The organism is Micromonospora sp. RV43 (assembly GCF_001029515.1).
Classification (GTDB): domain Bacteria; phylum Actinomycetota; class Actinomycetes; order Mycobacteriales; family Micromonosporaceae; genus Micromonospora; species Micromonospora aurantiaca.
Genome location: NZ_LEKG01000025.1, coordinates 1 through 57671 on the forward strand (window position 1 = coordinate 1; position 57671 = coordinate 57671).

Sequence of the window (57671 nt, forward strand, 5' to 3'; positions counted from 1 at the left end):
GTCGACGGCGGCGCGCACCGGTGGTACGCGCGACGCGGGCAGGTCTTCGGACTCGCGGGCGTGACACGAGGTCGCCTACTGGCCGTCGCTTCCCAGGCCGGTGGCCCAGTGCTGTTGACGGCTGTCGTTCCCACTCACCGCTGCGGGGCAGTCCCGGATTCCCACCGGGTTCCCTCTTACGACACCCGGCCGTCGCCGACCGGGTGAACCAGCGCTTCCCGCAGCGTAGACCAGCGTCCGAGGCCGGCGGCACAGGCGTCAGGCCGGCGCCGATCCCGTCACAGCGGCAAGCGGCGCCGCGCCGAACGACACCGCGAACCGCTTGCACCAGATCGACACGCTGCGCAGACCGTCCAGGTCCACCGACGCCGGGATGTCGTACGCCTGGTCGCCGATGTTGCCCTTGAGCCGGCCCAGCTCGACCCAGCGGCCGTCGTCGAACACCTGCCAGCCGGCCCGGCCGGGCAGCACCTTCCGGTCGGTGAGCCACACCCGCAGGTCCGGCCCGTCGGAGGTGTCCAGTCCGCGCAGGAGCAGCTGGCGGCGGCCGTCGGCGAGACGGACGAGCTGCGCCCGGCCGGACGTGGCGTGCTCGTGGGTGACGAAGTCACCGGCGGCGAGCACCACGTCGGCGGGGGCCGCGCCGGTCGGCGACGAGCCGGTCGTGCCGGCCGGCGCCGGTGACGGCTCCGCCACAGTGGGCAGCGTCTCGCGTACCTCGCGGTCGGTCACCAGCCGCCACGGCTGGAACAGGTACAGGCTCACCCCGAGGCCGGTGACGGCCACGACGGCCAGCACCGACGACACCACACGTCTTCTGCCCATGCTCCGACGGTAGGCGCGTAGCCGGCGGAAAGATCTTTCCGTCCGCTTACGGGTCGACCGCGGGCCGCCGCACCGGGACGCCGATGGGTAGCGTCTGGCCCATGGGGCGCTACGTGCTCGTCGTCGACGACGACCGGACGGTGAGCGACGTCGTCCGGCGCTACCTCGAACAGGACGGCTGCCGGGTCCGGTTGTCCTTCGACGGGCCGGACGCGCTCGCCGCGGCCGAGGAGGAGCCGCCCGACCTGGTGGTCCTCGACCTGATGATGCCGGGTCTCGACGGCATCGAGGTGTGCCGGCGGCTGCGGCGCCGGCTGCCCGGCCTGCCCGTCGTCATGCTCACCGCGCTCGGGGACGAGGCCGACCGGGTCGCCGGGCTGGAGGTCGGCGCGGACGACTACGTGACCAAGCCGTTCTCGCCCCGTGAACTTGTGCTGCGCATCCGGTCGGTGCTGCGGCGCGCGGCCCCGCAGGACCGGGGACCGACAGGGGTGCTGCGCGACGGCGACCTCACCGCGGACACCGACCGGCGCGTCGCCGAGCGCGGCGGGCAGCCGCTGTCGCTGACCGTACGGGAGTTCGACCTGCTCGCGTTTCTGCTCGCGAACCCGGGACGCGCCTGGTCGCGGGCCGAGCTGCTGGACCGCGTGTGGGGCTGGCGGTTCGGCGACCAGTCCACAGTCACCGTCCACGTCCGGCGGCTGCGGGAGAAGATCGAGGACCACCCGGCGCAGCCGCGCCGCATCGTCACAGTGTGGGGCGTCGGTTACCGGTACGAGCCGTCGGCGGCGTCCCGGTGAACGAACTGATGGTCATCGGGCTCTACGCCCTGCTCGCCGGCGCTGCGGTCGGCGCGCTCGGCGTCGGCGCGCTGCGGCTGGTGCGCCACCGGTCGATCCTCGCGCACATCGCGGTGCTGCTCGCGGTCACCATCGCCTCGGTGACGGCGGGCGTCACGGCCGTCGCCCAGGCCATGTTCCTGTCCGCGCACGACCTCCAGGTCGTCCTCGTCACGGTCGCCGCGTCCGCGGCGCTCAGCCTGGCCGTCGGGGTGGCGTTCGCCCGCCGCCTCGCCCAGGCGGCGGTCTGGGCCGACCAGGCCCGGCAGCGGGAACGGCAGCTGGAGGCGGGCCGCCGCGAGCTGGTCGCGTGGGTCTCCCACGACCTGCGTACGCCGCTGGCCGGGCTGCGGGCGATGGCGGAGGCGCTGGAGGACCGGGTGGTCGACGAGCCGGCGGCGGTGGCCGAGTACCACCGCCGGATCCGGGTCGAGACGGACCGGATGACGCGCCTGGTCGACGACCTGTTCGAGCTGTCCCGGATCACCGCCGGAGCGCTGCGGCCCGCGCTGTCCCCGGTGCCGCTCGGCGACGTGGTCTCCGACGCGATCGCCGCCACCGCGCCGCTGGCCGCCGACCGGCGGGTCCGGGTGCTCGCCCCGGAGACCGGCTGGCCGACCGTCCGGGCCGCCGAGGCCGAACTCGCCCGCGTCGTGACGAACCTGCTGGTCAACTCGGTGCGGTACACGCCACCGGACGGCACTGTTCGCATCGACGCCGGACGGGACGACGCCGACGCGTGGCTCGCCGTCTCCGACACCTGCGGCGGCATTCCGGAGGCGGACCTGCCCCGGGTGTTCGACGTGGCGTTCCGGGGCACCCGGGCCCGTACCCCCGCACCGGCCGGCGCCGACGAGGCGGCACCGGCCGGCGGCGGGCTGGGTCTGGCGATCGTGCGCGGACTGGTCGAGGCGCACGGCGGGCGGGTGCACGCGCACAACGTGACCGGCGGGTGCCGGTTCGTGGTCCGCCTGCCGGCGGCCTGACCGGGCCGGTCAGCCGGCGTCCGGGGGACCGGTCTCCACCAGGCGACCGTCCGCCAGGCGCAGCCAGCGGCCGACGTCGATCGCGGCGAGGAACCGCTCGTCGTGGCTGACCACCAGCAGCGCGCCCCGGTAGGCGTGCAGCGCGCTCTCCAACTGCCCGACGCTGACCAGGTCGAGGTTGTTCGTCGGCTCGTCGAGCAGCAGGAGCTGCGGGGCCGGTTCGGCGCCAAGCACGCACGCGAGCGTGGCGCGCAGCCGCTCCCCGCCGGAGAGCACCCCGACCGGAAGGTGCGCGCGCGGGCCGCGGAACAGGAAGCGGGCGAGCAGGTTCATCCGTTGCGCGTCAGGGGCCTGCGGCGCGAACGCGGCCAGGTTCTCCGCCACGGTACGGTCCAGGTCCAGCAGGTCCAGCCGCTGCGACAGGTACGCGATCCGGCCGTCCGCGCGGGTGATCCGGCCGCTCTCCGGCTCCAGATCGCCGTCGATCAGGCGCAGCAGCGTGGACTTGCCCGCGCCGTTGTCGCCGAGCAGGGCGATCCGCTCCGGACCGCGGATCGTCAGGTCGACACCGTCGGCGGCGAACAGCGACCGCTCACCGTGCCGGACCCGGACCCGTTCGGCGGTCAGCAGCGTGCGTCCGGCCGGGACGGTGGTGGCGGGCAGCTCCACCGTGATCGTCTTCTCGTTGCGCAGCGCCCGCTCGGCCTCGTCCAGCCGTGCCCGGGCGTCGTCGACCCGCCCGGAGTGCATCTCGTTCGCCTTGCCCGCCGCCACCTGCGCGTCCCGCTTCAAGCCGCCGGCGACGATCCTCGCCAGACCCGCGTTCTTCAGGTTCCGGGCGGCGTTGCCGGCTCGCCGGGCCGCCCGTTCGCGGGCCTCCTGCAACTCCCGCTTCTCCCGCTTGAGGTCCTGTTCGGCGCTGCGGACGTTCTTCTCCGCCACCTCCTGCGCGGCCCGCACGGCCGCCTCGTACGAGGTGAAGTCGCCGCCGTGGAAGCGCATCTCACCGCGGTCGAGTTCGGCGATGCGGTCCATCCGGTCCAGCAGAGCCCGGTCGTGACTGACCAGCAGCAGACAGCCGTGCCACTGTTCCAGCACGTCGTAGAGCCGGTGCCGGGCGCCCAGGTCGAGGTTGTTCGTCGGCTCGTCCAGCAGCAGCACGTCGGGCTGCTTGAGCAGTTGCGCCGCCAGGCCGAGGGAGACCACCTGCCCACCGCTGAGCGTGCCCAGGCGCCTGTCGAAGGCGAGGTCGCCGAGGCCGAGCCGGTCGAGTTGCGCGCGCGTGCGCTCCTCGATGTCCCAGTCGGCGCCGATGGTGGTGAAGTGCCTCTCGTCGGCGTCGCCGGCCTCGATGGCATGCAGCGCCGCGATCAGCGGTGCGATCTCCAGGACCTCGGCCACGGTGAGGTCGGCGGCCAGCGGCAGGCTCTGCGGGAGGTAGCCCAGCACGCCGTCGACGGTCACCGACCCGGCGGCCGGGCGGTACTCGCCGGCGATCAGCTTGAGCAGCGTGCTCTTGCCGGCGCCGTTCGGCGCGACCAGTCCGGTCCGGCCGCCGCCGAGGGTGAAGGAGAGGTTCTGGAAGACCGGGGTGTCGTCCGGCCAGGAGAAGGTCAGGTTCGAGCAGACGACGAAGGAATCGGACATCGGGAAGACGACCTCGAAGATGAGGGCGGGCGGACCTCAGCCGCCCGGCGGGGGACACGGTCTCGGGGTACGACGACACGACCACGGCGCTCGCCTGCGGTCGGTCACATGTCCGGTCTCACCCGGAGATGTCGTCGTCACCCGCCATGTCTGGTCTCCCTGCCTGCCTGATCGCCACTGGATCACTCCGGTCCACCGTAGCACCGGCGGTGGTCGCCAGGCGGTCCTGCAGACGGGCGTGCCGGAACTGGTAGACCGGCCCCACCGTGCGCAGCACCGACCGGCGGTGCGCGTCGTCGAGGAACCGGAGCAGCCGCAGCGGCGCCACCCCGGTACGGCGCAGCTCGACCATGACGAGCAGGGCGCGCCAGGTCTGCGAGGACGTCACGCCGAGCAGGAAGCCGCCGACGATGCCACAGGCGATGCCACCTTCTGCCGACCCGGCGAGCCGCCCCACCAGGCCACCCAGGACACCGAGCACGGACCCGAGCCAGAGGCCGCCGCCCACCGCGGACCACAGGTCCCGCCGCCAGGACAGCCGCGACGACACCGGGTCGTCCTCGCCCGCCGAGCCGGCCATCGCCAGGTACAGGCCCAGGGAGAGGCAACCGAGAAAACCGGTCGCGGTGAAGGCGAGGAAGACCGGGAAGGCCCGGCCGGACCCGATGCCTGTGACATCGGCGCACGCGGCGACGAGGAGCCCGAAGAAGCCCAGGAACAACGCACCGGTGAGCCCGGCGCCGAGCACGCTCTCCATCCGCTGACGGCTGACGACCCGGCTCCATCTGATCCGGCGGAGCCGCAGCGGACGCCGGCCGATCAGCACGTCCCGGGACAGCTTGGCGGTGAACGTGAGCACCAGCCCGAACGCCAGCCCGGCCAGGACGCCGAACGCCGGCCCGGCGAGCAACCCCGCGCTCAGTCCGGCGCCGAGACCGGTGACGAGCACCGTCGTGACCGCGTACAGGTCCCAGGAGGTGAACGACGCCAGGTGCCACCACACCAGATCGCGGCTGCCCGCCCGGTTCATCAGGTGGGCGAGGTGACCGAGCCAGCGCGCCGCCTGCGCGGCCGTGTAGCGCGGCTCCGGCACGCCGGGCTGGACGGCGTACGCCGCGGGAAGCACCCGGTCGAGCAGGGCGTCCTCCACCGCCTCCCGGCTGTGGTAGCTGTCGAGCAGCTCCGCGGCATCGTCGTCGGTGGTCACCGTGTCCCGGAACAGGCTCAGCATCAGCGGGCTGCGCAGCGCCTGCGCGACGGGACTCTCAGGCCGGTCGCGCACCTCGTCCACCAGCCGCTGCCACCCCGGCGGCAGCGGCTGGGTCCGGCTCCGGGTGACGTACGCGGCGATGTCCGCGCCGGTCAGCGGTTCCAGCTCCAGGGCGGCGGCGCCGGAGAGGTGCCGGGCGGCGGCCACCGCCTCCACCAGCTCGCGGCTGCGGGTCGTCACCACCAGCCGGAACGTGGTCTGGACGTCGAGCGCGCGCAGGGCGACCGGTCGCAGGTCCGGCGGCAGTTCGTCCAGCCCGTCCAGGAAGAGCGCCACGTGCCCACCCGTGACGAGCCGGCGGGCCGGTTCGAGCCCGCCGAGGACATCGTGATCGGCGGCCAGCCGGGCGGCCAGCCAGTCGGCGACCGGTTGCCGGCGCGGATCCCAGCCGGACACGGTCAGCAGCACCGGCACGGGTACCCGTGCGCGTTCCTGCTCCGGCAGGCGCTGCCGGTGCTCCAGCGCGTCGATCAGCAGCAGGACGACCGCTGCCGACTTGCCCGCCCCGGGCCGGCCGAGCAGCAGCAGGCGGCCGGAGCCCAGGCCCGCGTACACCCGGAACAGGTCGTGCAGGTCGCCGTGGGCGAGGTCGGCCGCCCGCACCGGCGGGACGGCCGGCAGGGGCGGGAACCGGACCAGGTCGCCCTCGGTCGCGGCGGCGTCCACCGGCCCGGTGACCGGCCGGTCCGACCACCGCCAGTGGACCCGGATCGGAACCGGCGCCCACAGCCCGCGCTCGGTCGCCGCGCGGCTCCACTGCGCGAGGACGGCGGCGGCCAGCTCGTCGGCCGCCCGCTGCGCCTCGGGGCCGGGGCGGCGTGCGCCCCGGTGGTTGCGCCGCCACAGCCAGCCCAGGATCGGGCCGCCGGCCGCCAGGACGGCGAGGACCGACTGCAGCAGGGTGAGCTGCCGGTCGGTGGCGTTCGGCAGCCAGGCGACCGATGCGCCGAGCCCGGCCGCGACGAGCATCGCCAGCACCGACCAGACCCCCCGCCGCATCCCGGTAGTGTGCCAGGCGGCCGGCTGTCCACACAGGCCCGTCCGCCGAGCCGGGAGTGTTCCGGCCCTATGCTCCTGGCCATGTCCCAGGTGAGTGCGAGCCGCTGGTTCGGGCCGGCCGGGTCCTCGACCGGCGACGCCCAGGTGTTCGTCTTCCCGTACGCCGGCGGCGTCGCCGCCTCCTTCGCGCAGTGGCAGGAACTGGCCGCGCCGGAGCTGTCGGTGCAGGTCGCGCTGATGCCGGGCCGGGGCGCCCGGCTGCACGAGCCACCCGTGGACGACCTCGCGGAGCTGGTGGACGCGCTGGCGACAGCCGTCGTCGAGCGGGCGTCCGGGCCGTTCCTGCTGTTCGGCCACAGCCTGGGGGCGCTCGTGGCGTTCGAGGTGACGCGGGAGCTGCGCCGCCGGGGCGCGCCCGCGCCGCTGGCGTTGCTGGTCGGCGGCGCGGAGGCGCCGCAGACCCGGCTGGTGCGGCGGCGCGTGCACGACCTCGACGACGCCGGTCTGATCGAGGCGCTGCGCGACTTCGGGGCCACGCCGGCCGCGCTGCTGGCCGACCGCGACCTGATGGAGCTGATCCTGCCCGGGGTACGCGCCGACTTCGCGCTGTCCGAGCGGTACGCCTACCGTCCGGAGCCGCCGCTGGAGGTGCCGGTGCACGTGCTGCTCGGCGACGGGGACGAGCACGTGGACCGGGACCGGGCCGCGGGGTGGGCCCGGGAATGTGTCACCGAACCGCGATGCCACGTGTTTCCCGGCGGGCATTTCTTCCTTACCGACCATCTGCCGGAAATCATCGACCTAATGCGACACATCGTCGCCAGTCACACCCCTGTGGCGGAATAGGCGACAAAGAACGGGTAAGGACTCGTACCCGTACCGGACCTTCCACAATGTCCGGTATTCGACCTGGTGAACGGCCGAGAAGCGGTGTTAAAGTTCGCCATCCGTTCGCCGAAGGGACGTCGCTGACGAGGCGGCATACTGTCGCGTGCGCCGAGGTGTTCATGAGCCGGCCGTACCTTCCGTCCCTGGTCCTGCGCGATTACCTGCACACCGTGGCGACCCTCCACCCGCAACTGCGCGAGCTGCTCGACTTCGGCCGCCCCGGCGCGGACGCGGCCCTCGCGGAACTGGCCGGCACGGTCAGCGAGTTCGACACCGACTCCACCGGCCGGGGCGATTCCTACCGCCGGGCGCAGCGGGACACGCTCGTCCGCTGGACCGGCATGCGGCGGCTGCTCGACCTCGCCACCCCGGACGCCGCCGCCCCGGTCACGCTCATCCTCGACGTGCTCGGCGGCGACGGCACTGTGGCCCGCGCCGCGAGCAGCCAGTCCGCCTGCTTCGAGTCCAAACTCGCGTTCATCACCGGCGACCTGTCCGGCCACATGGTCGACAAGGCACTGGCCCACGGCCTGCCCGCCGTCCGCCAGGCCGCGCACTTCCTGTTCCTGCGCGACGCCGGCGTGGACGCGGTGCTGCTGGCGTACGGCACGCACCACATCCCGGCGGCCCGGCGGCCGCAGGCGGTGGCGGAGGCGGCCCGGGTGGTCCGCCCCGGCGGCCGGATCGTGCTGCACGACTTCGACGAGTCCAGCCCGATGGCCGGGTTCTTCGGCGAGGTGGTGCACCCGCACGCCGCCGGCGGCCACGACTACCGGCACTTCAGCCGCGCCGAGCTGACCGGCCTGTTCACCGCGGCCGGGCTGCCGGTACGCGTCGTCGACCTGTACGACCCGCTGATCGTGCGCGCCGACAGCGCCGAGTCCGCCTCCGCGGGCATGCGCGACTACGTCGGCGACATGTACGGCGTGCGCGACTACTTCGCGACGCTCACCGACGACGAGGTGTGGCAGCTCCTGACCCGCCACTTCGACCACACCGGCTACCTGGCCGGGATCGGCCGCGACGACGTGCCGGCCCGTCCGCTGGTCTACCGGGCCGACGGGCAGTTCGTGGCCGAGGTGCCCCGGATGGCGATCGTCGCGGTCGCGACGAGGACGCAGGTAGCGCCGTGACCGGCCCGCGCTACCTGACCGGTCCGCGCTACCTGACCGACCTGGTGCACCGGCCCGCCGGCGCCGACGGCGACCGGCCCGCGATCGTCGGCCCGGACGGCGAGCTGGGCTACACCGCGTTGTGGGAGCGGGTCGGTGCGACGGCCGACCTGCTGCGCCGCGCCCGCGTGCGGCCGGGTGACCTGGTGGGCCTGTACCTGCACCGGTCCGCCGACTACGTCACGTCGTTGCTGGCGACGCTCGCGGTGGGCGCGGTGGCGGTCCCGATCGACCCCGAGCTGCCCTCCGGCCGGGCCGAGCAGATGCTCGCGGCGGCCGCGCCCCGGCTCGTCCTGTACGCCGACCGTCCGCCCGCCGTCGCCGCGCCCGCGTCCACCGGGTGGCGGGACGTGCGTACCGCGCGGGCCGGGTCGACGGCCGACCTGACCGATCGCACCGGCTGGCTGCCGCCGGGTGAGCACGCCGCGCTGGTGCTGTTCACCTCCGGCTCCACCGGCCGGCCGAAGGGTGTCGTGCTGCACCACGCCGGGCTGGTCAACCGGCTGGCCTGGGGCCACGACCGGTTCGGATTCACCGCCGACGACCGGGTGCTGCACAAGGCGTCGATCGGGTTCGACGCGTCGGTGCACGAGATCCTCTCGCCGCTGATCGCGGGCGGCGCCGTGGTCGTCGCCGTGCCGGGCCTCCAGTTCGACAGCCTCGGGCTGGTCCGGCTGATCCAGCGGGAGGCGGTCACCACCGCGCACTTCGTACCGACCATGCTGCGGCACGTGCTCGACGAGCCGGAGTTCGCCGGCTGCGTCACGCTGCGGCGGGTGCTGTGCGGCGGCGAGGCGCTGGACATGCGGCTGGTCCGGCGGTTGCGCGAGCTGCTGCCGTGCGGGCTGTTCAACGGGTACGGCCCGAGCGAGACCTCGATCAACGTGTCCTACTGGGACTGCGCCGAGCCGTACGCGGGCAGCATCGCCCCGATCGGCCGGATCATCGACGGCGTCACCGCCCACGTGCTCGACGACGACCTGCGCCCGGTGCCCGAGGGCGGGACCGGCGAGCTGTGGATCGGCGGGGTCGCGGTCGGGCTGGGCTACCTGCGCGACGCCGAGCGGACTGCGGAGCGCTTCCGACCCGACCCGGCGCGGCCGGGCGCGCGGCTCTACCGCACCGGTGACCTGGTGCGGATCGCGCCGCAGGGCTTCCTGGAGTTCCGCGGCCGGGCCGACGACCAGGTCAAGATCCGGGGGGTCCGGGTGGAGCCGGGCGAGGTGGCAGCCGTGCTGCGCGAGCATCCGGCCGTGCACGACGCGGTGGTGGTGACAGTCCCCGACGCCGAGGACGGCCCACGCCTGGTCGGGTACGTCGTGCCGCAGCCCCGGCAGGCCCCGGCGGCCGGCGGGCTGCCGCGGTTCCCGCTGCCGAACGGCATGGCGGTCACCGCGGCGTCGCCGGACGAGGCGGTCTTCCTCTACCGGCAGATCTTCGACCAGGCCGAGTACGCCCGTTTCGGCGTCCGCGTCGGCGACGGCGCCGTGGTCCTCGACGTCGGCGCCAACATCGGGCTGTTCTCGCTCTGGGCGTCCCGGCAGGCGCGCGACGTGCGGCTGGTGGCGGTCGAACCGAACCCGGACACACTGCCGTACCTGCGCGCCAACCTCGGCCTCTACGCCGGGTCCGCGTCGGTCGTCGAGGCCGCCGTGACCGACGCGGCGGGCACCGCCGAGCTGACCTCGTTCCCCGAGCTGAGCTACCTGTCCGGCCTCGGCGCCGACCGGGCCGGCGCCGCCTCCGACCTGGTCCGGTCGCACTACCGCCACGGCGGCGGCGACGCCGACGAGACCGAACAGGCAGCGCTCCTGGCGGACGCCCGCCGCCGCCTCGCCCCGGTGGCGCACGTGGTGCCGACTGTGACGCTGTCGGACCTGCTGGACCGCTTCGGGCTGGACCGCGTCGACCTGCTGAAGATCAACACCGAGGGTGCCGAGCTGAGCGTGCTGCGCGGGCTGCGCCCCGAGCACTGGCCCCGCATCCGCCAGGTCTGCCTGGAGGTCGAGCGCAGCAGCGTGACCACGCCGCGGGTGCGCGAGCTGCTGTGCGCTGCCGGGTTCGAGGTGCACGACATCGGCGACTGGAACGTCGGCGCGGACGCCGACGTCAGCTACGTCTACGCCGTACGGCCGCAGGACCCGCCGCCCGCGGCGACGCCCCGGGACGAGCCCGCCGACCACCTGCTGACCACCGGGCTGCTCCAGGGCTACCTGGCCTCGGCGCTGCCGCCCGCGATGCGCCCGGACCAGATCGTCCTGGTCGACCGGCTGCCCCGCCTGCCCAACGGCAAGGTCGCGCGGCTGGAGCTGCCACCGCCACCGCCCCGGCCCACCGGCCCTGCGGCGGAACCCGGCGGCGGCGCCCTCACCGACCGGTTGCGCGAGGCGTGGCGGGCCACGCTCGGCGTCGACGCGGTGCACGACGACGACACGTTCGTCGCGCTCGGCGGGCACTCGCTGACCGCGCTGCGGATGGCGCTGCGGGTACGGGAGATGGCCGGGCTGGAGGTGTCCCCGGCGAGCTGTCTGCGCGCCGGGTCGTTCGCCGACTGGGTCGACCGGGTCACGGAGGCGGGACGCGATGTCAGCCCGGTCCGCTGACGCGCGGCACGTCGTCGTGGTGGGCGCCGGCCGGCTGGCCCGCTCGCTGTGCCACGCCCTGGCCGCGACGCCCACCCCGGCGCCGCTGCGCGTGACGGTCCTGGCCCGCGACCCGGACGCGGCCCACGCGCTCGCCCGCGCCGCGCGGGTGCGCGCCACAGTCGCCGGAACCCCCGTCGCCGTCACCGCCCGGCCGTTCACCGCCGAACCCGGCGCCGACCCGGGGGAGGGGTACGCCGCCGACGCCGCCTCGATGGCCCGGCTCCGGCCCGACGTGCTGGTCTGCGCCGCGTCCGCGCAGTCGCCGTACGAGCGGGTGGTGGCGCCGTCGGCCTGGACGGACCTGATCGCCGCGGCCGGCTTCGGGGTGACGCTGGCGTTGCAGGCCGAACTGGTGTCCCGGCTGGCCGTCGCGCTGGCCGGCGGCGTGCCCGGCGCCACGCTCGTCAACGGCGCGTTCCCGGACGCGGTCAACCCGCTGCTCGCCGCGCTGGACCTGCCGGTGCGCTGCGGCATCGGCAACGTGGCGACGCTCGCCGCGTGCCTGGACGCCGCGCTCGGCCGTCCCGGCCAGCGCCGGCTGGCGGTGCTCGGCCACCACGCCCACCTCGCCGCGCCCGGCCCGGACGACGAGGACACCGCCGAGGTACGCGCCTGGCTGGACGGCCGGCCCGTCCCTGATGTCACCGGGCTGCTCGCCGGGTACCGCGCGCTGCCCCGGCCGGAGCTGAACGCGCTCGCCGGGCACGCCGGGGCCGCGCTGGTGGCGGCGCTCGCCGCCGGCGAGGAGGTGACGGCGAGCCTGCCCGGCCCGCTGGGACTGCCGGGCGGCTATCCGGTCCGGCTCACCGGCGGCCGGACCGAGCTGCGGCTGCCGGCCGAGCTGCCGGTGGCGCAGGCGGTCGCCTGGAACACCGCCGCCGGGCGCCGCGACGGCGTCGAGGTCGGCGGCGGCCACGTCCGCTACCCGGAGCGCGCCCGGGCGGCGCTGGCGGCGTACCGGCCGGACCTGGCCGGCGGCTGGCACGCGAGCGAGCTGCCCGAGATCGCCTGCCGGTTCACCGCCCTGCGTGACCATTTGCGAACGGTGCCGCCGGCGCCGGCCCGGAGTGTGTTGGAGGAAGCCCGATGACAGTGACCACCCCGGCCACCCGCAACATGATCACCGACTACTACGACGTCATCGCGTCGGCGGTGCGCCGGTGCGGCGCGGTCCCCGGCGACGCGCCCGGCACGCCCGGCTTCGCGCCCGGCTTCGACCTGCCCGAGCTGACCCCCGCGGTACGCGAGTTCTACGCCGCCGCCACGGTCAGCTGGTCCCCGCTGGGCCACTACGGCGGGCACGACCTGACGATGCTCGACCTGACCGCCAACCCGGGCACCCGGACCACGAAGACGTTCGCCTCGATGGTGATCGTCGCCCGCGCGGTGGAGCACATCCGGCGTACCGGCGAGCGGCTGTGCATCGTCACCCCGACCTCCGGCAACAAGGGCGTGGCGCTGCGCGACTCGGTGGCGCGCGCGTACGCGGCCGGGCTGGTGACCCCGGAGCAGCTGTCCATCGTGGTGCTGGCCCCGGCGGCGACCCGGCACAAGTTCCGCCACGACGCGCTCGCCGCCGATCCCGCGACCCGTGCGGTCAACCCGCTGCTGCGGTACACCGGCGCGGATCCGGAGGGCGTGAAGGCGCTCGGCCGCGCGTTCGTCGACGAGTACGCCGCCACCGCGTACGACAAGCACGGCGTCACCCTCTGGTACACCCTCGACCTGCGCAACTACCTGGTCGCCGACGCCGCCCGGGCCGCGTTCGAGGCCGACGTGTCGCCGGCCACCGGTTCCCGCTGGCACGCGCACGCCGTGTCCAGCGCGTTCGGCCTGCTCGGCTACAACCTGGGTCGTGACGTGCTGGAGGCGGCCGGCGACGCCGACCCGGCCGACCGCCCCGGTTTCCTGCTCGTGCAGCATCTCGGCACGCCGGACATGGTGCTCAGCCTGCGCCACGGCTCGTTCGAGCGGGACCACTGCCCGGCGTACACGCTCGACGAGAGCCGGGGCGTCTGGACGCAGGACGCCGACCTGCGCTTCCCGGCCGTCACCGACGACCCGGCCGAGGTGCTCGACCCGACGTTCTACACCCACCGGCCGGTGACCTCCCCGGCCATGAACGCGCTCGTGCGGCGGCACGGCGGCGACGGCATCGTGGTGTCGCGGCGCGAGTGCGTCCGGCGCTACCCGGTCGCCCGGCAGTGGCTCGCCGACGCCGGCCTGACGCTGCCCGAGGACCCGGCCCGGCTGCGGGAGTGGTCGATCCTGATGGCGCTGACCGGCGTCTGCAACGCCGTCGACCGGGGCCTGGTGCCGGCCGGGTACGAGATCGTGGTGCACGGCACCGGCAGCTACTGCGACGACTTCCGGATCGCCGAGCCCGACGCCGAGGTGTCCACGCTCGCCGACGTGGTCGCCGCCGTCCTGGACCAGCGGTGAGCCCGTCCCCGCAGCCGCTCGGCCCGCCGCCGCGGCTCGCCGCCCGGGCGCAGGCCGCGGGCGTCGACCCGGCCGCCGTCGTCCTCACCGCCACGGCCCTGGTGGTACGCCGGTACACCGGATCCCCTGTGGTGACGCTGCGGCACGGCGACGACCCGGTGACGCTCGACCTGACCGCCGACGCGCCGATCCGGGAGTTGTGCCGCTCGCTGTGCCCGGCGCCGCCGGACCAACCGGTCGACGCCACCGTCGAGGTGAGCCCCGACCTGGCCGGCGTCACCGTGTCCGGGCTGCCCGCCGCGTACGCCGACGACCTCCGCGCCGACCTGGCCGAGTTCCTGTCCACGCTGGATCCGAACGCCTCCTCGGCGGGGGTCCTGCCGTCGGCCAGCTACGAGCGGCGTCCGGCGCCGGACCTCTGGCGGCTGCACGGCGGCGACGGCACCGAGGCCGATCGGGTCCGCGGCGACACCATCCCGGCCGCGCTCGCCGCGGCGGTGCGGGCGTACCCGGAACGGCCGGCGGTGCTCGCCGACGACGCGACTGTGACCTACCGGGAACTCGGGGCGGCAGTCGCCGCGACCGCCGAAGCGCTGGCCGGGACGGGTGACGTCACGGCGCCGGTGGCGGTGCTGTGCCGCCACGGCGTCGCCACGATCACCGGCATCCTGGCGGCGCTGGCGTCGGGGTCGCCGTACGTGCCGCTGGACCCGGCGTACCCGGCGGCCCGCCTGGCCGCGATGCTGCGCGACGCAGGCGTCCGGGCGATCGTCGCGGACCCCGGCCACGAAGGGCGGGCCGCCGCGCTCGCGGCCGACGCCGGGCTGGAGCTGCGTGTCGTGTCGTTGCGCCGGGGCGAACCCGGCGTGCCGGTGCCGTCCGGGCCCGCGCGCCCGGACGACCCGGCGTACGTGCTCTACACCTCCGGGTCCACCGGGAAGCCGAAGGGCGTGGTGCAGAGCCACCGCAACGTGCTGTTCGGCGTCCGCAACCACGTGCGCAACTTCGCCGTCCGGCCGGACGACCGCACGAGCGTGCTCACCTCGTTCGGCTACGACATGGCTGTCACCGACACGTTCAGCGCGCTGCTGTCCGGCGCCGCCGCCGTCCCGGTCGACGTCCGCACGCACGGCCTCGGCCACCTCACCGGCGCGCTCGCCGACCGGGGCGTCACCGTCTACCACTCCACCCCGACCGTCTTCCGGTACGTGGTGGCGAGCCTCGGCGGGCACGGGCGGCTGCCGTCGGTCCGCGCGGTCGTCCTCGGCGGCGAGGAGGTCACCCGGCACGACGTGACGCTGGCCCGGCGGTCGTTCGCGCCGGGCGTGGTGTTCGTCAACGGGTACGGCACCACCGAGATCAGCTTCGCCGCGCAGCACCACCTGCCGCCGGACGCCGACCCGGGGCGCGCAGTCGTGCCGATCGGGCATCCGTTGCCGGGCGTCGAGGTGGTGCTGACCGACCCGGCCGGACGCCCGGCCTGCCTCACCGGCGAGGTGGTCGTGCGCACCCCGCACGTCGCGCTCGGATATCTGGGCCTGCCGGAGCTGACCGCGGCCCGGTTCACCGAGCAGGACGGGGTGCGCGCGTACCGGACCGGTGACATCGCGCGGCGGCTGCCCGACGGCATGCTCGTCTACCTGGGCCGCGGCGACCGGATGGTGAAGATCCGCGGCTACCGGGTGGAGCTGGGCGAGATCGAGGCCTGCCTGGCGGCGCTGCCGAGGGTGGCCCACGCGGCGGTGGTGGCGCGGCGGGGCGCGTCCGGCGCGGGCGAGCAGGAGATCGTCGCGTACGTGGTCGGCGCCGCCGGGACGCACGTCGAGCCGGGAGTGCTGCGGGAACGGCTGGCCGGTGTGCTGCCGGACTTCATGGTGCCCCGGGCGGTGGTGGCGGTGCCGGAGCTGCCGATCGGCCCGACCGGCAAGCTCGACCAGGCCGCCCTGCCCGACCCGGACGCCGGCCGCCCGGACGTCGGAGGGCCGCACGCGGGGCAGCCGGCCGCCGGACGCCCGGATGCCGGGGGACCGCCGGCCGGGCCGGTCGAGCAGACCATCGCCGCGGGCTGGTGCACGGTGCTCGGACTACCCACTGTGGACCGCCTGGTGAACTTCTTCGAGGCGGGCGGGCACTCGCTCCAGCTCGCCCTGGTGCAGGGGTACCTGGAGGAACACCTCGGCCGCCGGGTGCCGCTGGCCCGGCTGGTGGAGTTCCCGACGGTGGCGGCGCTGGCCGCGTACCTGGAGACGGCCGGGGACGCTTCGGGCGTACCGGAGGACGGCCGGCTGACCGCGGTCGGACGCCGGATGGCCCGCCGCGCCGCCGCGCGGGCCGCCGGCGGCGGGGAGGGACGGGCGTGAGCGAGGACGACCGGATCGCGGTGGTGGGCCTGTCCTGCCGGGTACCCGGCGCGGACGACGCGCCGGCGCTGTGGCGCAACCTGCTGTCCGGGGTGGACTCGGTGCGCCGGACCCCGGCCGGCGAGGGCGTGCCGGGCGGACCGGACTGGGTACCGGCGTTCGGCCGGCTCGACGACCTGGAGGGTTTCGACGCGGACCTGTTCGGCTGTCCCGCCGCGGCGGCGGCGCTGCTCGACCCGCAGCACCGGCTGTTCCTGGAGGTCGCCTGGCACGCCCTGGAGGACGCCGGGATCGACCCGGACCGCGACCCGGCCCAGATCGGCGTGTTCGCCGGATGCGCACCCAATCGCTATCTGCACCACCACCTGCTGGGCAACCCCGCGCTGGCACCGGCGGCGGGCACGCTCGCCGAGGACTGGGACGACGCGCTGACCGGGTCCGGCTGCGACTACCTGCCGACGCGCACCGCGTTCGCGCTGGGGCTGTCCGGCCCGGCCGTGGCGGTCCAGTCCGCCTGCTCGACCTCGCTCGTCGCGGTGTGCCAGGCCGGGCAGAGCCTGCTGGACTACCGCTGCGACGTGGCGATAGCGGGCGGCGCGGCGGTGGTCTCCACCCGGCAGGCCGGGTACCGGCTGCGGCCGGGCGGGCTGCTGGCCGCCGACGGGGTGTGCCGCCCGTACGACGCCGCCGCCACCGGGCAGGTGTTCGGCAACGGCGCCGGGGCGCTGGTGCTGAAGCGGCTCGCCGACGCCCGCGCCGACGGCGACCACGTGTACGCCGTGCTCGCCGGGTGGGCGGTGAACAACGACGGCGCCGACCGGCCCGGCTTCACAGTGCCGGGCGTGTCCGGCCAGGCGGCGGTGATGGCGGAGGCGCTGGCGTCGGTCGGCTGGGACGCGGCCGACGTGGGCTACCTGGAGGGGCACGGCACCGGCACGCCGGTGGGCGACGCGATCGAGGTGGACGCGCTGGCCCGGGTACGCCGGGGCGCCCGCGCACCGCTGCTGCTCGGCTCGGTGAAGGGCAACCTCGGCAACCTGGACGCCGCGGCGGGCGTGATCTCCCTGATCAAGGCCGTGTACGTGGTCCACGCCGGGCAGGTGCCGGGTACCGCGCACTTCACCGCCGCGCACGACGACATCGACCTGGCCGCCGCGGGCGCCGAGGTGGACGCGCAGACCCGGCCGTGGGCCGGGGAGCGGCGCGCGGGTGTCAGCTCGTTCGGTCTCGGCGGCACCAACGCGCACGTACTCGTCGAACCCGCGCCCGCGACGGACGCGCCGGATGCCGGGGCACCCGGCCCGGTGGTGCTGGGGCTGTCCGCGGGCAGCCCGGCGGCGCTGCGGGAACTGGCCCGGCGGCTGGCCGTCCGGCTGGCCGACGGCGACCTGGCGGTGGCCGACGTGGCGCACACGCTCGCGGTGGGACGGCGGCGGCTGGCGTACCGGGACGCGGTCGCCTGCGCCGACGCCGGGGAGGCGGTGGCCGGGTTGACCGCGCTCGCGGCCGGCGACCCGGTCGACGGCGACGAGGCAGTCCGCGCCTGGCGTGCCGGTGCCGGCCTGCCCGTGCCGCCGGGCCGGCGGGTGCCGCTGCCCGGCTACCCGTTCCGGCGGACCCGGCACTGGATCGAGGCACGACGATGACCGCCGGCGACGATCAGCGCGACCAGCGGGTCGGCCCCGAGCTGCCCTACCCCGAGGTGTGCCTGCCCGACCTGGTCGCGGCGCACGCCCGGCGGCGTCCCGGCGCGCCGGCCGTGGTGCAGGGCGACCTGACGCTCAGCTGCGCCGACCTGGTCGGCCGGGCCGCCGCGCTGGCCGCGTCGCTGCGGGACCACGGCATCGGCGCGGACGACCTCGTCGGCGTCTGCGTGGACCGCCGCCCGGACCTGGTGGTCGCGCTGCTCGGCGTGCAGGCGGCCGGCGCCGGGTACGTCCCGCTCGACCCGGCGCTGCCGCCCGGGCGGTTGCGGGAGCTGGCCGCCGAGGCCCGGCTGCGCGTCGTCGTGGGTACGCCCGCCGCCGAGACGTTCACCGGCCGCACCGTGCTGGACGTCCCCGCCGCCACCGCGCCCTGGCAGCCGACCCCGGCGACGCTCGCCACCACGGCGTACGCGATGTTCACGTCCGGGTCGACCGGGCAGCCCAAGGGCGCGGTGATCGAGCACCGGGCGCTGACCGAGAAGGTCACCTCGATCGCGGGGTTCTCCGGGTTCGACACGGCGACCCGGTGCCTGGCGTTCGCCTCGATCGGGTTCGACGCGTCGGTGGTCGACATGCTCGCCCCGCTCGCCGCCGGGGGCACAGTCGTGCTCGCCGGTGACGCCGAGCGGGCCGACCCGACCCGGCTCTACCGGATCTGCGCCGAGCAGGCAGTCGACGTGGTGGTGTTGCCGCCGCCGATCCTGCCGCTGCTGGACCCGGACCGGCTTCCCGGCGTACGGCTGGTCATCACCGGCGGCGAGGCCACCGGCCCGGAACAGGTCGGCCGCTGGACCGCGGGTGGGCGCCGCTTCATCAGCGTGTACGGCCCGACCGAGGCGACGGTGCTGGTGACCTGGTTCGAGGGCAGCGGCGACTGGACGCGGCCCATCCCGATCGGCCGGCCCGCCGCCAACCACCGCATCCACCTGGTCGACGACGAGCTGCGCGAGGTCGGCCCGGGGGAGATCGGCGAGGTGCTCGCCGGTGGTCCCGGGCTCGGCCGCGGATACCTGTTCGACGCCGCCCGTACTGCGGAGCGGTTCCTCCCGGACCCGTTCTCCGGCCGGCCGGGGGAGCGGCTCTACCGCACCGGCGACCTGGCCCGGTGGCTGCCGGACGGGAGCCTGGAGTTCCTCGGCCGGGCCGACCGGCAGGTGAAGATCCGCGGGCAGCGGATCGAGCTGGGCGAGGTCGAGGCCGTGTTGCGCCGCCACCCGGACGTCGACCTGGCCAGCGTCCAGGTCCGCGCCGGCGCCGGCGGTCAGGAACTCGTCGCGTACGTGGCCACCGGCCTCGACACCGCCGAGCTGCGCGACTACTGCGCCCGGCTGCTGCCGCCCGCCGCCGTACCGGCCCGGATGCAGACGATGCCCGCGCTGCCCATCACCATCAACGGCAAGATCGACACCGAGCGGCTGGCCGAGCTCGACGTCGCCGGACCGGCTCCCGTGCCGTCCGGCGAGCCGCCCGCCACCGGCACCGAACGCCTCGTCGCGCAGGCGTGGGCGGCGCTGCTGGACGTGCCCACTGTCGGCCGCGACGACGACTTCTTCCACCAGGGCGGGCACTCGATCACCGCGATGCGGCTGGTCGCCGACCTGCGCGAGCGGCTGGGCCGCGACCTCGCCATCGAGGACGTGCTGGTGGGGCGGACGCCACGCGGCATCGCCGCCCGCGCCGACGCCGCCGCCGGAACCGGCCCGGCCGACGCCGCCGCCGTCCGGGGACGGCCACCGGCGCTGTCCCCGGCGCAGCAGCGGCTGTGGTTCCTCGACCGCTACTTCCCGGCCGCCGCGTCGGCGTACAACGTCGCGTTCGCCGAACGGATCACCGGCCCGCTCGACGTGGCGGCGCTCGCCACGGCGCTCACCGCCGTCGCGGACCGCCAGCAGATCCTGCGCTGGCGCATCCCGGAGCGTGACGGCGTGCCGTACGCGGTCGCCGACCCGTCCACACCGGTGCCGCTGCCGGTACGTGACCTCGCCCCGGGCACGGACCTCGCCGGCCACCTCGCGGCGAGCGCCGCCACGCCGTTCGCGCTCGCCACCGACACGCTGTGGCGGGCCGAACTGATCCGCACCGGCGACGACGAGCACGTGCTGGCCGTCTACGCCCACCACGCCGTGTTCGACGGCTGGTCCCAGTCGCTGTTCTACGCCGACCTGGCCGCCGCGTACCGGGCCGCGCTCGGGGACGGGCCGCCGCTGCCGCCGCTGCCCGCCACGTACGGCGACTACGTGGCCTGGCGCGCCGACCGTGCCCGGCGCCGCGCCGCCGCCGACCTGGACTGGTGGCTGGACCACCTGACCGGGGCGCCTGTGGTGCTGCGACTCCCCGGGGGACGGGACCGGCCGGCCGAACAGACGTACACCAGCGCGACTGTGCGTACCCGGCTGGACCGGGCCGCCACCGCCGCGCTCACCGACCTCGCCGCCGGGCTCGGTGCGACCCCCGCCGCCGCCGTGCTCGCCGCGTTCGCGCTGGTGCTGGCCCGGCGCACCGGCCTACCCGACCTGGTGGTGGGCACCCCCACTGTGGACCGGCGGGCCGCCGACTTCGAGGCGATGGTCGGCTTCTTCATCGAGATCGCGCCGCTGCGGCTGCGGCAGACGCCCGGGGCCGGGTTCGCCGCGCACGTCCGCGCCGCCTGGGAGGAACTGCTCGCCGCGCTCGCCCACCCGGAGGCACCTGTCGAACGCATCGTCGGCGGCCTCGGGCTGGGCGGCCTGCTCGACCGCAGCCCACTGGTGCAGGTGCTGTTCAACATGTACACGTTCGACGAGCCCCGGCTGGACCTGGCCGGGCCGGCCGCCGAACCGGTGCCGGTGCCCGCGCCCGGCTCACCGTTCGACCTCACGCTCTACGGCATCACCCGGGACGGGCGGCTGCGCGTGGAGATCGTCTTCAACCCGGACGTCTACGGCGAGACGCTGATCAGCGACGTGCTCGCCGACGTCGAGCGGTTGCTGCGGGCCGGCGCCGCCGACCCGGAGCGGCCGGTGGCCGAGCTGCCCGCCTGGACCGCCGTCCCGGCCGGAACGGCCGACGGCGTGCCCCGGGCCGCCCGGGTGAACCGGACCGGAGGCCGCGCCGGGGTGCCCGCCGCCCGCCCGGCCACCGCCACCGAGCGGCGGATCGCCGCGGTCTGGTGCGACGTGCTCGGCGTACCGGAGGTGGCCGCGACTGACAGCTTCTTCGACGTCGGCGGCGGCTCGCTCGCGGTCGCGGTCGTGCAACGGCAGCTCAACCGGCTGCTCGGCACGAACCTGCGGGTCGTGGACCTGTTCCACCACCCGACCGTCCGCGCGCTCGCCGCGCACCTGGACAGCCTCGGTGCGGCGTCGTCCGGCGAGGACGCCGAGGACGAGGCGGTGGAACGCGCGGCACGCCGGGGCGCGCTGCGCCGCCAGCGGGCCCAGCGCCGCCCGGTGGTGGAGGAGGAGCCGCGGTGACGTACCTGGTCCCCCTCGGCGACACCGGCTGGTCGGTGTGGCGGGACGTGCTGCTGCGCAGCGCCGGGTTCCCCGCCGACGGACTGGACCGGTTCGCCGCGCCGGACTGCGCCGACGCCGCCGACCGGCACCTGAACGGTGACCTGGACGAGACGGCGTTCACCACCGCGTACGCCACCGCCGTCCGGGCGTCGTCGGCGGCGCTGTGCGGGATCGCCGCCGACCCGCTGTTCCGCGAGGCCGTCGCCTGGCAGAACCCGGAGGCGCTGGTGGCGCTGGACGGGCTGCTCCGCGACGGCCCGGACGCACCCCGCAACGTCCGCCGCCGGGGCCGGGAGAACGTCGTCGCCGGGTACTGGCAGCGCTACGTCGCCAAGTGCGAGACCATCGGCTTCTTCGGGCCGGTGTGCTGGGGCACCGTGGCACCGGGTGCGCCCGGCGTCACCGCCGTGCCCGGCCCCGGGCTGCTCCGTCACCGCGCCGTCCACCTCGAACACTGGGCGCTCGCCGCGTACGCGGACCGGCTGGCCGCCGACCCGCAGGTCCGGCAGTGGCTGGCACCGGTCCGGGCGCCGCACGTCCACCTGGAGGGCCGGGTCGTGCACCGGCCCGCCCAGCGCCCGGAACCGGTGTCGCTGAGCGAGTCGATCGCGCTGTGCCGGTGCGACGGCACCCGCCCGGCCCGGGAGGTCGTCGACGATCTGGTGCGTGACGGGCAGACCGGCGTACGCCGCGCCGAGGAGGGGTTCCTGCTGCTCGCGCAGCTCGTCGAGCGAGGGCTGCTGCGCTGGGACTTCGACCTGCCGCAGGGCTTCGCCGCGCAGGACCACCTGCGGGAGCGGATCGCGGCGATCGGTGACCGGGAGTGCCGCACGCGGGCGCTGGACGGGCTGGACCGGCTGGCCGCCGCCCGCACCCGGGTCGCCGACGCCGCCGGTGACCCGGCCGCGCTCATCGGCGCGCTGTCCGCGCTGGACGCCGAGTTCACCGCGCTCACCGGGCTGCCGCCGCGCCGCCGGGCCGGGCAGAACTACGCCGGGCGGGCGCTGTGCCACGAGGAGACCGCACGCGACGTGGACCTCACGGTCGGCGGCGGCCTGCTCGACTCCCTGGCCCCGGCGCTGGACCTGCCGCTGCGGGCGGCACGCTGGCTCACCGCCGAACTGGCCACCGCGTACGGCGACGCGCTGCGCGACCTGTACGACGACCTCAGCGGCGACGGACCGGTCCGGCTCGGCGACCTGTGGTTCGTCGCGCAGGGGCCGCTGTTCGGGCCCGGCGACCGGCCGGTGGACCGGGTCGCGGCCGAGTTCGCCGCCCGCTGGGACCGGGTGCTCGGACTGGCCGGACTGCCCGAGGGAACGGCCCGGGTGGAGTTCGGCGCGGCCGAGCTGGCGCCCCTGGTGGCCGACCGGTTCCCGGCGACCCGCCCCGGCTGGAGCGCGGGCCGGGTGCACAGCCCCGACCTGCAACTGTTCGCCGAGTCACCCGAGGCGCTGGCCGCCGGCGAGTTCGGGGCGGTGCTCGGCGAGCTGCACGCCGCGTACGCCACGTTCAACGCCGAGCTGTTCACCCACTGTCACCCCGACGTGGACCGGCTGCGGCGCGCGTACGCGGCCGACCTGGGCCCGGGACGGCTGCGCCCGCTCTACCCGGTCGACTTCCCCCGCGTCGGCGGGCGGCTGTCCGCGTCCCTGCACGGGCCGGACGACCACCGGCTCGCGTTCGCCGACGCGCCCGGCGCGCCGCGCGACCGGCTCGTGCCGGCGAACGCGGCGATCGTGTCCGAGGTGGACGGCGTCCTGGTGGCGACCGGCCCGGACGGCACACGCTGGCCGCTGGTGGAGGTGTTCTCCGACCTGATCGCGGTGCACGCCGGTGACGCGTTCAAGCTGATGACCGACCGCCCGCACAGCCCCCGGGTGACAGTCGACCGGCTGGTGCTGGCCCGGGAGACCTGGCGCACCACTGTCGGGGCGACCGGCCTGGCCGACGCCGTCGACCAGGCGCGGCGCTACCTCGCGGTACGCCGCTGGCGGGCCACGCTGGGCCTGCCGGAACGGGTCTTCGTCCGGGTGGCCACCGAACTGAAGCCCACCTACGTGGACCTGACCAGCCCGCTCTACGCCAACCGGCTCTGCCTGCTGCTGCGCGCCGCCCGGCGGGCCGGCGGCGACGACGTGGCGGTGACCGTGTCGGAGCTGCTGCCGGCGCTCGGGCAGGCGTGGCTGCCCGACGCCGCGGGCCGCCGGTACGTGAGCGAACTGCGCCTGCACATCAGCGATTCGGCCGAGCCGGAGGTCATGGCGTGAACGAGACAGTGGAGCCGATCGCGATCGTCGGGCTCAGCCTGCGCGTGCCGGGGGCGGCGTCGGCGGAGGAGTTCTGGCGCAACCTGGTCGTCGGCGCCGAGTCGCTCACCCGGTGCACCCGCGCGGAGCTGCTGGCCCGGGGCGTCCCGGCGGAGCAGCTCGACGATCCGGCGTACGTGCCGGTGGCCGCCGTGCTCGACGGCGTGGACCGGTTCGACGCGGAGCTGTTCGGAATGAGCCCCCGCGACGCGGAGCTGACCGACCCGCAGCAGCGGCTGTTCCTGGAACACGCGCACGTCGCGCTCACCGACGCGGGCTGCGACCCGGCCCGTTACGACGGCGAGATCGGCGTGTACGCGGGCGGCAACGCCGACCTGTACCAGTGGCTCAACGTCCGGCGGAACCCGCGGGCGCTCGCGGACGCCGGTGAGCTGCGCGTGTCGCTCGGCAACAAGCCGGACTACCTGGCCAGCACCGTCGCGTTCCGGCTCGGCCTGCGCGGGCCGGCGATGACGGTGCAGACCGCCTGCTCGTCGTCGCTCGTCGCGGTGCACCTGGCCGCCGAGGCGCTGCGCAGCGGCGAGTGCGACACGGCGCTCGCCGGCGGCGTGTGCGTGGAACTGCCGCACGGCGTCGGGTACGTCGCCGACGAGGGCTACACCTCCGCCGACGGGCACTGCCGCCCGTTCGACGCGGACGCCGACGGCACCGTCTACGGCAGCGGCGTCGGCGTGGTCGTGCTCAAGCGGCTCTCCGACGCGCTCGCCGACGGCGACGACATCAGGGCGCTGGTCATCGGCAACGCGGTGAACAACGACGGCTCGGCCAAGGCGAGCTTCACCGCGCCGAGCGTCACCGGTCAGGTGGAGGTGGTCACGCAGGCGCTCGCGGTGGCCGGCGTCGCCCCGCGTTCGGTGGGGTACGTCGAGGCGCACGGCACCGGCACCGTCCTCGGCGACTCGATCGAGCTGGCGGCGCTGAGCACGGCGTACGGGCGGCGCACCGCCGAGCGGGGCTGGTGCGGCGTCGGTTCCACGAAGGCCAACATCGGTCACCTCAGCGCGGCCGGCGGCGTGATCGGCCTGATCAAGACCGTACTGTCGATGCGGCACCGGCTCATCCCGCCCACAGTCAACCACGACCGGCCGCACCCCGACATCGACGTCGAGGCGAGCCCGTTCTACGTGGTGTCCACGCTGACCAAGTGGGAGCCCGAGGACCAGCGACCGCTGCGTGCAGGCGTCAGCTCGCTCGGCCTCGGCGGCACCAACGCGCACCTGGTGCTCCAGGAGGCGCCGCCGCGCGTACCCCCGGAGCCGGATCACGGCGGCGGCGAGCTGCTCCAGGTGTCCGCCGCGACCCCCGACGCGCTGGCCGCTGCCTGTGCCCGGCTGGCCGAGCGGCTCACCGGCGCGCCCGATGTGGAGCTGCGCGACGTGGCGTACACGTTGCGGGAGGGCCGGCCGGCGTACCGGCACCGGGCCGCCGTCGTCGCTGTGGACCGGGGCCGGGCGGCAGCGGCGCTCACCGACCCGAAACGCCGCGCCACCGGGGACGCCGCCGCGCCGCCCCGGGTGGGCCTGCTCCTGCCCGGCCAGGGCGCGCAGCACCCCGGCATGGGCGCGCACCTGGCCGCTACCGAGCCGGTGTTCGCCGCCGCCGTGGACGAGTGCGCCGCGATCCTCGGCTGGGACGCGAACGGGATGATCTTCGACGCCGGACCCGGTGCGGACGAACGGCTGGCCGGACCGGCGGTGGCGCAGCCCGCGCTGTTCGCCGTCGAGTACGCGCTGGCGACGTTGTGGCGGCACTGGGGTGTCACGCCCGCCGCGATGATCGGCCACTCCGTCGGCGAACTGGTCGCCGCGACCGTGGCCGGGGTGTTCGACCTGCCGGACGCGCTGCGGCTCGCCGCCGCCCGGGGCCGCCTCGTGCAGGCCGCGCCGGAGGGCCGGATGCTCGCCGTGCAGCGCGGCGCCGACGAGATCGCGGCGCTGCTGCCCGACGGTGTGGCGGTGGCGATCAGCAACGGCCCGCACACCTGCGTGGTGGGCGGCGCGCCGGAACCGGTCGCCGCCGCCGAGGTCCTCCTGCGCGAGCGCGGCATCGGCTGCACGCCGCTGCGGTCGCCGTACGCGATGCACGTGCCGCTGCTGGCGGCGGTGCGCGACGAGTTCGCGGCGCTCGTGGCGGCGGTGCCGCGCCGGGCGCCGGACCTGCCGGTGTTCTCGGCCGCGACCGCCGCGCCGTTCACCGACGAGCAGATCACCGACCCGGCGTACTGGGCCGACCAGCTCTGCCTGCCGGTGCGGTTCGGCGCCACAGTGGCCGCGCTCGCCGTGACCGGCGCCGCCGACGACTGGCTGCTGCTGGAGTGCGGTCCCGGCCGGCAGCTCGCCGGTCTGGCCCGGCTCAGCCTGCCGGCGGGAGCCCGGGCGCCGCTGCGCACGCTGCCCGCGCCGGGGGAGCGGCTGACCGACAGGCAGACCGCGTACGAGGCTGCCGGTCGCCTGTGGTCGGCCGGGGTGCCGGTGCGGCTGCCCGCCTCCGGCACGCCGCGCCGGGTGCCGCTGCCCGGCTACCCGTACCAGCGCGCCCGGTACTGGATCGACCCGGAACCGGTGGCCGCGCCCGCCGAACCGGCCACCGACGAGCGGTACGACGACGGCGTGGCCGAGGTGCCGGTCTGGCGCCAACTGCCCGACCTCGCGCCCGTCGAGGCGCCCGGGCCGCTGCTGCTGTTCGCCGCCGGGGAGCGCGGCACGGCGCTCGCGGACCGGCTGCGCGAGCGCGGCGCGGACGTCACAGTGGTACGTCCCGGACCGGCCTTCGCGGTCCGCCCGGACGGCTACCGGCTGCGCCCGGCCAGCGTCGCCGACCACCAGCGCCTGCTCGACGAGTGCGCCGACGACGGCCGGGCCGCCCGGATCGTGCACGCGTGGGCGCTCGACGGCGACCCGGCCGGCCCGGACGCCGACGCCGTGGCGGCGGCCCAGGAACACGGGTACCTCGCGCTGCTGACCCTGCTGGAGGCGCTGCCGGCCGTTGACGTGACGCTGGACGTGGTGACCGCCGGGACGGCCGACGTGACCGGCTCCGACCTGCTGCGCCCGGAACACGCCACAGTCGCCGGGGTGGTGCGCTCGGTGCCGCTGGAACGTCAGGGACTGCGCTGCCACTGGGTGGACGCAGACCCGGCCGAGCCGGGCGCGGACGCGCTGGCGGACGAGCTGCTCGGCGCCGAGCGGGCCGAGGCGGTCGCGCTGCGGCTGGGCGGGCGCCGCTGGACGCGCGGGTTCGCGGCGGCACCGGCGCGCCGGCGTGCCGGGCCGGCAGTGCGCGACGGCGGGCGCTACCTGATCACCGGTGGACTGGGCCGGATCGGCGGGGCGTTCGCCGCCGAACTGGCCCGCCGGGGCGCGCGGCTGGTGCTGGTCGGCCGGACCGCCCGGCTGGACCTGGTCGAGGCGCTGGAACGGGCCGGGGCGCAGGTCCGCCACGTGCGCGCCGACGTGACAGACGTGGACGCGCTGCGGGCGGTACGCGCCGACATCGAGGACGACCTCGGCGGACTCGACGGCATCGTGCACGCCGCGCGGCTGCCCGACACCGGGTTGTCCACCGGGTCGCGGCCGGCCGAGGCGACAGCCGAACTGCTGCCGAAGGTCACCGGCACGCTGGCGCTGCGCGCGGTCTTCGGCGATATGCCGCTCGACTTCGTGCTGCTCAGCTCCTCGGTGACCGCGCTCGCCGGTGGCTTGGGCCGCGCCGACGACACGGCCGCCAACGCGTTCCTCGACGCGTACGCGCGCAGCCCGCACGGCTGGCGGTCGCCGGTGCTGTCGGTGGCCTGGGGCGCGTGGCGGGAGGAGGGCGTACCCGACCACGACGGGCTGGCCCCGGACGCGGCGGTGCGCGCGGCCTGCCGGGTCCTCGCCGAGGGACGGACCGGCTCGGTGGCGATCGGCGCCTACACGGTGGAGGCGGTCGCCGGGCACGAGCGGCGGCCATCGCCGCGACTGTGGGCGCGTCGAACNGACCACGGCGGCCACCGCCTCGACGGTGACCGCCGCCGACGGCGACCTGCAGGACACCGTCGCCCGGATCTGGCGTGACGTGCTGGGCGTGACCGAGGTCGGCCCGCACGACGACTTCTTCCGGCTCGGCGGCACCTCGCTCGTGGCCGCCCAGCTGGTGCTGCGGATCCGGCAGGCGGTGGGCGCCCGGCTGTCCATGCGGGTGCTGTTCGACGCGCCCACAGTCGCGGCGATGGCCGCCCGGATCGAGTCGCTGCGCGCCGCCCCGCCGGCCGAGGCGCCCATCCCGCGCCTGCGCCGACCGGGACGGCCGGGATGACCGAGTCACGCCACGACGTCACGCCGGTGGACGACGTCTACACCGTTCCCGCCTCGTACGCCCAGGAGCGGGTCTGGTTCACCGCCCAGCTCAGCCCCGGGCAACCGCTGTTCACGATGACCGACGCGGTCACCCTGCCGACGGGTGCCGGGCCGGAGCAGGCGCTCGCCGCGCTGCGGACGGTCACCGACCGGCACGAGGCCATGCGCACCACGCTGCGCCTGCACGACGGGCGGCTCTACCAGGACATCCACCCCACGGTCCCGGTGAAGTTGCCGGTCACCGACCTGTCCGCGCTGCCCGGGCCGGAGCGGGACGCCGCCCGCGCCCGGATCGTCGCCGAGTACGCCCGCCTCGACCTGCCGATGGACGCGGCCCCGCTGTGGCGGGCCCGGCTGCTGCGGCTCGACCCGGACACCTGGTGGCTGCTGTTCGCCGGGCACCACGTCATCCTCGACGGCACGTCCCTGCTGCACCTGCGCGCCGAGCTGACCGAGCTGTGCGCCGCCGCCGTCGCGGGCCGCGCGCCGGACCTGCCCGAACTGCCGATCCAGTACGCCGACTACGCGGCCTGGGAACGCGACCGCCTCGACGGCCCCCGGTGGGACGAGCTGCGCGACCACTGGCGGGAGGCGCTGACCGGCCTGCCCGCCGTGCACGCGCTGACCACCGACCGGCCGCGCCCGGCGACGCTCACGTTCGACGGCGCCGACGTCCGCCGGACGCTGCCCGGGCCCGTGACGGCGGCGCTGCCGGAGCTGTCCCAGCAGGCCGCCGCGACCCCGTTCATGGTGCAGCTGGCCGCCTACGTGGCGCTGCTGCACCGGCTGTCCGGAAGCGACGACGTGGTGGTCGGCATGCCGGTGGCCGGCCGCGACCGGGCCGAGCTGGAACCGCTGCTCGGCATGTTCATGAACATGCTGGTGCTGCGCGTCGACGTGTCGGGCGACCCACCGTTCCTGACCCTCGTGCGCCGGGTCCGCCGGGTCGTGCTCGACGCCTGGGACCACCAGGACATGCCGTTCCAGAAGCTCGTCGAGGAGCTGGCGGTACGACGCGACCCGGGCGTGCCGCCGCTGTACCAGCTCACGTTCCACCACCTGCCTACCGGCCGGGGTGAGGCGTTCGGCGGCGCCATGGACGACCTGTCGCTGGAGATCGCCGGGGACGAGCTGCGGCTGGAGTACCGCACCGCGCTGTTCGAGCGCGCCGCGATGGAGGCGTTCGCGGACCGCTACCTGCTGCTGTTCGCCGCCGCCGTGGCCGCGCCCCGGACCCGGGTGAGCGCGCTGCCGGTCATGCCGGACGCCGAGCACGCGGCGGTCGTGACCGGCTGGAACGCCACCGCCGCCCCGGTGCGCCGGACCACGCTGGCGGAGCTGTTCGACGCCCAGGCCCGCCGCACGCCGGACGCGGTCGCGCTGGTCGACGGCGACACCCGGATGACGTACGCGCAACTGTCCGACGCCGCCGAGCAGGTGGCGCGACGGCTGGTCGCGCACGGCGTGGGACCGGAGTCGGTGGTCGCGATCCACGAGCCCCGCTCCCGCCGCCTGATCGCCGGCCTGCTCGGCATCCACCGGGCCGGTGCGGCGTACCTGCCGCTGGACCCGGACCACCCGCCGCAGCGGCTGGCCTTCATGCTCGCCGACGCCGGCGCCGGGGTGCTGCTGGCCGACGAGCTGCCGGACGGGCTGACCGTCCCGGGCACAGTGCTGCCGCTGACCGCGCCGGACCGGCCGCGCACCGCAGGGGGCACTGCCGCCGGACCGGGGAACGCGGCGTACGTGATCTACACGTCGGGCTCCACCGGGCGGCCGAAGGGCGTGGTCAACGAGCACGCCGCGATCGTCAACCGGCTCGACTGGATGCAGGACGCCTTCGCGCTCGGACCGGACGACGCGGTACTGCACAAGACGCCGATCGGGTTCGACGTGTCGGTGTGGGAGGTGTTCTGGCCGCTGCTCGTGGGCGCGCGGCTGGTGCTCGCCGCGCCGGGCGGGCACCGCGACCCGGCGTACCTGCGGGAGCTGATCGAACGGGAGCGGATCACCACGGTCCACTTCGTGCCGTCGATGCTCGACGCGTTCCTGTCCACCGCCGGCCCGGCTGACCCGGCCCGCTGCGGGTCGCTGCGGCGGATCGTGTGCAGCGGCGAGGAACTGCCCGCCGACCTGGCCCGCCGCGCCGTGGCCGCGATCCCGTCCGCAGCGCTGCACAACCTGTACGGGCCCACCGAGGCGGCGATCGACGTCACCGCCTGGGCGGCCACGCCCGACGCGCTGACCGGCGTGACCCGGGTGCCGATCGGCGGGCCGATCCGCAACGTGCGCACCTACGTGCTCGACGAGGCGATGCGGCCGGTGCCGGCCGGCGTGGCCGGGCAGCTGCACCTCGGCGGCGTGCAGGTGGCACGCGGCTACCTGAACCGGCCCGCACTCACCGCGGGCTCGTTCGTCCCCGACCCGTTCGGCGGGCCCGGCGGCCGGCTGTACGCCACCGGCGACCTGGCCCGCTGGCGTACCGACGGGACGCTGGAGTTCCTCGGCCGCATCGACGACCAGGTGAAACTGCGGGGCCTGCGGATCGAGCTGGGGGAGATCGCCGCGGTGCTGCGCGAACAGCCGGGCGTCGGCTCCGCCGCCGTCGTCGTGCGCGGCGCCACGCCCGCCGAGCAGCGTCTCGTGGCGTACCTGGCGGGGGAGGCCCCGGACCCGGCGGAGCTGCGGGCGGCGCTGAAGCGGCGGTTGCCCGAGTACATGGTGCCGTCGGCGTTCGTCACGCTCGACGCGCTGCCGCTGTCCGCGAACGGCAAACTCGACACCGCCGCGCTGCCCGCACCCTCGTCCGGCGTCGCCCCCGCGCAGCGCCGTCCGCCGGTGACCCCGGTCGAGCAGACGGTGGCCGCCACCTGGCGCGACGTGCTGGGCGTGCCCGAGGTCGGCCTGGACGACGACTTCTTCGAGCTGGGCGGTCACTCGCTGCTGGCGATCCGGATGCTGGCGCTGCTGCGCGAGGCGTACGGGCAGGTCGACGTCGGCGTGATGGACGTGTTCGCGCACCCGACGGTGCAGGGGCTGGCCGCGCTGATCGACGCTCCGGCGGAGGGCGAGCGGCAGCGTCCGCTGCTGTACGAGCTGACCCGGCCGGTCCCGGCGGACCAGCGTGTGCGCTCGTACGTGTGTGTGCCGTACGGCGGCGGGCTCGCCAGCATCTACCAGCCGCTCGCGGACGCGCTGCCGGCCGGGCACACGCTGTTCTCCGTGGCGATCCCCGGCCACGACGTCGGCGTCCGCGACACCGAGCTGCCCTTCGACGAGCTGGTCGAGCGGTGCGTGACCGAGATCCAGGAGCGGGTGGACGGCCCGCTGGTCCTCTACGGCCACTGCGTCGGCGGCGCGCTGCTGACCGGCATCGCCCGGCGGCTGCACGAGCGGGGACGCCCGATCGAGGCGATCTACGCCGGTGGCGTGTTCCCCACCGCCCGCCCGGACAACATGCTCGGCCGGCTCGTCGACTGGGCCGACTCCCGGGGCGCGGACCGGCGCTACGAGACGTTCCTGCGCTCGATCGGGGCGGAACTGGCCGACCTGGACCAGGCGCAGGTCGACCGGTTCGTCCACCACGTACGCCGGGAGGCCGCCGAGGCGCAGGAGCGGTTCACCGAGTGGCTGGACGGCGAGCCGGTCCGGGTGCCCGCACCGGTGATCTCCGTCGTCGGTACCCACGACGTGCTCACCGAGTACTACGAGGAGCGGTACCGCGAGTGGAGCTTCCTCGGCGAGTCCACAGCGCTCGTGGTGCTGGACGAGGCCGGGCACTACTTCGTCAAGCAGCGGGCCGAGGCGCTCGCCGAGGTGCTCACCCGTACCCATCCCCGGCTCGCCGAGCCGTCCGCCGCGCCGCGACAGGGTAACGGCTGGGCACTGGCGGCCACCAGCACCGATCCGGTCACCGCCGAGACCGGCGTGCAACCGGGCGTACGCCGGTTCCTGGCGATCACCGCCAGCCAGCTCATCTCGTCGACCGGCTCGGCGCTGACCCATTGGGCGGTGCCGGTCTGGGTCTACCTGGAGACCGGGTCGATGCTGTGGTTCGGCCTGTCCGGGGTGATCGCCTACCTGCCGGCGCTGCTGGCACTGCCGGTCGCCGGCGCGGTCGCGGACCGGTTCGACAGGCGCCGCGTGCTGCTGGCCGCCTGCGCGACGGCGGTGACAGCGGAGGCGCTGCTGGCGCTGCTGCTGTGGACCGACCGGCTGGGACTGGCGGCCGTCTACACGCTCGTGTGCGTGCTCGGCGCGGCATCGGTGTTCCAACGCATCACCTACCTGGCCGCGATCCCGCAGGTGGTGCCGAAGCGCTACCTGGGGCACGCCAACGGCATCGCGCAGCTCGCGGTCGGGCTCAGCTCGCTCGCGGTGCCGCTGCTGGCTGCGGGCCTGCTCGCCGCGATCGGCCTGGCCGGCGTCCTGGTCATCGACATCGTCAGCTACGTGGTGGCGATCGGTGTGCTGGCCGCGGTGCGGTTCCCCGACCTGCTCGGCCGGCGCCGCAAGGAGCCGTTCCTGGCCGAGCTGATCGGCGGGGCAAGGATGACGTGGGCCGAGCCGGGCTTCCGGGCCATGCTGGGCTTCTTCTCGCTCTACAACCTGTGCCTGGCGAGCCTGCTGCTGGTACCGCCGATGGTGCTCGCGTTCGGCACGATGGGCCAGGTCGGCACCGTGGCGTTCGCCGAGGCGCTCGGCGCCGTCCTCGGTGGACTCGCCATCGCGGTGTGGGGCGGCCCGACCCGGCGCCGGATGCCCGCGCTGATCGCCATCGCGTTCGGCGTGGCGGTCAGCCTGGTGCTCAGCGGCGTCCGCCCGAGCCTGCTGCTGGTGGCGCTCGGCAGCTTCGGCGTGGGGCTGGGCCTGGGCCTGCACAACGGCATCTACCTGTCGATCATCCAGGTGAAGGTGCCGCAGCGGTTCCACGGCCGGGTGCTGGCGATCATCCAGACGCTGACCTGGGCGACGCTGCCGCTGGGCTTCGCCGTGCTGGTGCCGCTGAGCGGGTCGCTGCTGGAACCGATGTTCGCCCCCGGCGGCGCGCTGGCCGGCAGCGTCGGCGCGCTGATCGGAACCGGCCCCGGCCGGGGACTCGGGTTCGCGTTCGTGGTGTCCGGGCTGGCCCTGGCCGTGGTGGCGCTCGGCGCCTACGGCGTACGCCGGCTGCGCCTGTTCGACACCGAGACCCCCGACGCGCCGGCGGACGCCACCGAGTGGCTACCGCACCTGCGCCGGGTCGACGATCTGTAGCCGCAGTTCCGAGGCGTACGCCCGGCCGGCCCCGTCGGTCAGCCAGGCGTCGTCCGGGCCGGGCAGCAGCTCGGTGACTGTGAGCCCGACCCCGTCGCCGCCCTTGGTGTGCGCGCCGCGCAGCAGCGTGCACAGCAGCCGGGTGTAGACGCCGCTGGTCAGGTCCACATAGCTGGGTTTGAGTTCGGTGTCGACCCGCACGAAGATCCGCTCGGGCAGGCCGAGCGCGAGCCGCCAGCGCCGTACCGCGAGGTAGCGTTCCCGCTCGCCCTTGACCGTGTGCAGGCCGGTCTCGCCCACAGTGGTGCGCCACGTCTCGCGGACCAGCACCAGGTCGTCGACTGTGACGCGCGGCGTGCGCCCGGCGTTGCCGGCCAGCTTCCACGTGTCGAACACCTGGTAGTCGAACAGCGGCGCGAACACCTCCAGCAGCGGCCACCGCCGCCCGTCGTCGGCGTGCGCGGTCAGCGTGCCGTCGTCGTCCGGCCGCACGGTCAGGGTGGTGATCGGCACGAGGCGGTCCGGGTCGGCGCCGGGAGCGCTGACGAACCCGAGCTGTGCGTCGCCGGGCCCGTGCAGCCACTCCGCGATCCGGGCGGTGTGCCGGGGCCAGTCCACCGGCGGCAGCAGCCGGACCCGGCCGCCGGGCAGGTCGGCGCGCATCCCGTCGCGCAGCCGCTGCGGGTCCGGGTGCCCGTACGCGAAGAAGTGCGTGTCGAACGCCGCCAGGGCCACGTGCAGCTCGCCGAGCACGACTGTGAAGTCCCCGCGCAGCAGCGCCGCCTCGTCCGGGGCGCACACGTGCACGTCCGGGCTGTGAATGCGGGCGGCGGCCCAGCCAGGCGCGTCGGCGGGGAACGCGACGGCGACCCGCTCGGTCAGCGCGGCGGCGTCGAACCGCAGCTCCCGGGCGTCCGCGTCGGCGTCGGCCAGGCCCAGCACCGTCGCCCACCGGTCCAGGAACCCGGCGGTGACGGCGGCGGCGGGCGGATCCGCCCCGAACACCACCGCCTGCGCCAGGAACCACAGGTCGGCCACCGGCACGTCGTCGGTGGCCGACTCCGCCGCGAGGTCGCGGTACAGGGCGGCCAGCGCGTCGGCGTACGCCTGCCCGATCGCCGCGGTCAGCCACCGCGCCGACAGCAGCAGCGGTTCCAGCGGCGCGAGCCGTTCCAGCAGCGCGTCACCGAAGCGGACGTCCAGGTCGCGGACCGTCTCCAGGTGGCACAGCGTGCGCCCGGCGTACACCTCGCCGGGCTGCTGCCGCGCGGCCCGGCCGGTCAGTTCCACGAACCGCCGGTCCAACGCGGACATCGCCGCGGCCAGCGCGTCCGGGCCGTCGGCGGCGGCCACCGCGTCGCGCAGGTCGCTCACCGTCGCGAGGTCGCCGAGCACCCGCTCGCGGACCGTGTCGTCGCCGATCGCGGCGAGCTGCTCGCGCAACGCGTCCTCGGCGGTGAGGTCGACCGGCAGGTCGAAGCCGATCCGCAGCACGCCGCGCCCGGCCAGGTCGTCGAGCTGCGCGTGCACGTCAGCGGCCCGGCGGAAGCCGCTCGCCGGGTCCGCGAGCAGCGCGGCGACCAGGTCGGCCACGCGCGGTCCGCGCCGCGCCAGCGTGAGCAGCACGGCCGTCGCCGCCGGAAGTGTCTGCGGTGGATGGTGCGGATGCCGCAGCACACGGTCGCGCAGGCTCAGGTGCGGGGCGAGCCGCACCGGCAGCCAGTCCCGCACGCCGGGCACGCGGGCGAAGGCCTCCGCGAGCGCGTCCAGGCCCCACCGCTCCAGGAACACCTTCCGGGTACGCGTCAGCGCCGCGCCGGGACGCACCGTCGCGACCGGACCGCTGCCGCCCAGCTCGGTCCAGCAGATCGGGCCGAAGAAGCCCACCGTGTCGTTCTTCAGGCAGTACCGCTGCCAGTACTTCGCGACGACCTCCTCCCGGTGCCGCCGGCGCAGGTTGCGCGGGGCGTGCGGGCCGTCGCGCCGGATCGCGTCGACGGCGAGCAGGACCGCCGGGTTCTGCCAGGTCAGCGCCGTACGGAAGGCGTCGTCGCAGGCGATGTCGTAGACCGCCTGCCCGAGGTCGGCCGCGGCGGCGTCGAACGCCGCAGCGAACTCCGCGGCGTCGCCGTCCCCGCGCAGGTGCCGGTCGGCCGCCTCCGCGAGCGCCGGAGCGGCGAACCGGCTCATCCCGTCGGCCGGAAAACCGGCCGACCGGATCAACGCGGAACGCCATACGTGCCAACGGCTTCCGGGCAGGGACGTGAGATGCTCTCGGGGCATGGGGGAATGGTAAGCAGCGGCGGATCTGCGGCGGGACGGTCGAGCATGAGCTTCGGGCTGGTGTCCTTCGGTGAGGCGCTCGGCGACCCGGCGCCCGTCGCCGACGTGGTGGCGCAGTACACCGACGACGTCAACCGCGTCCTCGGGTACGGCTACCGGCGGGTGCACCGCGCCGCGCCGGACGTCGGTCTGACCGACCTCGCCGAGCGGGCCGCCCGCCGCGCCCTGGACGCCGCCACGCTGCCCGCCGCGCAGGTGGACCTGCTGGTGCTCGCCGTCACCGACCTCACCGAACACCTCTACTGGGACGCCGCCGCCGACCTGGCGTACCGGCTCGGCGCGGCCGGCGCCGAAGCGGTGCTGCTCACCCAGGCGTGCACCACCGGCGTGCTCAGCCTCGACACCGTCGCCGGCAAGTTCGCCACCCACCCGGAGTACGACACCGCGCTCGTGGTGGCCGCGAACCGGACCTGCGAGGCGTACTGGAACCGGATGGACACCCAGCCGATGGTGTTCTCCGACGGCGCGGTGGCCACAGTGGCCCGGCGCGGGCATCCCCGGCTGCGCTGGCAGGTCACCGAGGCGGCCACCGACGGCCGCTACGCCGGGTTCTACCGGCTCGACGGCGGTGGCGCGGCGGCGCCGTTCGCACCCGGCGCCGAGCCGCCCGCCGCCCGCGACGTGTGGCACGTGATGGAGTTCTTCGACTACGACCCCGAGCAGTTCGCGCAGTACGCCCGCCACCTCGACGAGCGGATGGTGCGGGTCACCGAACGCGCCTGCGAGCGGGCCGGCGTCACAGTCGCCGACCTGGCGCGGCTGATCCTGGTCGCCGACAACGAACGCGCCATGACGTCGCTCGCCGAGGCCCACAAGGTGCCGCCGGAGCGGACCAACCGGGATCTGGCGGCCGAGTACGGGCATCTCGGCGCGGCGGACCAGCTGTTCGGACTGAGCCGCCTGTTCGACGCCGGTGAGCTGCACGACGGCGACCGGGTCGCGTTGATCTCGTTGGGCCGGGGCACCCACTGGGCCTGTACGATCATCGAGGTATGAGCATGTCCAGCCGGCTGGTGCGGCTCGTCGCCGACGTGCTGGAACTGCCCGTCGACCAGGTCGACGCGCAGACCGGCCCCGCGACCAGCGCCGCGTGGGTGAGCCTGCGTCACCTCCAGATCGTCGCGGCCGTCGAGGACGCGTACCGGATCTCGCTGACGCCCCGGGAGATCCGGACCGTGCGGTCGGTGGCCGACCTGCGCGCGCTGCTCGCCCAGCGGGGTGTGCCGGAGTGACAGCCGCGCCGGCCCCGCTCGACGACGCCGACCTCGACGCGGGGCTGCTCATCCGCCGCTTCGAGGAGCACCTGCTGCGCCTGTACGCCGACGGTCACCTCGCCGGCACCACGCACACCTGCCTCGGTCAGGAGTACGTCCCGGTCGCGCTGGCCCCGCTGCTGACCGGCGACTTCGTGTTCAGCAACCACCGCGGCCACGGGCACTACCTGGCGCACTGCGGCGACCCGGAGGGCCTGCTGGCGGAACTGCTCGGCCGCGAGGGCGGGGTGTGCCACGGGTACGGCGGCAGCCAGCACCTGCGCCGGGACCGGTTCCTGTCCACCGGCGTGCAGGGGGAGAGCCTGCCCGCCGCTGTCGGCGTGGGGCTGCACCTCAACCGCACCGGGCAGGACGCGATGGTGGTGGCGTACATCGGCGACGGGACCTGGGGCGAGGGCGCTGTCTACGAGGCACTGAACATGGCCGCGCTGTGGCGGGTGCCGCTGCTCGTGGTGGTCGAGCACAACCGGATCGCCCAGTCCACCCCGACCACCGCGCAGCTCGCCGGCACCATCGCCGGCCGGGTCGCCGGGTTCGGCATCACCGTCAGCGAGTCCGAATCGCTCGACCTCACCGAGGTACGCGCCGCCGCCGCGCCGCACGTCGAGCGGGTCCGCGCCACCCGGATGCCGCACGTGCTCGTGCAGCACACGGTCCGGCTCGGCCCGCACAGCAAGGGCGACGACACCCGGCCCACCGGCGAACTCGACCGGCTGCGCCGCCTCGACTGGCTCCAGCGGTACGCCGAGGCGTACCCGGAGCGGTTCGCGGCCGCCGACGCGCGGGCCCGGCAGCGGGTCGCGGAGGTCTCGGCCGAGGTGCTGGCCCGGCCGCTCGCGCGCGGAGCGGCGGCGTGACGCGCGCCGAACGGGTCAGCCGCAACCTCAACCGGGCCCTGCACGCGCTGTTCGCCGCCGACGAGCGGGCCTGGCTGCTGGGGGAGGACGTCGCCGACCCGTACGGTGGGGCGTTCAAGGTGACCCAGGGGCTCTCCACCGCCTACCCGGACCGGGTGCTGTCGACGCCGCTGAGCGAGAACGGCATCACCGGCGTCGCGGGCGGCCTGGCGTTGTGCGGCGACACAGTGATCGTCGAGATCATGTTCGGGGACTTCGCCGGTCTCGCCTTCGACCCGATCCTCAACCTGATCACCAAGTCCGTCGCCATGTACGGCGAGCGCACCCCGATGCGGGTGGTGATCCGCTGCCCGGTCGGCGGCGGGCGGGGCTACGGCGCGACGCACAGCCAGAGCCCGCAGAAGCACTTCATCGGCATTCCGCACCTCGCGCTGTACGAGCTGTCCCCGCTGCACGACGCGGCCGACGTGCTGGCCGCCGCGCTGCGCCGCGACGAACCGGCGATGCTGTTCGAGGACAAGGTCCTCTACACCCGGCGGCGGTACGTGGACGGCCGCGTCGACGACCGCCTCGCCTTCGAGCTGCGCGGCGCGGACGGCAACTGGGCCCGCGTCCACGACCCGGACGCCACCGGCGCGCCCACGCTCGTCATCGCGCCGGGCGGGGTCGCCGACCGGGCGATAGCCGCCGCCACCCGGGCCGCCGAGCGGGGACGTACGGTCGAGGTGCTGGTCCCGGCGCGGCTCTACCCGGTGGACGTGGACGGCCTGCGCGACCTGCTCGACGGCGCGCACGGCGTGATCGTCGCCGAGGAGAGCACCGCGGGCGGTACGTGGGGGAGCGAGGTCGCCGCCCGCCTGCACGCCGAGGCCTGGCCACTGCTGCGCGGCCCGGTAGAGCTGGTCAGCTCCGCCGACCGGGTCATCCCGTCCGCGCCGCACCTGGAACGGACGGTGCTGCTCGGCACGGAGGCGATCCTGGACCGGATCATGCGCCTGCCCGCCGCGGTTCCGGTGCCGCGCACCGATTCCTCGCCTGCCGGTCCGCCGCCGCCGGATCCGACCTCGGCGGCGCCGTCGGGCGTCCCGGTGGACGTACCCCGGCTCACCAACGACGGCCTGATCCTCGACGCGGAAGCGCCGTCGATCGGGCTCACCGTCGACGTCGGCACCGGACTGTTCCTGCCGGTGATCCGGGACGCGGCCGGGCTGGACCTCGGCGACCTCGCCGACGCCGTGGTCGCGCTGCGGATGAAGGCGCTGCGCGGCCGGCTCCGCGAGGAGGACATGGCCGGCATGAACGTCCTGGTCGCGCTCAACGACACACCCGGCGTCACGGTGGCCCGGCCGATCATCCCGCCCGGCGTCACCTGTGCCCTGTCGGTGCCGGACGTGCACCGTGAGGTCGTGCTCGACGGCGACGGCGGGGTACGCGAGCGCACGGTGGCGGACCTGGGCCTGGCCTACGACCACCGGCTGGTCAACGGGGCGCAGGCCGGGGCGTACCTGGCCGCGCTCGGCGACGCGCTGCAACGGTGAGGAGGCCCGCCCGGGGCGCGTGACCTGCGTTACCTCTCGCCGGGACGGGAATGTGATCACCGGGGGCGCATTTGACTCACTGTGTGAGTGCCGCACCCTCCCGCGCCCGGTCGCACGACCGGGCCGGGACGCCCCAGACGACCGATGCCGCCCCGACGCCCACCCCGGGCGACCTGATGAGCCGGAGCCGGCGGCTCAAGCTCGTGCTGGTCCTCGGCTCGCTGATCGCCGTGGGTCCGCTGACGATCGACATGTACCTGCCCGCGCTGCCCGCGATCGTCACCGACTTCGCGACCACGTCGGCGGCGGTCCAGTTGACGCTCACCGGCACGCTCGCCGGGCTCGCCGTCGGGCAGTTGCTGATCGGGCCGTTGTCGGACGCGGTCGGGCGGCGCCGCCCGCTGATCGCCGGTCTCCTGCTGCACATCGTGGCGTCGGCGCTGTGCGTGGTCGCTCCGAACATCGCCGTCCTGGGCGTCCTGCGCGTCGTGCAGGGCCTCGGTGTCGCCGCGACCGCTGTGGTGGCGATGGCTGTGGTGCGTGACCTGTTCACCGGGTCGGCGTTCGCCACGATGCTGTCCCGGCTGCTGCTGGTGATGGGCGCGGCACCGGTCCTCGCCCCGACGCTGGGCGGCGGCGTGCTGCGGTGGACCGACTGGCGCGGTGTCTTCGTGGTCCTGGCCGTCTTCGGGGTGCTGCTCGTCGCGCTGGCCACACTCGCGCTGCCGGAGACGCTGCCGCCCGCGCGCCGCCGGCGCGGCGGAGTCGTCGCGACCGTGATGACGTACGGCGGGCTGCTGCGGGACCGGGTCTTCGTCGGCCTCGTCCTGGTCGCCGGGCTCGCGATGGCCGCGCTGTTCGCGTACGTCGCGGGCTCGTCGTTCGTGCTGCAGGACGGGTACGGGCTCGACGAGCAGCAGTTCGGCCTGGCGTTCGGCGCGGGCGCGATCGGCCTGATCGGCGCCACCCAGTACAACGTGCGGCTGCTGCGGCGCTACCCGTCGCAGTGGATCCTGGTGACCTCGCTGGTGGCGGGCACGGTGGCCGGGTTGGCCCTGGTGGTGTTCGCCGCGACCGGCTTCGGTGGGCTGCCCGCCCTGCTGGTGTCGCTGTGGCTGGTGCTGGCGGCGGCGGGCCTGGCCATGCCGAACGCCCCGGCGCTGGCGCTGTCCCGCCACGGGGAGGCGGCCGGCACCGCCTCGGCCCTGCTCGGCGCGGTGCAGTTCGGCGTGGGCGCGGTGGCCGCGCCGCTGGTGGGCGTGCTCGGCACCGGCGCGGTGGCGATGGCGCTGGTGGTGGCCGGCGGCATGGTGGCGGCGCTGGTGGTGCTGCTGGTGGTCGTGCGGCCGTCCCAGCTCGCCGGACTGGAGGCGGCGCCGTCGGTCGCCGTCGTGCACTGACCGGGCCGCCCGGATCGCACCGGGTGCGCGCGGTGCCTACGCTGCTGCCATGACCGCCCCGGCCCGCATCCTGGTCGAGGGGATCCACGGCTCCGGTAAGTCGACGCTCGCCGCGCATCTGGCGCAGCGGTTCGGCCTGCCCTGGTATCCGGTCGACGACCTGCTGTGGGAGCCCGGCTGGGTCGAGGTGCCGGTGGCGGAGCAGCGTCGCCGGATCGAGGCGATCTGCCGGCGCGACAGCTGGATCGTCGACGGCGCGTACCACGGCTGGCGGGACGTGGTCCTCGGCCGCGCCGACCTGGTGATCGGCCTGGACCTTCCGCGCGGGGTCTCGTTCCGGCGGCTGCTGCGGCGCACGCTGCGGCGGCTGGCCGGCGGGGAGCTGATCTGCAACGGCAACCGGGAGACGCTGCGCAGCGTGCTGTCCCGGGACTCGATCCTGGTGTGGCACCTGACCGGGTTCGGCCGGGCACGCCGACGCCTGCGGGCCTGGGCGGCCGACCCGGCCGGACCGCCGGTGCTGCTGTTCGGCGACCAGGCCGCGCTCGACGCCTGGCTGGCCCGCGGAGCGCCGCCGCCGCATCCCGGTCCGGACCGGGGCGGCCTGCGGCCGCTGACGTGACTACATGGGGAAGCGGCCCCGGTGCCACTGCCAGTGGCGACCGGCCCGGAGGTGGTCGATGACCGCGCGCTGGAGCACGGTACGGCGCGGCAGCCGGTCCAGCGGCGTGTCCAGGGTGCGGAACACGAACCGCAGCACCTCGACGTCGCCGTCCAGCCCGGGTTGTTCCTGGTAGGGCTCCAGCGTGAACCGCCGCTGGAACCGGACGATGTTGGAGTCCTCCGGCAGGTATTCGCGCAACTGCGGGTCGAGCAGCCAGGAGCCGCAGGAGAACGCGGTGTAGCGCTCGCCGGGGAAGTGGCGCGGGAAGAACGCGCGGGCCCGGTCCAGCGACGCGTCGACCGCCTCCGGGGTCAGCGGTCCGGCGTCCGGGATGTGCAGGTCGATCGCCTCGGCGTCGCCGCGCTGGTGCTGGAGCCGGCCCAGCTCGTAGAGGCCGCCGCGCGCGTGCAGCGTCAGCCAGCACTGCATGACCGGCCAGCCCTCGCCGTTCATCCGCCTGTCGACGGCGAGGTTGTTGCCCAGGTCGGCGAGCGTCGCCCAGGACACGTCGTCGGGGACGCCGTGGTCGCTGTGGTAGGCCCGGACGACGTCGACCAGTGCGAGGTACGCGTACGTGTAGAGGTGCCGCCAGGCCGGGCCCCGTTCGCGGGGCAGCGCCGGGCCGGGCGGTAGCCAGGCGTGGCCGCCGAGGTCGGCGCGGACCAGGGCGATCGAGCGGTCGAGCAGCCAGCGCAGCTCAGGGGTCCACAGTGGCGAGCCGGGCTCCGGCCAGCCCGCCAGGATCTCGGCGGCTTCGTCGGGGCGGACCGCGAGCCGGGCCAGCAGGGCGGGCGCGTCCGCCCGGTCGGGCAGCGGCGCGGAGGGCCGGTCACCGGCGAGCCGGTGAACCCGGTCGACCTCCTCGGCGGGCACGCCGAGCCGGCCGGCGACGTCATCGACATCCATGGCGGTGACGCTACCGGCCGGCGCCTGCTCCGACAGCCCCGTGCGTGCTCAGCGGCGTTGCTGGCACGGCACGCAGAAGCGGGCCGAGGGCAGGATCTCCAGGCGGGCGGTCGGGATGTCCTGCCCGCACCGCTCGCAGACGCCGTACGTGCCCTCGGACATCCGCTTCAGCGCCTGGGCGGTGTCCGCGACGCCCTGCCGGGCGGTCTCGATCAGCCGGCGCAGCGTGTCCGGGTCGTGGCCGCCGTAGTCGGGCTGCCGCGTGTGCAGCGTCAGCTCGGTGAGCTGGTCGGTGTACTCGCCGAACTGCCGGTCCAGCAGTTCGCGCAACGTGTCGGTGCGGTCGAGGGCGTGCGTCATGATCAGGCGCTCCTTTCCGGGCGGCGCTGGGTGTCGTGCGGGTGTCGCAGGGCCGAGATGGCGGCCATGCCGGCGCCGGTCAGCGCGGCGGTACGGGGTGACGCGGCGCGGTGCACCGTCGCGCCGAGCGTGGCGACCAGGCGGGCGGTCACGTCGGGCCGGGTGGCGCCGTCACCGATGACGATCGGGCCACGGGCCAGCGCGTCGCGGACCAGAGGCCGCAGTGTCGCGTCCTGACGCAGCTCGCGTACCAGCCGGGAGGTGGTGTCGGCGAGCATGGCGGCGGTCGTCGCGTGGTTGAGGTCCCGGGTGCCGACCTCGGCCCGGCGGGCGGCGACCACCCGGCCGTCCTCCAGCAGCGCCACCTCGGTGAGCTGGGCGCCGATGTCGGCGACCAGCAGGGTGCCGGCGGCGGCGCCGGCGCCGATGGCGCCCGCCCGGACGCTGTCGAGGAACAGCAGCCGGGACGGCGCGAGCACGGCGGTGAGCACGCGGCGCGTCGCCTCCTGCTCGGCCGGCGCGGCGAGCACCGGACGGCAGGCCACGACGAGCGCCCCGACCGGGACCGGGGTGCGGTGGTCGCGCAGGATCCGGCGCAGCTCGGAGACGCAGGCCGGACCGTCGACGATCCGGCCGCGCCGGACGACCGGGCTGCGCAGGCCGTGACCGAGCGGGACGCTCAGCGTCCGGCCCGGTCCCAGCCAGATCCGCAGCAGGCTGCTGCCGAGGTCCACGGCGATCGGCGCCGCGTCGACTGTGACCGGCGGGCGGCTGCCGTGGGAGCGGCCGATCAGCATGCCGGTAGGGGCCGGAGGGCGAATGGCTGTGACAAGGTGCGGCATACCGACCTCTCTCGGATCAGGGTGCCCAACCGGGCGGTGGACGGTGCGGGGAAGGGGCGTGGCCGGGGCCGCGGGCGTCGGATTCACTCGACGACGCCGGCGGCCGGGGGCTCAGACGCGCTTCTGGTCGCCGCTCGCAGATCGGGACGCGAGGAGTCCGGCGGACACCGGTGGCGGAGCCATCGACGTGCGGGTCATGCTCACCACCTCCTCGCTGCTCGGGTACCGCCTCGGACCTCCAGCGTCGCCTGGAACACCACGCGCGGCAGTGCACGCCACCGGCCAACAAAGGGCGCAATGATTGCCGGTGGCCGGAACCCGGATCCGCCCGTCCCCCGTGGCTATGGTTGACACATGGAGAACGCGAGCTCAGCTCGAACGTCCACCGCGTCGCCCTAGCGCCGGCCGGCTCCGGCGGGCCCCACGGCGGCCGCGTCCGAAGGAGGTCCCCGTGATCATCGAACGTACGACCCTCCCCGGCATCGGGGTCCGGCACACGCTGACCACGGAGGAGGGCCGCCGCATCGGCGTGATCGACTACCAGGTCGGCGGCCGGCGCGACGTCGTCCACGACGACCCGGACGACCCGGACCGCATGGTCACGCTCACCCTCACCCGCGACGAGGCGTCGGCCCTGGCCAACCTGCTCGGCTTCCCGGAGCTGGTCGCCGTACCGGCCTGAGCCGCCTGTCACACCGGCGGCGGACCCGGACCGGCGGCGGCGCTATGCCGGCAGCGGCCGGCGCGGCCAGTCCAGCGCCCGCGCGCCGAGCACGGCGGCGTGCAGCGTGAACCGGTCCCGCGCGTCGGCGGGGTCGTAGCCGCTCAACGCCCGGATCCGGGCCAGCCGGTAGGTGACCGTGCGCACCGACACGTGCAGCCGGCGGGCGGCCTCGGTCGACACCTCGCCGCAGGCGAAGTACTCGTTCAGCGTGTCCAGCAGCGGCTCGGCGCCGCCGCGCGCCTGGGCCAGCGGCGTCAGCACCGCCCGTACCAGGTCGACCATGGCGGGCTGGTCGCGCAGCAGCACCCGGTAGATCAGCAGGTCGTGCGCGTCGATCACGGATGCCTCGCTGTGCAGGCGCCGCGCCGTGGTGAGCGCCTCCCGGGCCTCCTCGTACGAGCGGGCGATGCCGTAGACGCCCGGGTGCGGGCGGCCCACCGCCACCTGCCACGGCCGGCCCCGCACCAGCCGGTCCAGCTCGCCGTGCATCAGCGTGCCCAGGTTGCCGGTCGCTCCGGCGCCGCGGCCCCGGTCGGCGGTGACCGGGTCAGCCGGGGCGACCACCACGAGCAGCCCTTCCTTCGTGGCCACCAGCACGTCCCGGTCACCGAGCCGGTCGAAGATGACCCGCTCCAGCGCGCTGATCGCCGCCTCCGTGTCCGGCAGCCGCCGGCCGGGCGCGGCGAGAGCGACCTGGTGCACCCGGGCCAGGTCCAGGCCGAACGGCTCGGCCCGTTCCACCAGCCCGCCCAGGTCGGAGTCGCCGCGCAGCAGGTCGTCGACGAGTTCCCTTCGCAGCGACTCCTCGCGCCGGACGAGTTCCCGGCGGGCCACCGCGTACCCCTCGGCGAGCGTGGCCACGGCGGTGTCGACCACGTGCAGGACGGCGTCGGCGGCGGCGCGGACCGCCTCGCTGTCGTCGGACCGGTCCAGGTGGGGAAGCTGCCGCCAGACACGCCGCGCCGCGGACAGGTAGAGGCGTACCGCGCGGCCGGCGGAGATCCCCTGCTCGGCCGCGCGCCGGCCCAGCGCGCCGACCGCGTCGAGTTCGGCTCGGCGGGGACGGCGGCCGGTCACCGCCGCGTCGGTCAGCAGCCGCAGGTAGTCGCCGAGCAGCTCCACCGGCACGCCGCCCGCGTCGGCACCCGCCTCGCGGGCCACCTCGGCCAGCCACTGCTCGTCCTCGCCGCCCGCCACCGGTGCCGGCCGGCGGACGTTGTCGGTCATCGCGGTCTCCCCGGACGGGGCCGGCACCGGACGCCGGCCCACCGCACCAGCCTAGGCGGCGGGTCCGGCCGGTCCGCCGGTCATCCCCGCGACTGTGGTTCCGGGTCGATCACCAGCGCCGGGCCGGTCCGCCGCCCGCCGCGAGGGCCGCGGGTCAGCAGCTGCGCCGTCCGCGCCGGGTCGTCGCCTGCGGCCACCTGATCGAGTACGCGCAACCAGCGCTCTCCGTGCGCGTCGGTGAAGCCGGTGCCGACGACGGCGATCCGGCGGCCGGTGACCGGGCCGGGCGTGGCGCGTCCGGCCGGTTCCGTCGACCCGATCGGCGGCCCGTCCGGCACCCCGGCGGGTTCGGCGCGGTTCCCGGCTGCGACCACGAGATCCGGCGATCCGCACCGCACCGCCCGGACCGCCCCGGCGCGGTCCACGTCCACGATCGTGGCCCGCAGGTGACCCGCCGGGGCGAGATCGCGTACCACCCGGTCGAGCGCGTCGACCAGGTGCGGCACTGTGCGCCGCGGTCCGGCGGCGGCCCGGCGGAACGCCTGCTCGATCGCCCGGCGTCCGGCGGGGGTGTCCAACGCGGCGCCGCTGACCGTGCCGAGCAGGACACGCAGTCCACCGCCGCGGACCGGGACGGCGGCGCCGATCTCGCCGGCCGTGCCGCAGATCGCCAGCGCGGCGCTCCCGGCCCCGGCCGGCACGGTGAACACGGCGACGTCCGGCGGCGCGGCGGCGCGCGCCACGGTCGCGGTACGCGTCCGGCGGCGGGCCCAGGCCAGGACCGGCACCGCGGCCAGGCCGGCCGCCGAGGCGAGCAGCGCCTGTGGATCAGTGCGGTGGCCGGGGATCACCGGTACGACGACTGACAGCGCGACCAGCACGCCCGCCCAGGCCGACACCAGCGCCGCCGTCCGGGGCCGGGCCGAGACGCCGAGCAGGCCGGGCAGCAGCACCCAGCCGACCGGCGTGCTGACCTCGGCGAGGCCCATCAGCATCGCGTTCCCGGTGGTGCCCGCCAGGGCGGCTCGCATCGGCAGCACGCCGACCACCCTATCGGGGCGACCGTCGGACGCCGACCGGTGTACCGGGCGGAGTGAACCTCACTCCTTACCCGAAACAGAGCGGAGCCGACACGACACGTTCGCGTGATTCTCTCGACATACCGCCTCGCCGGATCGCCGGTTAGGGTTGACGTACCGCAGGTCGATCTTGAGGAGTGTGTGTGCTGGTTCTGGTGGCGGTCCATGCGTTCGCAGCCGTGACCGCCCCCGTGCTGGTACGCCTCCTCGGTCGGCGGGCTCTCTACCTGCTGGCGGCCGTCCCGGCGGCGGCCCTGATCTGGGCGGTGACCCGCACCGAACCGGTCCGTGCGGGCCGGCCCGTCGTCGAGACCGTCACCTGGGTGCCGCAGCTCGGCCTGGAACTCGCGCTGCGCATGGGCACGCTGTCCTGGCTGCTGGTGCTGCTCGTCGGTGGGGTCGGCGCCCTCGTGCTGGCCTACAGCGCGCGCTACTTCCGCTCCGACGACCCCGGCCTCGGCCGGTTCGCCGCGGTGTTCGTCGCGTTCGCCGGCGCGATGCTCGGCCTGGTCGTCTCCGACGACCTGCTGCTGCTGTACGTGTTCTGGGAACTCACCACCGTCTTCTCGTACCTGCTGATCGGCAGCGACCCGACCAAACGGGCCAGCCGCCGCGCGGCGATGCAGGCGCTGCTGGTGACGACGCTGGGCGGCCTGGCCATGCTCGCCGGGTTCGTGATGCTCGGCCAGCACGCCGGCTCGTACCGGTGGTCGGAGATCGCCGGGAACCTGCCCGAGGGCGGCTACCTCACCGTCGCGCTGGTGCTCGTCCTGCTCGGCGTGACCAGCAAGTCGGCGATCTTCCCGTTCAGCTTCTGGCTGCCGCGCGCGATGGCCGCGCCCACCCCGGTCAGCGCGTACCTGCACGCCGCCGCCATGGTCAAAGCGGGCGTCTTCCTGGCCGCGCTCATGGGTCCGGCGGTGGGCCAGACCACCGTGTGGCGCGGCGTCCTGCTGGCCGGCGGCCTGATCACCCTGTTCCTCGGCGGGTGGACGGCGCTGCGGCAGGTCGACCTGAAGCTGCTGCTGGCGTACGGCACTGTGAGCCAGCTCGGCCTGCTCATGGTGATCCTCGGCGCGGGCACCCGCGACACCGCGCTGGCCGGCGCCGCGATGCTGCTGGCACACGCCCTGTTCAAAGCCACACTGTTCCTCGTCGTCGGCGTCGTCGACCACGTCACCGGCACCCGCGACCTGCGCGAACTCAGCGGCCTGGGCCGGCGCGCCCCGGTGCTCGCGGCGGTCGCCGGACTCGCGGCCGCCTCGATGGCGGGCCTGCCGCCGCTGATCGGCTTCGTGGCCAAGGAGGCCGCGCTCGAGGCGTTCCTGCACGGCGGCACCACCGAACTGGTCGTGCTCGCCGGAGTGGTGACCGGCTCGGCGCTGACCGTCGCGTACACCGCGCGGTTCCTCTGGGGCGCGTTCGCCGCCAAGCCCGGCGTCGCGGAGACCCGGCCGCACCGGATCGAGCCGGCGTTCATCGGCCCGGCGGCGGTGCTCGCCCTCGCCGGCCTCGCCGTCGGCGTCCTCGCCCCCGCGGTGGACCGGGTGCTGGCCCCGTACGCCGATCAGTTCCCGACCGCCGACCCCGGCTACCACCTGGCCCTCTGGCACGGGCTGACCCCGGCGCTCGGCCTGTCGGCGCTGGCGGTGACCGCCGGTCTCGGGCTGTTCCTGCTGCTGCACCGGCGCCGGCCCTACCTGCCGCGGCTGCCGTTCGACGGCGCCACCGGCTACGACCGGCTGGCCGGCGCGGTCGACCGCGCGGCGGTCGAGCTGACCGGCGCCACCCAGCGCGGCTCGCTGCCCTTCTACCTCGGCGTCATCCTGCTGGTCCTGGTCGTGCTGCCGGGTGGCGCGGTGCTCGCCGGCGCGCCGTGGGCCCGCCGGTTCCAGCTCTGGGACACCCCGTTGCAGGCCGTCGCCGGCGCGGTCATCGTGGTCGCGGCGGTGGTGGCCGCGCGCGCCCGCCGCCGGCTGACCGCGATGATCCTGGTCGGCGTGACCGGCTACGGCACGGCGCTGATGTTCATCCTGCACGGCGCGCCCGACCTCGCGCTCACCCAGTTCCTGGTGGAGACCGTCACGATCGTGATGTTCGTGCTGGTGCTGCGCCGCCTGCCGCGCCGGTTCTCGGCCCGCCCGATCCGCGCCACCCGGCGGTTCCGGGTCGCGCTCGGCGTCGCCGTCGGCGTGGTCACCGCCGGGATGGCGTACGTGGCGGCGGGCAGCCGGACCGCCACGCCGATCTCGGTCGGCTTCCCGGAGGAGGCCGTCTCCTACGGCGGCGGCAAGAACGTCGTCAACGTGACGCTCGTCGACATCCGCGCCTGGGACACGATGGGCGAGATCGCCGTGCTGGTGGTGGCCGCCACCGGCGTGGCCAGCCTGATCTTCCGCCGCTCCCGCGCGCTGGACCTGCGCAGCGGCATCCCCGGCGCGGGCCGGCAGCAGTCGTCGCGCCCGCGCTGGCTCACCACCGGCGCGACCTCCCGGCAGCAGTCGGTGATCCTCCAGGTGGTCACCCGCCTGCTGTTCCACGCCATCCTGCTGTTCTCGATCTACCTGCTCTTCTCCGGCCACAACGCCCCCGGTGGCGGGTTCGCCGCCGGGCTGGTCGCCGGGCTGGGGCTCGCCGTGCGATACCTGGCCGGTGGGCGTACCGAACTCAACGGCGCCGCGCCGGTCGACGCCGGCCTGGTGCTCGGCGCGGGCCTGTTCGTGGCGGTCGGCACCGGCGTGGCCGCGATGCTGCTGGGCGGCGAGTTCCTGCAGAGCGCGACGCTCGACTTCCACCTGCCGCTGCTCGGCCACGTGCACTTCGTGACGTCGGTCTTCTTCGACGTGGGCGTCTACCTCATCGTGGTCGGCCTCGTCCTGGACATCCTGCGCAGCCTGGGCGCCGAGATGGACCGCCAGGAGGAGGTCGACGAACAGGAGACCGAACCGGCCGGCGTACGGGAAGAGGAGCTGGTGTGAGCCCGAACATCCCCAACCTGGTCTACGTCGTGGTCATCGGCGTCCTGTTCGCCACCGGCGTCACCCTGCTGCTGGAACGCAGCCTCACCCGCGTCCTGATGGGGGTCATCCTGCTCGGCAACGGCGCCAACCTGCTGCTGCTTACCGGCGGCCGGGCCGGCGGCCCGCCGATCGTCGGCACCACCGCCGAGGAGGACATGTCCGACCCGCTGCCGCAGGCGATGGTGCTGACCGCGATCGTGATCACGCTCGGAATGACCGCGTTCCTGCTCGCGCTGGCCTACCGGAGCTGGCACCTCAACGGGCACGACGAGGTGCAGGACGACGTCGAGGACCGCCGGATCATGGAGCTGGCCGACCGGGACGAGGGCCCGGGCACCTCGGACACCGACGGCGTCGACACCGCCGACGGCAGCCCCGAGGCGCGGGTGCTCGCCGCCGGTGAGGCGGAGGCCGTCCGATGACCTGGCTCGTACCGCTGCCGGTGGTGATGCCGCTGCTCGGCGCCGCCCTCACCCTGCTGCTCGCCCGCCGGGCCCGCGCCCAGCGGTGGGTCAGCATCATCGTGCTCACCGCCACCGTCGCGGTGGCCGCGATGCTCCTGGTCCGCTCGTCGCTGGACGGCCCGCTCGTGGTGGAGGTTGGCGGCTGGGTGGCGCCGATGGGCATCGTGCTCGTCGCCGACCAGCTCGCCGCGCTGATGCTCGTCGTGTCCGCCTCGGTCACCCTGTGCGTGCTCGTCTACTCCATCGGGCAGGGCATGGCCGACGGCAACGAGGAGACGCCGCTGTCGGTCTACCACCCGACCTATCTGGTGCTGACCGCGGGCGTCTGCAACGCCTTCCTCTCCGGCGACCTCTTCAACCTCTACGTCGGCTTCGAGATCCTGCTCGTGGCGAGCTACGTGCTGCTGACGCTGGGCAGCACCGAGACGCGGATCCGGGCCGGCACCACGTACGTCGTGGTCAGCCTGCTCTCGTCGCTGATCTTCCTGGTGGCGATCGGCCTGGTCTACTCCGCCACCGGCACGCTGAACCTGGCGCAGCTCGCCGACCGCCTGGACGCGCTGCCCGACGACATCCGCCTGGTGCTCCAGGGCATGCTGCTGCTCGCCTTCGGCATCAAGGCGGCGGTGTTCCCGCTGTCCGCGTGGCTGCCGGACAGCTACCCGACCGCGCCCGCCCCGGTCACGGCGGTCTTCGCCGGCCTGCTCACCAAGGTCGGCGTGTACGCGATCATCCGCACCGAGACGCTGCTGTTCCCCGGCGGCCGCACCGCCGACCTGCTCATGGTGATAGCGGCGCTGACCATGGTGGTGGGCATCCTCGGCGCGGTGGCGCAGTCGGACATCAAACGGCTGTTGTCGTTCACGCTCGTCAGCCACATCGGGTACATGCTGTTCGGGGTCGGGCTGACCACCCCGCTCGGCCTGTCCGCGGCGATCTTCTACGTTGTCCACCACATCACCATCCAGACCACCCTGTTCCTCGCCGCCGGCCTGGTCGAACGACGCGGCGGCAGCACCGCGCTGGACCGCCTCGGCGGGCTGGCCCGGCTGTCACCACTGCTGGCGGTGCTGTTCTTCGTGCCCGCGCTGAACCTGGCCGGCATACCACCGTTCTCCGGGTTCCTCGGCAAGCTCGGCCTGGTGCAGGCCGGCGTCGACGACGGCGGGTTCCTGGCCTGGTCGCTCGTCGCCGGGGGACTGCTCACCAGCCTGCTCACGCTCTACGCCATCGCCCGGGTGTGGAACCTCGCCTTCTGGCGGGCCCCGCACGCGGACATGCCGGAGCCCGGTGACGCCGACCAGGCGGCCCGCACCGACGGCGCCGAGCAGCCGCACGACGGCCCGGCGCCGGCCGGGGCGGTGCTGCCCCGGCTGATGACGGTGTCCACCGCCGCTCTCGTGGTGCTCGGCCTGGCGCTGACGGTGGTGGCCGGACCGCTGTTCGACATCAGCACCGACGCCGCCGACGACCTGTTGCGCCGTGCCCCGTACGTCGAGGCCGTGTTCCCGGAGGGACCGCCGTGACCAGTCAGCCGAAAGCGCCACTGACCCGCCGTGACCGCTGGCGCAACCGGGCCGTAGCGGTGACCGGCCTCGTCACCGTCTGGGTGCTGCTGTGGGGCACCTTCAGCTGGGCCAACGTGATCAGCGGACTCGTGGTCGCTGCCGTGCTGCTCGTCGTCTTCCCGCTGCCCCCTGTCACGTTCGCCGGCCGGATCCGGCCGGTGCCGCTGCTGCGGTTCCTGGTCCGCTTCCTGTACGACCTGGTGGTCGCGTCCGCCCAGGTGGCCTGGCTGGCCGTCCGGCCCGGGCACCCGCACTCGGCGATCATCGCGGTGCGCCTGCGGGTGAACACCGACCTCAACCTGACCCTCAACGCCGAGGCGCTGTCGCTGGTGCCGGGCAGTCTCATCCTGGAGGCCGACCGGAGTACCGGGACGCTCTACGTGCACGTCATCGGCATCCGGAGCCCCGACGAGGTGGAACGGTTCCGGCGCAGCGTGCTGGAGCTGGAGGCGCGCATCGTCGCCGCCGTCGGCTCGGCCGAGGAGCGCGACCGGATCCGCCACGACGAGGCCGAACCCGCCGGTTCGGTCGAACTGGAAGGAGCACCGACGTGACCGTCGTCGCCGTGATCGTCACCGCGCTGCTCGTCGCGGCCGGTGGACTCACCCTCGTCCGCATCATCCGCGGGCCGTCCATCCTCGACCGGGCCGTCGCCACCGACGTGCTGCTCGCCGTCGCGGTCGCGGCCATCGCCACCGAGGCGGCCTACAGCCGGGACGCCACAGCGCTGCCGGTCCTCGTCGTCCTCGCGCTCGTCGGCTTCGTCGGCTCGGTGAGCGTCGCCCGGTTCGCGTCCCGGAGAAGCCCGAAGTGACCGCCGACGCGATCCTGGACATCGTCGCCAGCGTCTGCCTGATCGCCGGCGCGCTGCTCTGCCTCGCCGCGGGCATCGCGCTGGTCCGCTTCCCGGACGTGCTGTCACGCATGCACGCGGCCGCCAAGCCGCAGGTGCTCGGGCTGCTGCTGGTGCTGCTCGGCTGCGCGCTGCGGCTGCGTACCGGGGTGGACATCACCACGCTGGTCCTCGTCGGCCTGTTCCAGCTCGCCACCGCCCCGGTCGCGGCGCACATGGTCGGGCGGACCGCGTACCCGCACGACGACATCCGGCGGGACCTGCTGATCACCGACGAGCTGGCCGACCACATCGACCGGATCCGCGCGGACCGGGCCGGTGAGCCGGAGGAGACGGCGCCGGTCCGCACGTCCTGACACTCCGTACGAGCGCCGAGGCAGGGGAGCCCATGAGCGGCACGGTCTACGAGAACGCCCGCATCCACACCCTCGACCCGGACCGCCCGTACGCCGAGGCGATGCTGGTCCGCGGCGAGCGGATCGTCGCCGTCGGCGACCTCGCCGAGTGCCGGGACCGGGCCGGCGGCGGCGCGCGCCGCGTCGACCTCGGCGGGATGGCCGTGCTGCCCGGCCTGATCGACAGCCACATCCACGCGGCGTCCTACGTGCGCGGGCTGGACCAGGTGGACCTGCGCGGCACGGCGAGCCTCGACGAGGCGCTGACCCGGATCGCGGGACACGCCGCCGCGCTGCCGCCGGACGCCTGGCTGCTCGGCGGCGGGTGGGACAGCAACAGATGGACCCGGCCGGTGCAGCCGGCCCGCACCGACCTGGACCGGGTCTGCCCGGACCGGCCGGCGGCGCTGCCGAGCATCGACGGCCACACCATCTGGGTGAACAGCGCCGCCCTGGCCCGCCTCGGCATCGACGCCGCCACCCCCGACCCGCCCGGCGGGCAGATCGCGCGGGACGAGCACGGCGAGCCGACCGGCATCCTGCGCGAGGCGGCGGCCGACGCGGCGTACGCGGTGGTGCGCTCCCCGCACGCCGGTGACCTGGTCGCGCAGCTGCGTGCCCACCTGCCCCGGCTGCTCGCCGCCGGCCTGACCGGTATCCACGACCTCGACGGGCAGGACGCCCGTGCCGCCTACGAGACGCTGTACGCCCGGGGCGAGCTGCCGCTGCGGGTGCACAAGACGATCCCCGCCACCGCGCTGGACGAGGCGATCGACGCCGGCTGGGCCACCGGCGACGGGGACCGCTGGCTGAGCACCGGCCCGGTGAAGATCTTCACCGACGGCGCGCTCGGCTCGCACACCTGCCTGATGACCGAGCCGTACGACGGCGAGCCCGGCAACCACGGCATCGCCGTCACCCCGGCCGAGGAGTTCGAGCGGCTGGTGGCGACCGCCGCCGGAGCCGGGATCGCGGTGGCGGCGCACGCCATCGGCGACGCGGCGAACCGGATGGTGCTGCGGGCGTACGCGCGCTGGCGCGAGTCGGCCGGTCCGGGCCCGGTGGCGCGGCTGCGGCACCGGATCGAGCATACCCAGCACCTGCTGCCGGACGACGTGCCGCTGCTCGCCCGCCACGGCGTGATCGCCTCGATGCAGCCCACCCACTGCACCAGCGACATCCCGCTCACCACCCGGATGCTCGCCGGCCGGGGCCTGGCCTCGTACGCCTGGCGCAGCCTGCTCGACGCCCGGGCCACAGTGGCGTTCGGGTCGGACGCCCCGGTGGAGGACCCCGACCCGTTCTTCGGCATCCACGCCGCGGTGACCCGCCAGCAGCCCGACGGCACCCCGCCCGGCGGCGTCGACCCGCACGAGCGGCTCGACCTGGACACGGCGCTGCGGTGCTTCACCGAGGCCGGCGCGTACGCCTCCTACGAGGAGCACCTGAAGGGCCGGTTGCGCCCCGGCATGCTCGCCGACTTCATCGTGCTGCCCACCGACCCATACCGGGTCGAACCGGCGCGGCTGCGGGACCTGACAGTGGCACTGACGGTGGTCGGTGGCGTGGTCCGCTGGCAGCGCTGACCGTGTCCCGCCCGGACGACGCCGTCCGGGCGGGACACGGCGGTCAGGCGCCCTTCACCCAGTCGAGGCTGAACCGGGCGAAGTAGATGCCGCCGGTGTTGCCCACCTCGTACAGGTTGCCGACCGTGCCGTCGGCCAGGACCGCCATCGTCGAGTAGCCGGCGCCGCCGGGCTTGACCAGCGCCCGCGCCGGCCAGGTCGCGCCGTCGTCGGTGGACAGCCGTACGGTGAGGTCGTTGCGCGCGGTCGGGTGCGCGTTGTTGCTGAACAGCGCCGTGCGGGTGCGTACCGGCGCCCGGTTCGCGCCGACCTCGGCGGGGCGCAGGTAGGACATCTCGTCGGCGTTGCACAGCGGGTCGGGCAGCAGGGCGCTCGCCGTCGCCGTACCGAACGTCGCGCCCCCGTCGGCGGAGGTGGCGTAGAACCGGCTGCGGGTCGAGTTGTGCCGCATGTTCTGCACCACCGCGCCGGTGCCGCGCTCGATCGCCTTGCTCTCGTTGATGTTCCCGCCGGCGGATCCGCCGCGGCGCCAGGTCACGCCGTGGTCGTCGCTGTAGATGTTCGCGGCGTGGCTGGTGCCGGCGGAGTCCCGGTAGGCGATCGGCTGGATCAGGCGGCCGGTGCTGGTCTGGATGCCGTGGCCGGAGGAGAAGAACACCTGCCGCCAGGTGGGGTCCTTGACCGCGGGGTTCAGCTCCACCGGCGCGCTCCAGGTGGCGCCGTTGTCCCGGCTGGTGATGTAACGCAGATGCATGCTGTTCGGGTCGTCGGCGGTGTTCAGGCCGGAGCCGCCGGACCAGAAGCTGATGCCGGGCCGGGGGGAGTAGGTGAAGAAGCAGTAGACGACGCCGGTGGCGCGGTCCACGAGCAGGCTGGGGTCGCCGACGCCCTCGCTGGTGGTGGGCGGGGCGTGGATGACGCGGGGCTGCTCGAAGGTACGGCCGCCGTCGGTGCTGCGGATCATCACGATCTGGATGTTGTTGGTGCCGCCGCCGAGGTCGTACGAGCCGTTCACGCGCGCGTCGGCCACGGCGACGACGGTGCCGTTGTTGGTGACGGCCAGGCCGGGGATGCGGACCGAGGCGACGGTGCCGTCGTACCGGCCACCGGCTCCGTTGAGGTCGCGGATCACCGTCTGCGTGGTCAGCAGCGTGGTGGTGGCGAGCTGCGGGTTACCGGCGGCGAGGTCGCAGGAGGTGGTGCCGCGCAGCGTGGTGTCGAAACCCGGCGCGGTGACCCGCAGCGTGTACGGGGTGCCGGCGCCGACGGTCCAGTAGTGCAGGTAGTTGCCGCCGGCGGCGACGGTGCGGGTCCACGGCGAGCCGGTGCGTCCGGGCCAGGTGACTGTGAAGTCCCGGGCCGTCGTGGTGCGGTTCTCCAGGGCGAGCTGGAGGCGGCCGTTCGTGCAGTCGAAGCCGGCCAGCGCGGACATGCCGGTGCCGCAGTGGAAGATGCCGCTGGTGGTGTCGTCCAGACCGGTCGGGGTCGTGGTGCGCAGCGTGTACGGCGTGCCGGGGGACAGCGTCCAGTACAGCTCGGCGCTGCCACCGGCGGCGACCGTGCGGGTCCACGGCGAGCCGGTGCGACCCGGCCAGGTGACGGTGTAGGTCTGCGTCGTGGCGCTGCGGTTGTCGAGGTCGAGCAGCAGCCGGCCGGCGGTGCAGTCGGCGCCGACGGTGGCGGTCACACCGGCGGGGGCGGCGGCCTGGGCGGCGGTGGCGGGCAGTACGGAGAGCAGGGTGAGGGCGGCCGCCGCGAGGACGGTTGCGCGGCGCGGTATGGCGCGGCGAGGGGACACGTGGTTCCTTCCGGGGACGGGGGAGGGGGAATCGGGCATCAATCTGACGTCAGATGTCCGATGTCTGCACGCTAGGCGGCTTCACCCCGGCCCGTCAAGGATCGGTTCCGGTCGACGTCCCCGTACGGTTCGCGAGCCTTCAGCCGTCCTGCCCGGGCGTCTCGCCCAGGAGCGCCTCGCCCATCGCGGTGAGCCGGTGCAGCATGAGGTTGCCGTGCCGCTGGCTGGTGATCAGCCCGGCCTCGCGCAGGATGGTGGTGTGATGGCTGGTCGTGGCCGGCGAGATGCGGGCGCGCCGGGCCAGCTCGCCGGTGGTGGCGCCGCTCGCGGCGGCGCGCAGGACCGCCACCCGGGTGTGGCCGAGCAGCGGCCCGAGCCGGCGTTGCGAGCCCGCCGGCGGCGTCGGTTCCGGTCGCTGCCGGCGTGCAGGATAGACGAGCGTCGGTGGCAGCTCGGGATCGGCCAGTGTGATCGGCGCGTGCCAGCAGAAGTACGACGGGACCAGCGTGATGCCCCGGCCGTCGAGATGCATGTCCCGGTCCTCCGGGTAGCCGTGCACGGACAGCACCGGCGGATCCCAGGAGGTCTCCGGGCTCAGGTCGTCGAGTATCTGCCCGGCGCCGCTGTCGAGGACCCAGGCCCCGCGCAGCGCCCGGTCGCCGGAGACGGCGGCGGTGATCTGCGTCCAGTACGGAGCGAGCGCGACCCGGAAGTAGGCGCGCAGCGCGTCGCCGAGGCCGTGTCGCGCGGCGGACCGGCCGGCGGCCAGGTCGACCAGCCAGGCGCTGTCGACGGGCGTCACCATCCGCCCCAGTTCGGTGCGGATCCGCCGGGCCGGGGTGCCGAGCACCCGGTCGATCCCCTCGTCGAGGTCGGTGACCGGGCCGGGGGTGAGGAAGTCGGGGAAGTACCGCTTGAGCGGCGCGACGGGCAGCAGCCGTTCGCGGACGACCGGGACGAGACCGGCCCGCTCCAGGTCCGGGCGGATCTGCCGGTGCCACCGGGCGTAACCCGCGTAACCGGCCCGGGTCTGGAGGCGGTGCAGGCTGCAGATGATCTCCCACAGTGGATCGGGCCGGGCCGCCAGCCGGGTGCGGCTGAGGTCCCCGGCCGTGAAGTGGATGCGCAGCGTCCCCATGACGCACAGTGTTCCGACGTGTGCCGCCGCACTCAGTCTCGTCTGCGACATTGACATCTATAACTGAATAGGGATGGGGCGGGGACCGGTGGGAGGCGATGTTGTCGTTGGCGTTCGCCATGTAGCCGTCCCGGTTGGAGCCCCAGCTGAACCAGACGCCGGTGAGGTTGTCCCACGCGTCGCCGGCGCCCAGGCAGGCGTACGCGCCGGTGTAGTCGGGGTGGATGTAGAGGGCGACCGGCCGGCCGCCGTTCGAGTCGTTCCACGCCGAGGACGCCAGGTTGCGCATGCTGGCCCGGTTGTTGTTGTCGCAGTTGGCGTTCTCCGCCGTGTTGATCGTGTCCCAGTTGTTGTCGGCGTTGTACCACCAGCACCACCGGCCGGCCCAGTTGGCGTCCTGGCTGACGTACAGGTAGCCGCTGCCCGCGGCGGCACGCTG

General features: G+C 75.1%; 39 protein-coding genes and 1 riboswitch. Of the genes, 28 read left to right on the forward strand and 11 right to left on the reverse strand.

Translation table 11 applies throughout. The features are described 5' to 3' along the window. Window positions 1-19 precede the first annotated feature (19 nt). Window positions 20-228: riboswitch (cobalamin riboswitch) on the reverse strand. Between the two features lie 30 nt (window positions 229-258). Continuing rightward, a complete protein-coding gene (locus ABD52_RS08870) occupies window positions 259-825 on the reverse strand; it encodes a DM13 domain-containing protein (RefSeq protein ID WP_047891489.1) in 567 nt (188 codons plus the stop codon). Between the two features lie 101 nt (window positions 826-926). On the opposite strand from ABD52_RS08870, the gene ABD52_RS08875 reads away from it, so the two are divergent. Beyond that, window positions 927-1625, forward strand: coding sequence for a response regulator transcription factor (locus ABD52_RS08875; protein WP_047891490.1), 699 nt, complete (start codon window positions 927-929; stop codon window positions 1623-1625). 8 nt (window positions 1626-1633) lie between these two features. After that, entirely contained in the window at window positions 1634-2650 is a 1017-nt protein-coding gene (locus tag ABD52_RS08880) for a sensor histidine kinase KdpD (protein ID WP_200905176.1), read from the forward strand. Window positions 2651-2659: 9 nt separating this feature from the next. Here the strand turns inward: ABD52_RS08880 and ABD52_RS08885 are convergent, their stop codons facing one another. Together ABD52_RS08885 and ABD52_RS40145 are read right to left on the reverse strand one after the other, a co-directional pair. Next, window positions 2660-4297, reverse strand: a complete 1638-nt coding sequence (locus ABD52_RS08885; RefSeq protein ID WP_041784318.1) for an ABC-F family ATP-binding cassette domain-containing protein — start codon at window positions 4295-4297, stop codon at window positions 2660-2662. 118 nt (window positions 4298-4415) lie between these two features. Beyond that, window positions 4416-6566, reverse strand: a complete 2151-nt coding sequence (locus ABD52_RS40145) for a hypothetical protein (protein ID WP_047891492.1) — start codon at window positions 6564-6566, stop codon at window positions 4416-4418. 81 nt (window positions 6567-6647) lie between these two features. Here ABD52_RS40145 and ABD52_RS08895 point away from each other — a divergent pair, with 81 nt between their 5' ends. From ABD52_RS08895 to ABD52_RS08945, 12 genes are all read left to right on the forward strand, one after another. Continuing rightward, window positions 6648-7412, forward strand: a complete 765-nt coding sequence (locus ABD52_RS08895; RefSeq protein ID WP_235437410.1) for a thioesterase II family protein — start codon at window positions 6648-6650, stop codon at window positions 7410-7412. 161 nt (window positions 7413-7573) lie between these two features. Continuing rightward, complete coding sequence (locus ABD52_RS08900; protein WP_047891523.1) at window positions 7574-8587, forward strand: class I SAM-dependent methyltransferase; 1014 nt, start codon at window positions 7574-7576, stop codon at window positions 8585-8587. Further along, the gene (locus tag ABD52_RS08905) at window positions 8584-11229 is read left to right on the forward strand and encodes an amino acid adenylation domain-containing protein (RefSeq protein WP_235437411.1); all 2646 of its coding nucleotides are present in this window, start codon (window positions 8584-8586) and stop codon (window positions 11227-11229) included. The genes ABD52_RS08900 and ABD52_RS08905 overlap by 4 nt, the downstream gene beginning before the upstream one ends. Then, window positions 11210-12361 carry a hypothetical protein gene (locus ABD52_RS08910; protein WP_047891494.1) on the forward strand — a complete coding sequence of 384 codons (1152 nt, stop codon included), beginning with the start codon at window positions 11210-11212 and terminating at the stop codon, window positions 12359-12361. The genes ABD52_RS08905 and ABD52_RS08910 overlap by 20 nt, the downstream gene beginning before the upstream one ends. Further along, window positions 12358-13713: a DUF6002 family protein gene (locus ABD52_RS08915; protein ID WP_047891495.1), complete on the forward strand. Its 1356-nt coding sequence runs from the start codon at window positions 12358-12360 to the stop codon at window positions 13711-13713. The genes ABD52_RS08910 and ABD52_RS08915 overlap by 4 nt, the downstream gene beginning before the upstream one ends. Beyond that, complete coding sequence (locus tag ABD52_RS08920) at window positions 13710-16073, forward strand: non-ribosomal peptide synthetase (protein ID WP_047891496.1); 2364 nt, start codon at window positions 13710-13712, stop codon at window positions 16071-16073. Before ABD52_RS08915 ends, ABD52_RS08920 begins: the two co-directional genes overlap by 4 nt. Continuing rightward, the gene (locus tag ABD52_RS08925) at window positions 16070-17719 is read left to right on the forward strand and encodes a polyketide synthase (protein WP_047891497.1); all 1650 of its coding nucleotides are present in this window, start codon (window positions 16070-16072) and stop codon (window positions 17717-17719) included. Before ABD52_RS08920 ends, ABD52_RS08925 begins: the two co-directional genes overlap by 4 nt. Then, entirely contained in the window at window positions 17716-21231 is a 3516-nt protein-coding gene (locus ABD52_RS08930; protein WP_047891498.1) for a non-ribosomal peptide synthetase, read from the forward strand. Before ABD52_RS08925 ends, ABD52_RS08930 begins: the two co-directional genes overlap by 4 nt. After that, window positions 21228-23543, forward strand: coding sequence for a lantibiotic dehydratase (locus ABD52_RS08935; protein ID WP_047891499.1), 2316 nt, complete (start codon window positions 21228-21230; stop codon window positions 23541-23543). Before ABD52_RS08930 ends, ABD52_RS08935 begins: the two co-directional genes overlap by 4 nt. 44 nt (window positions 23544-23587) lie before the next feature. Next, the coding region (locus ABD52_RS08940) for a type I polyketide synthase (RefSeq protein WP_235437412.1) at window positions 23588-27579 on the forward strand (3992 nt) is incomplete at its 3' end. 89 nt (window positions 27580-27668) lie between these two features. Beyond that, window positions 27669-27899, forward strand: coding sequence for an acyl carrier protein (locus ABD52_RS40700; protein WP_235437413.1), 231 nt, complete (start codon window positions 27669-27671; stop codon window positions 27897-27899). Further along, window positions 27896-33196: a non-ribosomal peptide synthetase/MFS transporter gene (locus ABD52_RS08945; RefSeq protein WP_047891500.1), complete on the forward strand. Its 5301-nt coding sequence runs from the start codon at window positions 27896-27898 to the stop codon at window positions 33194-33196. The genes ABD52_RS40700 and ABD52_RS08945 overlap by 4 nt, the downstream gene beginning before the upstream one ends. Here ABD52_RS08945 and ABD52_RS08950 read toward each other — a convergent pair. Beyond that, entirely contained in the window at window positions 33164-35479 is a 2316-nt protein-coding gene (locus ABD52_RS08950) for a lantibiotic dehydratase (protein WP_047891501.1), read from the reverse strand. The genes ABD52_RS08945 and ABD52_RS08950 overlap by 33 nt on opposite strands. Before the next feature lie 45 nt (window positions 35480-35524). Between ABD52_RS08950 and ABD52_RS08955 the strand changes: the two genes are divergently transcribed. The 6 genes from ABD52_RS08955 (at window position 35525) to ABD52_RS08980 (ending at window position 41230) form a co-directional block, all read left to right on the forward strand. Then, entirely contained in the window at window positions 35525-36535 is a 1011-nt protein-coding gene (locus tag ABD52_RS08955; RefSeq protein ID WP_047891502.1) for a 3-oxoacyl-ACP synthase III family protein, read from the forward strand. Further along, window positions 36532-36771, forward strand: coding sequence for an acyl carrier protein (locus ABD52_RS08960; protein ID WP_225319539.1), 240 nt, complete (start codon window positions 36532-36534; stop codon window positions 36769-36771). The genes ABD52_RS08955 and ABD52_RS08960 overlap by 4 nt, the downstream gene beginning before the upstream one ends. Further along, window positions 36768-37670: a thiamine pyrophosphate-dependent dehydrogenase E1 component subunit alpha gene (locus tag ABD52_RS08965; RefSeq protein ID WP_047891503.1), complete on the forward strand. Its 903-nt coding sequence runs from the start codon at window positions 36768-36770 to the stop codon at window positions 37668-37670. The genes ABD52_RS08960 and ABD52_RS08965 overlap by 4 nt, the downstream gene beginning before the upstream one ends. Then, complete coding sequence (locus ABD52_RS08970; RefSeq protein WP_047891504.1) at window positions 37667-39208, forward strand: 2-oxo acid dehydrogenase subunit E2; 1542 nt, start codon at window positions 37667-37669, stop codon at window positions 39206-39208. The genes ABD52_RS08965 and ABD52_RS08970 overlap by 4 nt, the downstream gene beginning before the upstream one ends. Window positions 39209-39384: 176 nt before the next feature. Next, window positions 39385-40608, forward strand: a complete 1224-nt coding sequence (locus tag ABD52_RS08975; protein ID WP_047891505.1) for a multidrug effflux MFS transporter — start codon at window positions 39385-39387, stop codon at window positions 40606-40608. A 49-nt stretch (window positions 40609-40657) separates the two neighbouring features. Further along, window positions 40658-41230 carry an AAA family ATPase gene (locus tag ABD52_RS08980; RefSeq protein ID WP_047891506.1) on the forward strand — a complete coding sequence of 191 codons (573 nt, stop codon included), beginning with the start codon at window positions 40658-40660 and terminating at the stop codon, window positions 41228-41230. Here the strand turns inward: ABD52_RS08980 and ABD52_RS08985 are convergent, their stop codons facing one another. The 3 genes from ABD52_RS08985 to ABD52_RS08995 are packed head-to-tail and all read right to left on the reverse strand — an operon-like array spanning window position 41231 to window position 43335. Continuing rightward, complete coding sequence (locus tag ABD52_RS08985) at window positions 41231-42178, reverse strand: acyltransferase domain-containing protein (protein ID WP_047891507.1); 948 nt, start codon at window positions 42176-42178, stop codon at window positions 41231-41233. A 48-nt stretch (window positions 42179-42226) separates the two neighbouring features. Beyond that, window positions 42227-42538: a TraR/DksA C4-type zinc finger protein gene (locus tag ABD52_RS08990; RefSeq protein ID WP_013285817.1), complete on the reverse strand. Its 312-nt coding sequence runs from the start codon at window positions 42536-42538 to the stop codon at window positions 42227-42229. A gap of 2 nt (window positions 42539-42540) precedes the next feature. After that, the gene (locus tag ABD52_RS08995) at window positions 42541-43335 is read right to left on the reverse strand and encodes a rod shape-determining protein (protein WP_225319538.1); all 795 of its coding nucleotides are present in this window, start codon (window positions 43333-43335) and stop codon (window positions 42541-42543) included. Between the two features lie 496 nt (window positions 43336-43831). Between ABD52_RS08995 and ABD52_RS09000 the strand changes: the two genes are divergently transcribed. After that, on the forward strand, window positions 43832-44062 hold the full coding sequence (locus ABD52_RS09000; protein WP_013285820.1) for a hypothetical protein: 231 nt from the start codon (window positions 43832-43834) through the stop codon (window positions 44060-44062). A 42-nt stretch (window positions 44063-44104) separates the two neighbouring features. On the opposite strand, the gene ABD52_RS09005 is transcribed toward ABD52_RS09000, so the two are convergent. Both ABD52_RS09005 and ABD52_RS09010 read right to left on the reverse strand, forming a co-directional pair. Further along, on the reverse strand, window positions 44105-45331 hold the full coding sequence (locus ABD52_RS09005; RefSeq protein WP_013285821.1) for a CdaR family transcriptional regulator: 1227 nt from the start codon (window positions 45329-45331) through the stop codon (window positions 44105-44107). Window positions 45332-45411: 80 nt separating this feature from the next. Further along, window positions 45412-46362, reverse strand: a complete 951-nt coding sequence (locus ABD52_RS09010) for a hypothetical protein (RefSeq protein ID WP_047891525.1) — start codon at window positions 46360-46362, stop codon at window positions 45412-45414. Between the two features lie 191 nt (window positions 46363-46553). Here ABD52_RS09010 and ABD52_RS09015 point away from each other — a divergent pair, with 191 nt between their 5' ends. From ABD52_RS09015 to ABD52_RS09045, 7 genes are read left to right on the forward strand one after another with little or no spacing between them, the layout of a single operon-like run. Next, window positions 46554-49388 carry a Na+/H+ antiporter subunit A gene (locus ABD52_RS09015; protein WP_013285823.1) on the forward strand — a complete coding sequence of 945 codons (2835 nt, stop codon included), beginning with the start codon at window positions 46554-46556 and terminating at the stop codon, window positions 49386-49388. Further along, the gene (locus ABD52_RS09020; protein WP_013285824.1) at window positions 49385-49852 is read left to right on the forward strand and encodes a Na(+)/H(+) antiporter subunit C; all 468 of its coding nucleotides are present in this window, start codon (window positions 49385-49387) and stop codon (window positions 49850-49852) included. Before ABD52_RS09015 ends, ABD52_RS09020 begins: the two co-directional genes overlap by 4 nt. Further along, window positions 49849-51420, forward strand: a complete 1572-nt coding sequence (locus ABD52_RS09025; RefSeq protein ID WP_013477154.1) for a Na+/H+ antiporter subunit D — start codon at window positions 49849-49851, stop codon at window positions 51418-51420. The genes ABD52_RS09020 and ABD52_RS09025 overlap by 4 nt, the downstream gene beginning before the upstream one ends. Then, window positions 51417-52016, forward strand: a complete 600-nt coding sequence (locus ABD52_RS09030) for a Na+/H+ antiporter subunit E (protein ID WP_013285826.1) — start codon at window positions 51417-51419, stop codon at window positions 52014-52016. The genes ABD52_RS09025 and ABD52_RS09030 overlap by 4 nt, the downstream gene beginning before the upstream one ends. Continuing rightward, window positions 52013-52276 (forward strand): monovalent cation/H+ antiporter complex subunit F, encoded by a 264-nt coding sequence (locus tag ABD52_RS09035; protein WP_013285827.1) that lies wholly within the window; start codon window positions 52013-52015, stop codon window positions 52274-52276. The genes ABD52_RS09030 and ABD52_RS09035 overlap by 4 nt, the downstream gene beginning before the upstream one ends. Then, on the forward strand, window positions 52273-52671 hold the full coding sequence (mnhG, locus tag ABD52_RS09040) for a monovalent cation/H(+) antiporter subunit G (protein ID WP_013477152.1): 399 nt from the start codon (window positions 52273-52275) through the stop codon (window positions 52669-52671). Before ABD52_RS09035 ends, mnhG begins: the two co-directional genes overlap by 4 nt. A gap of 32 nt (window positions 52672-52703) precedes the next feature. Then, window positions 52704-54296 (forward strand): amidohydrolase, encoded by a 1593-nt coding sequence (locus ABD52_RS09045; protein ID WP_047891509.1) that lies wholly within the window; start codon window positions 52704-52706, stop codon window positions 54294-54296. 43 nt (window positions 54297-54339) lie between these two features. Here the strand turns inward: ABD52_RS09045 and ABD52_RS37405 are convergent, their stop codons facing one another. Continuing rightward, on the reverse strand, window positions 54340-56094 hold the full coding sequence (locus tag ABD52_RS37405) for an exo-alpha-sialidase (RefSeq protein ID WP_053065335.1): 1755 nt from the start codon (window positions 56092-56094) through the stop codon (window positions 54340-54342). A 139-nt stretch (window positions 56095-56233) separates the two neighbouring features. Continuing rightward, on the reverse strand, window positions 56234-57232 hold the full coding sequence (locus ABD52_RS09055; RefSeq protein WP_047891510.1) for a helix-turn-helix domain-containing protein: 999 nt from the start codon (window positions 57230-57232) through the stop codon (window positions 56234-56236). Window positions 57233-57671: the final 439 nt, after the last annotated feature.

Excerpts from the sequence above, each read along its gene's own strand:
- ABD52_RS08870 (WP_047891489.1), bottom strand. The coding sequence starts at position 825 with ATGGGCAGAAGACGTGTGGTGTCGTCGGTGCTGGCCGTCGTGGCCGTC.
- ABD52_RS08875 (WP_047891490.1), top strand. The coding sequence starts at position 927 with ATGGGGCGCTACGTGCTCGTCGTCGACGACGACCGGACGGTGAGCGAC.
- ABD52_RS08880 (WP_200905176.1), top strand. The coding sequence starts at position 1,634 with ATGGTCATCGGGCTCTACGCCCTGCTCGCCGGCGCTGCGGTCGGCGCG.
- ABD52_RS08885 (WP_041784318.1), bottom strand. The coding sequence starts at position 4,297 with ATGTCCGATTCCTTCGTCGTCTGCTCGAACCTGACCTTCTCCTGGCCG.
- ABD52_RS40145 (WP_047891492.1), bottom strand. The coding sequence starts at position 6,566 with ATGCGGCGGGGGGTCTGGTCGGTGCTGGCGATGCTCGTCGCGGCCGGG.
- ABD52_RS08895 (WP_235437410.1), top strand. The coding sequence starts at position 6,648 with ATGTCCCAGGTGAGTGCGAGCCGCTGGTTCGGGCCGGCCGGGTCCTCG.
- ABD52_RS08900 (WP_047891523.1), top strand. The coding sequence starts at position 7,574 with ATGAGCCGGCCGTACCTTCCGTCCCTGGTCCTGCGCGATTACCTGCAC.
- ABD52_RS08910 (WP_047891494.1), top strand. The coding sequence starts at position 11,210 with ATGTCAGCCCGGTCCGCTGACGCGCGGCACGTCGTCGTGGTGGGCGCC.
- ABD52_RS08915 (WP_047891495.1), top strand. The coding sequence starts at position 12,358 with ATGACAGTGACCACCCCGGCCACCCGCAACATGATCACCGACTACTAC.
- ABD52_RS08930 (WP_047891498.1), top strand. The coding sequence starts at position 17,716 with ATGACCGCCGGCGACGATCAGCGCGACCAGCGGGTCGGCCCCGAGCTG.
- ABD52_RS08945 (WP_047891500.1), top strand. The coding sequence starts at position 27,896 with ATGACCGAGTCACGCCACGACGTCACGCCGGTGGACGACGTCTACACC.
- ABD52_RS08950 (WP_047891501.1), bottom strand. The coding sequence starts at position 35,479 with ATGCCCCGAGAGCATCTCACGTCCCTGCCCGGAAGCCGTTGGCACGTA.
- ABD52_RS08955 (WP_047891502.1), top strand. The coding sequence starts at position 35,525 with ATGAGCTTCGGGCTGGTGTCCTTCGGTGAGGCGCTCGGCGACCCGGCG.
- ABD52_RS08960 (WP_225319539.1), top strand. The coding sequence starts at position 36,532 with ATGAGCATGTCCAGCCGGCTGGTGCGGCTCGTCGCCGACGTGCTGGAA.
- ABD52_RS08975 (WP_047891505.1), top strand. The coding sequence starts at position 39,385 with ATGAGCCGGAGCCGGCGGCTCAAGCTCGTGCTGGTCCTCGGCTCGCTG.
- ABD52_RS08980 (WP_047891506.1), top strand. The coding sequence starts at position 40,658 with ATGACCGCCCCGGCCCGCATCCTGGTCGAGGGGATCCACGGCTCCGGT.
- ABD52_RS08985 (WP_047891507.1), bottom strand. The coding sequence starts at position 42,178 with ATGGATGTCGATGACGTCGCCGGCCGGCTCGGCGTGCCCGCCGAGGAG.
- ABD52_RS08990 (WP_013285817.1), bottom strand. The coding sequence starts at position 42,538 with ATGACGCACGCCCTCGACCGCACCGACACGTTGCGCGAACTGCTGGAC.
- ABD52_RS08995 (WP_225319538.1), bottom strand. The coding sequence starts at position 43,335 with ATGCTGATCGGCCGCTCCCACGGCAGCCGCCCGCCGGTCACAGTCGAC.
- ABD52_RS09005 (WP_013285821.1), bottom strand. The coding sequence starts at position 45,331 with ATGACCGACAACGTCCGCCGGCCGGCACCGGTGGCGGGCGGCGAGGAC.
- ABD52_RS09010 (WP_047891525.1), bottom strand. The coding sequence starts at position 46,362 with ATGCGAGCCGCCCTGGCGGGCACCACCGGGAACGCGATGCTGATGGGC.
- ABD52_RS09025 (WP_013477154.1), top strand. The coding sequence starts at position 49,849 with ATGACCTGGCTCGTACCGCTGCCGGTGGTGATGCCGCTGCTCGGCGCC.
- ABD52_RS09045 (WP_047891509.1), top strand. The coding sequence starts at position 52,704 with ATGAGCGGCACGGTCTACGAGAACGCCCGCATCCACACCCTCGACCCG.
- ABD52_RS09055 (WP_047891510.1), bottom strand. The coding sequence starts at position 57,232 with ATGGGGACGCTGCGCATCCACTTCACGGCCGGGGACCTCAGCCGCACC.